The 57,671-nt window shown below is 63.7% G+C and carries 49 protein-coding genes and 2 pseudogenes (1 of these 51 running past the window's edge); 18 read left to right on the forward strand and 33 right to left on the reverse strand.

Annotated features, from left to right (window positions below; all coding sequences use genetic code 11):
• Positions 1–385 (forward strand): annotated as a pseudogene (locus ACUY2Y_RS10465) (hypothetical protein); the annotation flags it as partial.
• 60 nt (positions 386–445) lie between these two features.
• Here ACUY2Y_RS10465 and ACUY2Y_RS10470 read toward each other — a convergent pair.
• Together ACUY2Y_RS10470 and ACUY2Y_RS10475 are read right to left on the reverse strand one after the other, a co-directional pair.
• Positions 446–1,528, reverse strand: a complete 1,083-nt coding sequence (locus tag ACUY2Y_RS10470) for a glycosyltransferase family 4 protein (RefSeq protein ID WP_448326300.1) — start codon at positions 1,526–1,528, stop codon at positions 446–448.
• Positions 1,529–1,679: 151 nt separating this feature from the next.
• Complete coding sequence (locus ACUY2Y_RS10475) at positions 1,680–1,976, reverse strand: hypothetical protein (RefSeq protein WP_448326302.1); 297 nt, start codon at positions 1,974–1,976, stop codon at positions 1,680–1,682.
• Between the two features lie 53 nt (positions 1,977–2,029).
• Here ACUY2Y_RS10475 and ACUY2Y_RS10480 point away from each other — a divergent pair, with 53 nt between their 5' ends.
• On the forward strand, positions 2,030–2,785 hold the full coding sequence (locus ACUY2Y_RS10480; protein WP_448326303.1) for a methyltransferase domain-containing protein: 756 nt from the start codon (positions 2,030–2,032) through the stop codon (positions 2,783–2,785).
• On the opposite strand, the gene ACUY2Y_RS10485 is transcribed toward ACUY2Y_RS10480, so the two are convergent.
• Positions 2,782–4,596, reverse strand: a complete 1,815-nt coding sequence (locus ACUY2Y_RS10485; protein ID WP_448326305.1) for a phosphoenolpyruvate carboxykinase (GTP) — start codon at positions 4,594–4,596, stop codon at positions 2,782–2,784. The genes ACUY2Y_RS10480 and ACUY2Y_RS10485 overlap by 4 nt on opposite strands.
• Positions 4,597–4,895: 299 nt before the next feature.
• Here ACUY2Y_RS10485 and trmB point away from each other — a divergent pair, with 299 nt between their 5' ends.
• From trmB to ACUY2Y_RS10510, 5 genes are read left to right on the forward strand one after another with little or no spacing between them, the layout of a single operon-like run.
• Positions 4,896–5,702, forward strand: a complete 807-nt coding sequence (trmB, locus tag ACUY2Y_RS10490) for a tRNA (guanosine(46)-N7)-methyltransferase TrmB (RefSeq protein ID WP_448326393.1) — start codon at positions 4,896–4,898, stop codon at positions 5,700–5,702.
• A complete protein-coding gene (locus ACUY2Y_RS10495; RefSeq protein ID WP_448326307.1) occupies positions 5,699–6,370 on the forward strand; it encodes an NYN domain-containing protein in 672 nt (223 codons plus the stop codon). The genes trmB and ACUY2Y_RS10495 overlap by 4 nt, the downstream gene beginning before the upstream one ends.
• A gap of 29 nt (positions 6,371–6,399) precedes the next feature.
• Entirely contained in the window at positions 6,400–8,694 is a 2,295-nt protein-coding gene (locus ACUY2Y_RS10500) for an MMPL family transporter (protein WP_448326309.1), read from the forward strand.
• Between the two features lie 11 nt (positions 8,695–8,705).
• Positions 8,706–9,707 (forward strand): lysylphosphatidylglycerol synthase transmembrane domain-containing protein, encoded by a 1,002-nt coding sequence (locus ACUY2Y_RS10505; RefSeq protein ID WP_448326311.1) that lies wholly within the window; start codon positions 8,706–8,708, stop codon positions 9,705–9,707.
• A 20-nt stretch (positions 9,708–9,727) separates the two neighbouring features.
• Complete coding sequence (locus tag ACUY2Y_RS10510; RefSeq protein ID WP_210574543.1) at positions 9,728–10,090, forward strand: DUF3054 domain-containing protein; 363 nt, start codon at positions 9,728–9,730, stop codon at positions 10,088–10,090.
• Between the two features lie 15 nt (positions 10,091–10,105).
• Here the strand turns inward: ACUY2Y_RS10510 and ACUY2Y_RS10515 are convergent, their stop codons facing one another.
• The 14 genes from ACUY2Y_RS10515 to ACUY2Y_RS10580 form a co-directional block, all read right to left on the reverse strand.
• On the reverse strand, positions 10,106–10,504 hold the full coding sequence (locus tag ACUY2Y_RS10515; RefSeq protein WP_448326313.1) for a PIN domain-containing protein: 399 nt from the start codon (positions 10,502–10,504) through the stop codon (positions 10,106–10,108).
• Positions 10,501–10,773 carry an antitoxin gene (locus ACUY2Y_RS10520; protein ID WP_448326315.1) on the reverse strand — a complete coding sequence of 91 codons (273 nt, stop codon included), beginning with the start codon at positions 10,771–10,773 and terminating at the stop codon, positions 10,501–10,503. The genes ACUY2Y_RS10515 and ACUY2Y_RS10520 overlap by 4 nt, the downstream gene beginning before the upstream one ends.
• A 270-nt stretch (positions 10,774–11,043) precedes the next feature.
• Positions 11,044–12,585 (reverse strand): acyl-CoA carboxylase subunit beta, encoded by a 1,542-nt coding sequence (locus tag ACUY2Y_RS10525; RefSeq protein ID WP_448326395.1) that lies wholly within the window; start codon positions 12,583–12,585, stop codon positions 11,044–11,046.
• A 10-nt stretch (positions 12,586–12,595) separates the two neighbouring features.
• Entirely contained in the window at positions 12,596–17,395 is a 4,800-nt protein-coding gene (gene pks13, locus ACUY2Y_RS10530; protein ID WP_448326317.1) for a polyketide synthase Pks13, read from the reverse strand.
• An 80-nt stretch (positions 17,396–17,475) separates the two neighbouring features.
• Entirely contained in the window at positions 17,476–19,257 is a 1,782-nt protein-coding gene (locus tag ACUY2Y_RS10535; protein ID WP_448326319.1) for a FadD32-like long-chain-fatty-acid--AMP ligase, read from the reverse strand.
• Between the two features lie 23 nt (positions 19,258–19,280).
• A complete protein-coding gene (locus ACUY2Y_RS10540; RefSeq protein ID WP_448326321.1) occupies positions 19,281–20,213 on the reverse strand; it encodes a cutinase family protein in 933 nt (310 codons plus the stop codon).
• 26 nt (positions 20,214–20,239) lie between these two features.
• Positions 20,240–20,728 carry a hypothetical protein gene (locus ACUY2Y_RS10545; protein WP_448326323.1) on the reverse strand — a complete coding sequence of 163 codons (489 nt, stop codon included), beginning with the start codon at positions 20,726–20,728 and terminating at the stop codon, positions 20,240–20,242.
• A gap of 5 nt (positions 20,729–20,733) precedes the next feature.
• On the reverse strand, positions 20,734–22,707 hold the full coding sequence (locus ACUY2Y_RS10550) for an alpha/beta hydrolase-fold protein (protein ID WP_448326324.1): 1,974 nt from the start codon (positions 22,705–22,707) through the stop codon (positions 20,734–20,736).
• Between the two features lie 219 nt (positions 22,708–22,926).
• Positions 22,927–23,940: an alpha/beta hydrolase gene (locus tag ACUY2Y_RS10555; protein WP_448326326.1), complete on the reverse strand. Its 1,014-nt coding sequence runs from the start codon at positions 23,938–23,940 to the stop codon at positions 22,927–22,929.
• A 98-nt stretch (positions 23,941–24,038) separates the two neighbouring features.
• Positions 24,039–25,838, reverse strand: coding sequence for a hypothetical protein (locus tag ACUY2Y_RS10560; RefSeq protein WP_448326327.1), 1,800 nt, complete (start codon positions 25,836–25,838; stop codon positions 24,039–24,041).
• Positions 25,839–25,848: 10 nt separating this feature from the next.
• Positions 25,849–26,832 carry a decaprenyl-phosphate phosphoribosyltransferase gene (locus tag ACUY2Y_RS10565; protein ID WP_259901975.1) on the reverse strand — a complete coding sequence of 328 codons (984 nt, stop codon included), beginning with the start codon at positions 26,830–26,832 and terminating at the stop codon, positions 25,849–25,851.
• Positions 26,829–27,353 (reverse strand): phosphatase PAP2 family protein, encoded by a 525-nt coding sequence (locus ACUY2Y_RS10570; protein WP_210574513.1) that lies wholly within the window; start codon positions 27,351–27,353, stop codon positions 26,829–26,831. Before ACUY2Y_RS10570 ends, ACUY2Y_RS10565 begins: the two co-directional genes overlap by 4 nt.
• Complete coding sequence (locus tag ACUY2Y_RS10575) at positions 27,343–29,280, reverse strand: glycosyltransferase (RefSeq protein WP_448326397.1); 1,938 nt, start codon at positions 29,278–29,280, stop codon at positions 27,343–27,345. The genes ACUY2Y_RS10570 and ACUY2Y_RS10575 overlap by 11 nt, the downstream gene beginning before the upstream one ends.
• An 871-nt stretch (positions 29,281–30,151) precedes the next feature.
• A complete protein-coding gene (locus tag ACUY2Y_RS10580) occupies positions 30,152–30,385 on the reverse strand; it encodes a three-helix bundle dimerization domain-containing protein (RefSeq protein ID WP_448326330.1) in 234 nt (77 codons plus the stop codon).
• A gap of 325 nt (positions 30,386–30,710) precedes the next feature.
• Here ACUY2Y_RS10580 and ACUY2Y_RS10585 point away from each other — a divergent pair, with 325 nt between their 5' ends.
• Positions 30,711–32,015, forward strand: a complete 1,305-nt coding sequence (locus tag ACUY2Y_RS10585; RefSeq protein WP_448326332.1) for a glycosyltransferase family 87 protein — start codon at positions 30,711–30,713, stop codon at positions 32,013–32,015.
• An 86-nt stretch (positions 32,016–32,101) separates the two neighbouring features.
• Here the strand turns inward: ACUY2Y_RS10585 and ACUY2Y_RS10590 are convergent, their stop codons facing one another.
• Positions 32,102–32,674: a TetR/AcrR family transcriptional regulator gene (locus tag ACUY2Y_RS10590; RefSeq protein WP_448326334.1), complete on the reverse strand. Its 573-nt coding sequence runs from the start codon at positions 32,672–32,674 to the stop codon at positions 32,102–32,104.
• A gap of 73 nt (positions 32,675–32,747) precedes the next feature.
• Here ACUY2Y_RS10590 and ACUY2Y_RS10595 point away from each other — a divergent pair, with 73 nt between their 5' ends.
• Both ACUY2Y_RS10595 and ACUY2Y_RS10600 read left to right on the forward strand, forming a co-directional pair.
• Positions 32,748–33,422, forward strand: coding sequence for a GAP family protein (locus ACUY2Y_RS10595; RefSeq protein WP_448326336.1), 675 nt, complete (start codon positions 32,748–32,750; stop codon positions 33,420–33,422).
• A gap of 84 nt (positions 33,423–33,506) precedes the next feature.
• Complete coding sequence (locus ACUY2Y_RS10600) at positions 33,507–33,698, forward strand: hypothetical protein (RefSeq protein ID WP_259901982.1); 192 nt, start codon at positions 33,507–33,509, stop codon at positions 33,696–33,698.
• A 210-nt stretch (positions 33,699–33,908) separates the two neighbouring features.
• On the opposite strand, the pseudogene ACUY2Y_RS10605 reads toward ACUY2Y_RS10600, so the two are convergent.
• The 4 genes and pseudogenes from ACUY2Y_RS10605 to glf form a co-directional block, all read right to left on the reverse strand.
• A pseudogene (locus ACUY2Y_RS10605) lies at positions 33,909–34,277 on the reverse strand (DUF4143 domain-containing protein); the annotation flags it as partial.
• 602 nt (positions 34,278–34,879) lie between these two features.
• Positions 34,880–35,275, reverse strand: a complete 396-nt coding sequence (locus tag ACUY2Y_RS10610) for a hypothetical protein (RefSeq protein WP_448326337.1) — start codon at positions 35,273–35,275, stop codon at positions 34,880–34,882.
• Between the two features lie 162 nt (positions 35,276–35,437).
• A complete protein-coding gene (locus ACUY2Y_RS10615) occupies positions 35,438–35,560 on the reverse strand; it encodes a hypothetical protein (protein WP_448326338.1) in 123 nt (40 codons plus the stop codon).
• Between the two features lie 9 nt (positions 35,561–35,569).
• Entirely contained in the window at positions 35,570–36,757 is a 1,188-nt protein-coding gene (gene glf, locus ACUY2Y_RS10620) for a UDP-galactopyranose mutase (RefSeq protein WP_448326340.1), read from the reverse strand.
• Between the two features lie 143 nt (positions 36,758–36,900).
• Between glf and ACUY2Y_RS10625 the strand changes: the two genes are divergently transcribed.
• Positions 36,901–39,072, forward strand: coding sequence for an N-acetylmuramoyl-L-alanine amidase (locus ACUY2Y_RS10625; protein ID WP_448326342.1), 2,172 nt, complete (start codon positions 36,901–36,903; stop codon positions 39,070–39,072).
• On the opposite strand, the gene glpK is transcribed toward ACUY2Y_RS10625, so the two are convergent.
• Genes glpK through serS form a run of 5 tightly spaced genes read right to left on the reverse strand, consistent with a single transcriptional unit; the run spans position 39,073 to position 44,309 of the window.
• Positions 39,073–40,593, reverse strand: coding sequence for a glycerol kinase GlpK (gene glpK, locus ACUY2Y_RS10630; protein WP_448326344.1), 1,521 nt, complete (start codon positions 40,591–40,593; stop codon positions 39,073–39,075).
• A 21-nt stretch (positions 40,594–40,614) separates the two neighbouring features.
• Positions 40,615–41,436: an HAD family hydrolase gene (locus ACUY2Y_RS10635; RefSeq protein WP_448326399.1), complete on the reverse strand. Its 822-nt coding sequence runs from the start codon at positions 41,434–41,436 to the stop codon at positions 40,615–40,617.
• A gap of 6 nt (positions 41,437–41,442) precedes the next feature.
• A complete protein-coding gene (locus tag ACUY2Y_RS10640; protein ID WP_448326345.1) occupies positions 41,443–42,177 on the reverse strand; it encodes a lysophospholipid acyltransferase family protein in 735 nt (244 codons plus the stop codon).
• Positions 42,177–43,037 carry a lysophospholipid acyltransferase family protein gene (locus ACUY2Y_RS10645; RefSeq protein WP_448326347.1) on the reverse strand — a complete coding sequence of 287 codons (861 nt, stop codon included), beginning with the start codon at positions 43,035–43,037 and terminating at the stop codon, positions 42,177–42,179. The genes ACUY2Y_RS10640 and ACUY2Y_RS10645 overlap by 1 nt, the downstream gene beginning before the upstream one ends.
• Before the next feature lie 9 nt (positions 43,038–43,046).
• On the reverse strand, positions 43,047–44,309 hold the full coding sequence (serS, locus tag ACUY2Y_RS10650) for a serine--tRNA ligase (RefSeq protein WP_448326349.1): 1,263 nt from the start codon (positions 44,307–44,309) through the stop codon (positions 43,047–43,049).
• 60 nt (positions 44,310–44,369) lie between these two features.
• Between serS and ACUY2Y_RS10655 the strand changes: the two genes are divergently transcribed.
• Entirely contained in the window at positions 44,370–45,461 is a 1,092-nt protein-coding gene (locus tag ACUY2Y_RS10655) for a septum formation family protein (protein WP_448326350.1), read from the forward strand.
• Entirely contained in the window at positions 45,461–45,808 is a 348-nt protein-coding gene (locus ACUY2Y_RS10660) for a metallopeptidase family protein (RefSeq protein ID WP_448326401.1), read from the forward strand. The genes ACUY2Y_RS10655 and ACUY2Y_RS10660 overlap by 1 nt, the downstream gene beginning before the upstream one ends.
• Here ACUY2Y_RS10660 and ACUY2Y_RS10665 read toward each other — a convergent pair.
• Together ACUY2Y_RS10665 and pheA are read right to left on the reverse strand one after the other, a co-directional pair.
• Positions 45,805–46,434, reverse strand: a complete 630-nt coding sequence (locus tag ACUY2Y_RS10665; protein WP_448326352.1) for a histidine phosphatase family protein — start codon at positions 46,432–46,434, stop codon at positions 45,805–45,807. The genes ACUY2Y_RS10660 and ACUY2Y_RS10665 overlap by 4 nt on opposite strands.
• On the reverse strand, positions 46,428–47,354 hold the full coding sequence (pheA, locus tag ACUY2Y_RS10670) for a prephenate dehydratase (protein WP_448326354.1): 927 nt from the start codon (positions 47,352–47,354) through the stop codon (positions 46,428–46,430). The genes ACUY2Y_RS10665 and pheA overlap by 7 nt, the downstream gene beginning before the upstream one ends.
• Positions 47,355–47,378: 24 nt before the next feature.
• Between pheA and ACUY2Y_RS10675 the strand changes: the two genes are divergently transcribed.
• Positions 47,379–48,092: a CPBP family intramembrane glutamic endopeptidase gene (locus tag ACUY2Y_RS10675; RefSeq protein WP_448326356.1), complete on the forward strand. Its 714-nt coding sequence runs from the start codon at positions 47,379–47,381 to the stop codon at positions 48,090–48,092.
• Between the two features lie 237 nt (positions 48,093–48,329).
• On the forward strand, positions 48,330–49,658 hold the full coding sequence (locus ACUY2Y_RS10680; RefSeq protein ID WP_448326357.1) for an LCP family protein: 1,329 nt from the start codon (positions 48,330–48,332) through the stop codon (positions 49,656–49,658).
• Here ACUY2Y_RS10680 and ACUY2Y_RS10685 read toward each other — a convergent pair.
• The 3 genes from ACUY2Y_RS10685 to ACUY2Y_RS10695 are packed head-to-tail and all read right to left on the reverse strand — an operon-like array spanning position 49,655 to position 52,769.
• Positions 49,655–51,100: an amino acid permease gene (locus ACUY2Y_RS10685; RefSeq protein WP_448326359.1), complete on the reverse strand. Its 1,446-nt coding sequence runs from the start codon at positions 51,098–51,100 to the stop codon at positions 49,655–49,657. The two genes, ACUY2Y_RS10680 and ACUY2Y_RS10685, sit on opposite strands and share 4 nt — an antisense overlap.
• Positions 51,051–51,965, reverse strand: coding sequence for a DUF5926 family protein (locus ACUY2Y_RS10690; protein WP_210574465.1), 915 nt, complete (start codon positions 51,963–51,965; stop codon positions 51,051–51,053). The genes ACUY2Y_RS10685 and ACUY2Y_RS10690 overlap by 50 nt, the downstream gene beginning before the upstream one ends.
• 24 nt (positions 51,966–51,989) lie before the next feature.
• Positions 51,990–52,769 carry a glycerophosphodiester phosphodiesterase family protein gene (locus ACUY2Y_RS10695; RefSeq protein ID WP_210574463.1) on the reverse strand — a complete coding sequence of 260 codons (780 nt, stop codon included), beginning with the start codon at positions 52,767–52,769 and terminating at the stop codon, positions 51,990–51,992.
• A 188-nt stretch (positions 52,770–52,957) separates the two neighbouring features.
• Here ACUY2Y_RS10695 and ACUY2Y_RS10700 point away from each other — a divergent pair, with 188 nt between their 5' ends.
• Positions 52,958–54,895, forward strand: coding sequence for an alpha/beta-hydrolase family protein (locus tag ACUY2Y_RS10700; protein WP_448326362.1), 1,938 nt, complete (start codon positions 52,958–52,960; stop codon positions 54,893–54,895).
• Between the two features lie 8 nt (positions 54,896–54,903).
• Here the strand turns inward: ACUY2Y_RS10700 and msrA are convergent, their stop codons facing one another.
• Complete coding sequence (msrA, locus tag ACUY2Y_RS10705; protein WP_296145388.1) at positions 54,904–55,545, reverse strand: peptide-methionine (S)-S-oxide reductase MsrA; 642 nt, start codon at positions 55,543–55,545, stop codon at positions 54,904–54,906.
• Positions 55,546–55,672: 127 nt separating this feature from the next.
• On the opposite strand from msrA, the gene ACUY2Y_RS10710 reads away from it, so the two are divergent.
• Entirely contained in the window at positions 55,673–56,275 is a 603-nt protein-coding gene (locus ACUY2Y_RS10710) for a superoxide dismutase (protein WP_448326364.1), read from the forward strand.
• Between the two features lie 229 nt (positions 56,276–56,504).
• A protein-coding gene (locus ACUY2Y_RS10715; RefSeq protein WP_448326365.1) for an MFS transporter crosses the window boundary here: on the forward strand, positions 56,505–57,671 show its 5' portion. Its footprint extends 57 nt past the window's final position; only the first 1,167 of its 1,224 coding nucleotides appear in the window; it begins with the start codon at positions 56,505–56,507; the stop codon falls past the right edge of the window.

A 57,671-nucleotide genomic window follows, 5' to 3' on the forward strand; every position in this document is an offset into this window, starting at 1 on the left:
CCCCTCCGACGGCGCCCCCATCGTCGACCCCGCCACCAAGGCGATGAATGTCGTCGAATCCGGCGAACTCATCGTCGACGGTGTCCGCGTGGACGAGCCGTCCCCACGCTGGCGTGCCGCGACTGACATCTTCGGCACGACGCCCCGCCCGGAGCTCCCCTCCGACACGGACTTTTCGGTGCAGCTTTATTATTCGGACCCGCAGGTCGCGCTCATCGTGCACCCCGACGGCACGGTCGAGGACACCGGCTACCGCGCACGCGCTCTGCCCCGCACCGGCATCGCGCTGCTGGTGTTGTGGTTTCTGCTGCCGATTTTCGCGTTCGCGCCGTGCTTGCGTCGCCGATCACCGGCGATGGCCGCAGATGTGAACCCTAAAACTTAGTTACCCCAGGTCGCGGTTTGAGAGCCAATTTTGCCTACCTGGGGAAACTAAGTTTTGGGGTTAACATCCTGGCTGGCCGACGACTCGGCGAAGCAGGGAGGCGAATTTCCGGCCGGTTTCCGGCCAGGAGTAGTGAGCGGCGCGGGAACGGGCGGCGTCGCCAAGCGATGCGCGGCGGGCAGTGTCCGCGACGAGGGTGCGGACGGCGGCGCGGAATTCGGCTTCGTTGTCGACGAGGATGCCGGTCTCGCCATCGACGATGGAATCGCGCAGGCCACCAGCCTCGCGGTAGCCCACGGTAGGCACGCCGTGCTGGCCGGCCTCGACAACGGCGATGCCCCACCCTTCCTTCGCGGACGGCATGAGGTGCAGGTCGGATCGGGCAAGCAGGGCGTGTTTGAGGTCGTCGCCGACGTGGCCGTGGAAGATCACGCGGTCGCCGAGGTCGGCGGCATACGTGCGTAGCTGGTCTTCCCACCATCCGGATCCGACGATGTCGAGTACGACGCTGGGCAGGTCGCGGACAGTGTCGATGGCCTGCTCGATGCGCTTGTGCGGCACGAGGCGCGACAGCACGACGAGGTGCGTTTTGCCGTCGGGCTGCAAAGCAGGAAGGTCGGCGGGAACGGGGTCGACGCCGTTTTCAATGATGGCGATGTCGTCGCGGTTCACGCCGAGCGCGACCAGGTCCGCACGCGACGCTTCCGACACAGTCACGTATTGCGCACCGCGGTACACCCAGGGCGCCAGTTTCGACTCGAGGAACCAGCCCAATCGCCCGATCACGGGACCAGCGACGGGCCATTGCTCCTTGTGGCAATGGTGGGTGAGCAGCACGACGGGTTTGCGCGTGAACAGCCGCGCGAAGAACGGAATGCCATTTTGCGTATCGACGACCACGTCCGCCCCACTCCCCCACACCGCGAAAGGAGCACGCAGATAGACGGTGTATTTGCCGCCGAAGCGTTGGAAACGGATGCCGTCGCGAAGCGACCGGTGCGGCGCGTCCGTGTGGCTGGCGCTGCGGTAAATCACCTCGTGCCCCTGACTGGCCAAGTACGCGCCGACGCGCTCTAGGTAGCGTTCGCTGCCACCGCCTTGGGGGTGGGTGGTGTCGCGCCAGCACAGCAAGAGGATCTTCATCCCGGCTGATCTTACGCGGGTGAGTGAACCTCCATGCCGAAGTACTCAGCGGCTTCGGCCATCCGCTTGTCGTACGTGAGAACACCACCCGCGCCGATCGTTAGCGCGGTTTGAATATGGATCGCATCCAACGATCGAAGAAAAGGGCCCTTTAGCAATCCTGCAGATCCCTCAGTTCATCGAGAATCTCCATGACGCTGGGGCCGCTTCGAGGTGGCTCAATATCGAGCTCTTCCCACCTTCCGGGGTTGCGTGCGGGAACAACCCTGGGCTCATTCAAAGCGGTGATTCTTCCGACCGGGAGACCGCGATCCGTGAGAACGAACGAGGCGCCTGCGGCGAGCTCACGATGCAGGTTGTCGATTTCGACTTGCAACTCGCGCACGGAAATATGGCGGGGCCCATCCTCGGGGTGAACCCGCCCGCGGTTCGCGTGCGTGCTGGTCATGCTGCCAAGGTAACAGCTTAGCGGAGGTTGGGAACAGTGTTAGTGTCACTGAAATGGAGATTCGCACGAAACGCACCCGCAGCGTGGCGACGTTGAAGCGCTCAGTCAGGCTGCTGCGCGCATTCCGGCATGAGCAGACCCGGCCGGATCTGTTTTACGGTGCGTTGGCGCAGGACACGGCGGAGTTGCTCGAGGCGCTCAGCCAGGATGTGCTGGGCCGGGGATTGGACGGTCAGCGGGTCTTAGACGTCGGTGGTGGGCCAGGCTACTTCGCGGAGGCTTTTGGGGATAGCTGGTATGTGGGGCTGGAGCCGTCGATAAACGAAATGTCGGCGGCTGGTTTGAGCGGCTACGGCGCGGTGCGCGGCGACGGTGCGGCGCTGCCATTCGCGGACGACGTGTTCGACGTGACGTACTCGTCGAATGTGGTCGAGCATGTGCCGGATCCTGCGGCGATGTGCGACGAGATGGTGCGGGTGACAAAGCCCGGCGGGCTCGTCGTGGTGAGTTACACCGTGTGGCTCGGACCGTTCGGTGGGCACGAGACCGGGCTGTGGCCGCACTATGTGGGCGGCGATTTCGCGCGGCGACGCTACGAGCGCATCCACGGGCGCCCACCGAAGAATGTGTGGGGCAAATCGCTCTTCGCGGTCTCCGCGAAATGGGGGCTGGACTGGGCTGCGACGAGCGGGGCAGAAAAAATCACCGCGTTCCCCCGCTACCACCCGAGCTGGGCCTGGTGGCTCACCTCGGTGCCGGTGCTGCGGGAGTTCGCGGTGTCGAACCTGGTGCTGGTCCTTAGGGCTTAGATCATCGAGCGGGACTTCTCCAGCTCGTCGAAGATCTCCTTCGGAACGCGGTCGCCGAGGGTGCCCAGGTACTCCTTGCCTTCCTCGAAGTCCGCGGCGAATTCCTCGGGGTTGACGGCGAGTGCTTCGCGAACGTCCTCGACCGGGGTGTCCAGACCGGACAGGTCGAGGTCCTCGGCGCGGGCGACGTTGCCGGCGACGGTCTCGTCAGCCTCGACGCGGCCCTCGATGCGGTCGACGATCCACTTGAGCACGCGGGAGTTCTCGCCGAAGCCCGGCCACAGGAAGCGGCCGTCGTCGCCACGGCGGAACCAGTTGACCAGGAAGATCGACGGCATGCGGTCGCCGCCCTCGTTGCCGCGGTCGATCCAGTTCTGGAAGTAATCGCCCACGTTGTAGCCGATGAACGGCAGCATCGCCATCGGGTCGTGGCGCAGGGAACCGACCTTGGCCTCCAGGGAGGCTGCGGTCTGGCCGGATGCGAGCAGGGAGCCGATCATGGTGCCGTGGTTCCAGTCGCGGGCCTGGGTGACCAGCGGGATGGTGCTCGGGCGACGGCCACCGAAGAGGATCGCGTCGACCTTCACGCCACGCCAGTCGTCGAATTCGTCGGCAGCGGACGGGCACTGGGTGATCGGCACGCAGTAACGGGAATTCGGGTGAGCGGCCGGGGTGGTGGACTCCGGCGTCCAGTCGTTGCCCTGCCAGTCGATGAGGTGCTCCGGTGTCTCGCCGTCCATGTCCTCCCACCAGACATCGCCGTCATCGGTGAGCGCGACATTGGTGAACAGGGTGTTGCCCGGCTCCATCGAACGCATGGCGTTCGGGTTGGACGCGTAGTTGGTGCCCGGGGCAACGCCGAAGAAGCCGTTTTCGGGGTTGACGGCGTAAAGACCATCGTCGGCAAGCTTGAGCCATGCGATGTCGTCACCGACGACCTCGGCCTTCCAACCCGGGATGGTCGGATTGATCATGGCCAGGTTGGTCTTGCCGCAGGCGGACGGGAACGCGCCGGTGACGTGGTAGGCCTTACCCTCGGGGTCGATGAGCTTGAGGATGAGCATGTGCTCAGCCATCCAGCCCTCTTCCTTCGCCATGGCGGAAGCGATGCGCAGGGCGTAGCACTTCTTCGCCAAGATGGCGTTGCCGCCGTAGCCGGAACCGTAGGACCAGATCTCCTTGGTCTCCGGGAACTGGGAGATGTACTTGGTGTCATTGCACGGCCATGCCACATCCTCCTGGCCCTCCTCGAGCGGAGCGCCGACGGAGTGGAGGCAGTGCACGAAGTCGCCGTCCTTGCCGATCTTGTCCAGAGCTTCCTGGCCCATGCGGGTCATGATCCGCATGGACATGACCACGTAAGCGGAGTCAGTGAGCTGCACGCCCAGCTTCGGGTCCGGGTCGGAGATCGGGCCCATGCAGAACGGCACAACGTACATGGTGCGGCCCTTCATGGCGCCGCGGAAGTGCTCGGTCATCTCAGCCTTGAGCTCGTCCGGGGCGACCCAGTTATTGGTGGGGCCGGCGCCGTCGGCGGTCTCAGATGCGATGAAGGTGCGGGACTCCACGCGCGCCACGTCGGACGGGTGGGAGCGGGCAAGGAAGCTGTTCGGACGCTTTTCCTCGTTGAGCTTGATCAGCGTGCCCTTTTCCACGAGCTCGGCAGCGAGACGGTCCCATTCCTCCTGAGAACCGTCAGCGAAAACCACCTGATCTGGCTGAAACAGTTCGACTGCTTCGTTGATCCACTCGATCAACTGCTCATTCTCGGTGGGCGCTTGGCCCGAAAGCCCCTTCACTGCAGCGGTCATTCCTACTCCTCTATTCTTCGGCGGTTGCTTTATTCAGCGTATCGGAGTACCCCCGTTTCTCGCCCTAACTTGTTAACCGCCCATTTAAGCGCACTGAAACTACAAAAGAGCTACCCCCAAAAGGGTGTGGGTAGTCCCCCACTATTCATGCACGATCCCGCGATTAAGCTGCCCTTACTCGCACATGCCCGAGCACTGGCGGGGGTTGTGCGAACAGGCCCCCGCGCAGGAATACGGAAGTCCTTTTTCTTCCCCTATGCGGGGGGCATCACGCGTAACGAGGTGAGCTGGTGGACAATATGATCGTGAAAGAAAACGATCGCAGCCACGAAAGCAGAGAAAGCGGAGAGGGCAGGGACGCTCTCGGCGAGCTTCCGGCCGGCCGCCCGCCGCAAACCGAATTCGACACAGGCTTGGATTACCCGCGCCTGGGGTCGGTCACGTTCCGCCGCGGCACGTTGACGGACAATCAGCAGGCGCTTTTCGACGAAAATTGGCCCCGCCTCGGCACTGTCCTCGCACACTCAGACGACGAACAGTGGATTGACTACGACGAGTGGTTCGGCCGCACCGGCCACCCGACGATCGTGGAGATCGGCTCGGGCACGGGAACGTCGACGGCGGCGATGGCGCCGCTGGAGGCTGACACCAATATCATCGCCGTGGAGCTGTACAAACCGGGTCTGGCCAAGCTGCTGGGGTCGGTCGTGCGCGGCGGCATTGAAAACGTGCGCATGGTGCGCGGTGACGGCGTCGAAGTCCTGGCCCGCGTGATCGCGCCGGAATCGCTCGACGCCGTGCGCATCTTCTTCCCGGACCCGTGGCCGAAGGCGCGACACCACAAGCGCCGCATCATCCAGTCGGGCACGCTCAACCTCATCGCCACCCGCCTCAAGCAGGGCGGTGTGCTGCACGTGGCCACCGACCACGCCGATTACGCGGAGTGGATCGACGAGCTGGTCGAGGTGGAACCGCTGCTGGAGTACAAGGGCTGGCCGTGGGACGAGGCACCGATCCTGACCGACCGACAAGTGATCACGAAATTCGAGGGCAAGGGCCTGGATAAAGAACACGTGATCCGCGAGTACCTGTGGGTGAAAAAATGACCGATCTGCACGTTGCCACGCACCCCTACACCGCCGAGGCTGAGGCTGGGCCCGACAATCTGCTGCTCGTGTGGGACGCACCGAATTTAGACATGGGGCTCGGCGCGATCCTCGGTGGGCGCCCGACTGCGGCGTACCGCCCGCGTTTCGACGCGATCGGCCGCTGGCTGGCCATGCGCGCCGTCGAGCTCAGCACCGAGACCGGCAACAAGGTCGAGCCGGAGGCGACCGTGTTCACCAATGTCACGCCAGGCAGCGCCGATGCGGTCCGCCCGTGGGTGGAGGCACTGCGGAATGTGGGTTTCGCGGTCTTCGCTAAGCCGAAGACGGACGAGGACTCGGATGTGGACGAGGATATGGTGGAGCACATCCGCCGTCGTCAAGCGGAAGGCGTTTTGTGCGGCATCGTCGTCGCGTCCGCGGACGGGCAGAATTTCCAGGAGCTCCTCTGCGAGCTTGCCGACGACGGCCTGCCCGTCACCGTCCTCGGATTCCACGAACACGCCAGCTGGGCAGTGACCTCGCAGACCATTTCATTCGTAGACTTGGAGGACATTCCCGGGGTGTTCCGCGAGCCGCTGCCGCGCGTCAACCTGGACAAGCTGCCGGAGAAGGGCGCGTGGCTGCAGCCCTTCCGCCCGCTGTCTGCGCTGCTGAATAAGAGCTAGCCCGACAGCCGAGAAGACAAGGAGGGCCCGTGTTCTATAAGTGGGGCCAGTTTGCTTACCGCCACCGCCGGATCATTCCGGTGGTGGTCATCGCGATCATTCTGCTGATGCAGGTGTTGTGGGGCTCCAAATTGGGTGACCGGCTCTCCCAGGAAGGCTGGGAGGACCCGGGTGCCGCTTCCACCACTGCTGCCAAGGTGGAAGAAGAAGTCTTCGGACGCGACAATAACGGCGACGTGATCCTGCTGGTCAGTGGCAATATCAATGACCAGACCGTGATGGCCGAGGCGAACCGGCAGATCAGTGCTCTCAAGGAGCAGTACCCGGAGCAGATCGACCACATCACCAGCTACTTCGAAAAGCCGAATCCGCAGCTCCGCTCGGCTGACGGGACGAAGGCCTTCGCCGCGATCGGCCTCAAAGGCGACGGCGAGCAGACGCTGAAGGACTACCGCGCCATCGAGGACGCTCTTTATGACATCGAGCTTCCTGCAGGCGCAGAGGTCCAGGTCGCCGGCGCCACTGCGATCGCAGGCGCGCTGGATTCTGGCATGGCCGATGACATCGCACGCGCGGAGAAAATCGGCCTGATTTTCGTGGCTGTCATCCTGCTTTTCGTCTTCGGCAGCGTCGTCGCCGCTGCGATGCCGCTGGTGGTGGGCATCCTGTCGATCCTCGGCTCGCTGTCCGTCCTGTCGCTTTTGGCGCAGGTGCAGCAGGTCAACGTCTTCTCCCAATCCGTGATCACGCTGCTGGGGCTGGGCCTGGCTATCGACTACGGCCTGTTCATGGTCTCCCGTTTCCGCGAAGAGCTGGACCAGCGCGGGGATTCGCCGGAGGAGATCCGAGACGCGGTGGCGGAAACCACCACGACGGCCGGCAAGACGGTGTTCTTCTCCGCGCTCATGATCGGCGTGGCCCTGTCGGGCCTGCTGATGTTCCCGCAGGCCTTCCTCAAATCGGTCGCCTACGGCGCGATCAGTGCGGTCGTGCTCGCCGCGATCATCTCGGTGGCGGTGCTGCCGGCGCTGTTTAGCATGCTGGGGCGCAATATCGACAAATTCTCGGTGCGCCGCGCCAGCCGGAAGGCACGCCGTATCGAGGACACCGTCTGGTACAAGATCCCGGCATGGGCGATGCGCCATTCGAAGCCGGTCATCGTCGGTGTCGCCGGCGCGCTGTTGCTGCTCACGCTGCCAATCGTGGGCATCACCTTCGGCGGCATCAACGAGTCCTACCTCCCGCCGGCCAACCAGGTGCGCCAGGCGCAGGACGAGTTCAACGAGACATTCCCCGCCTACCGCACCGACCCGGTCAAGCTCGTGGTGGAAGGAGCCGACAACGACCAGTTCGTCGACATCGTCTGGCAGACCCGCGGCATCACCGGCCTGGCCTCCCCGATGGAGAAGACCAAGTCCACACCGGATGGAACATTCGTCCTGGCGGGAACGCTGGCGGACCGGAACGGTGGGGCGGACGTCGTCAAGCAATTGCGCGCGATTGAGGCGCCGGACGGTGTGAAACTCCATGTCGGCGGCACCCCGGCGATGGAGGTCGAGTCCATCGAAGCGTTGCTGGAGCGCCTCCCGTGGATGGCTGTGTACATGGTGCTGGCCACATTCTTGCTGATGGCGGTGCTGTTCGGCTCGATGATCCTGCCGGTGAAGGCCGTGATCATGAATATTCTCGGCATCGGCGCCACCCTCGGCTTCCTCACGCTCGTCTTCGTCGACGGGCTGGGCGCGGGCGTGCTCGGCTTCACCCCGGGCCCGCTCATGAGTCCGGTACTCGTGCTGATCATCGCGATTTTGTACGGCCTGTCCACGGATTACGAGGTCTTCTTGGTCTCCCGCATGGTGGAAGCGCGCAACAAGGGCGCAGACACGGACCAGGCGATCAAGTACGGCACGGCGCACACGGGCTCGATCATCACGGCCGCCGCGCTGATCATGATCGTCGTCGCCGCGGCATTCGCGCTGAGCGAGATCGTGATGATGAAGTACATCTCCTACGGCCTCATCATTTCGCTCGCGCTCGACGCGACGCTGATCCGCCTGCTCCTTGTCCCCGCGATCATGCACGAGCTGCGCGAGGACAATTGGTGGGCGCCGCGCTGGATCAAGCGCACCGCGGAATCGTTCGGTGAGGGCGGCGACGCCACAAAGCGAGAGCTTATCGACGACTCCCCTCTCCACCCCCGCACCGGCGAGATCCCCGTCGCGGGAACCGTCCCGGCCAACCAGCACGCCCGCTCGGGTGTGAGCGTGGACCAGGACACGCAGCTCATCCCGTTCGATGAGCTGATGCGTCGGCTGAACAGTTAGGTGCCGCGGACATGACCGACGCCCGCGCGTGGATCCGTTGGCTGGCACCCGTGATGGTGCTGGTCATTATCGGCGTGGTCTTCCGCGACCAGCTGCCGTTTCTCGGTGAGGCATTCACAGCGCTGCGCCATTCCTCGCCTGCACCCGTCGCGGCGGCGGTGGTGTGCGCGGTGCTGTCCATCTTGGCGATGGCGGCAGTCATGCGCATCCTGCTGACCGCCGAGGGCGTGCGCGTGAACATGGGCAACACGACCGCCATCACTCTCGCCAGCAACGCCTGGTCCACCACCATTCCGGGCGGCCCGGCGATCTCCGCATGGCTGACGTTCCGGGTGCACCGCTCCTGGGGCGCGTCGGTGGGCCTGTGCGGCTGGTTCTTCGTGATTTCGGGCGCACTGTCGACGGTATGGCTGGTAGTCATCGGCATCGCCGCGGTGATTTTCTTCGGTGCGCGCCTGTCCGTGTGGGCGCTCATCGGGTCCCTCGCCGTTGCCGTCGCCGCCATCGCGGGTGTGTTCTGGGCGATTTATAACCCGGATGTGCTTCGTCGTTGGGTGCGCTACCTGCCGCAGCGCGTGCGCGTGAAGGTCGTCGATGTCGTCGACCAGCTCGCCGCCATCCGCATGTCACCGGGCGCATTTGTCGCGGCCGCCGTGTTCTCGCTGTTGAACCGGCTGATCGACGTCGCCACCTTCTACTTCTCCGTCACCGCCGTCACCGGTGCCCTGCCCGGCCTCGACGCCGGCCTGAACGAGACGACCATTCAAGGTGTCGCCCTCGCCTTCATCATGACCAAGCTCGCTGGCGCCGCCCAGGTGACGCCGGGCGGCATCGGCACCGTCGAACCCATCGCCACAGCGTCGTTGGTCGCTTCGGGCTTGACGCTTGTCGACGCCACCGCCGCCACCCTCATCTACCGCATCATCTCCTTCGCCCTCATCACAGCGATCGGCTGGATCATCTACCTATTCGCCTACGCCGGAAAAGGGTTTATGCTCGGGCGACCGGAGTAGTGCGGTCTAGCATGGGCAGCATGAAGATTTCCACGCCCGTCGCTATTGCCCTGGACACTCTCGCCATCGCCGTCTTCGCACTGCTGGCACGCATCGCGCACCAGACCGACGAAATGCCGCTGAACTTCACCGGCTGGCTGTCCACCCTGTGGCCGTTCTTGGTGGGCGTTGCGCTGGCCTGGGTGATCGTCACCCTCACGCGCAAAGGCGAAGGCAAGGCGGGCGGCGCGCTCGTCTGGCTGATCACCGTCGCTACTGGCCTGATCATCTGGGGCATAAGAAATCAGCAGCTGCCGCACTGGTCCTTCATTGTCGTGGCCAGCGTGATGTCGGCGCTGCTGATGTTGGGGTGGCGCGGGATCGCGCGCCTGATCAAGCGTTAGCTATAAGCGGTTGTCTCAGAGGCGCCAGTTCTCAAGCTTGAGCGAGGGGACTCTAGAGAACTCCCCGTCATTAGCGGTCACCAAAACTAGATCGTTCGCTAGAGCCTGTGCAGCGATCCAGAGGTCATTGGAGCCAATGGGCTGGCCAATCGATTCGAGTTCGAACCGAATGTCGGCGTAGTATTCGGCCACTGGATCGCCAACACCTACGAGTTCATAGCTTCCAGCCAAGACTTCGACTTGACGGTATTGCTTAGCGGATCCCCGCTTTTTCACGCCGAGCCGAAGCTCACCGAGAACGATGGACGAGAGTCGCACATCATCTGCAATGACGTTGTTCATTCTTCGGATGACAGTTGGATCGCTACCCCGTAGAGCATCGATCCAAACATTGGCATCCAAGAGATAGGTCACGAATCGCCCCAGGAATCAACGTCGTCTAAAGGCAAATCCTCGGGCTCCTCAAGCCCTTCGGGCCAGCCCTCCGGCAGTTCAGCATTAATGGCGTTGATGACGTCCATGGCTGAAAGCGGTTCCGGCGTTATGTAGAGCTTTTCGCCGATCCTCTTGATCCAGACTGTGTCCGAATCGAGCCGGAAGTCTTTCGGGATTCGGACAGCCTGGGTGTTGCCGGACATGAATACTGAAGTCTCCACCGACCGGGCAGCTGGTGCTTCCGTCATTGTGACCTCCCTGTATGCACGCCCGAGTGTATACAAAACGGCCGCATCGAGCGACCGTTTCCGTGTGAGCGCTCGACGCTCTTAGAACGGCAGACGGCCGCTGGAGATCGCGCGGAATGCCCACACGAGGTAGTTGATGAGCTCGGAACCGAGATCGAGTGCGCTGCTGAGCATGTTTCCTCCTGTCATTACCTATTGGAGATCGTTCAACTTTCTGTAGGGCTTATCGTGACGATCCTCAGGCACGTTACACAATCGTTACGGACAGGATTACAGCGGGTGAATATTGTGCTTCTTCGGTAGGTCAGCGTCGTACTTGGTGGACAGCTGGCGTAGTGCACGGCGCAGAGTGCGGCGGGTCTCCGACGGCTGAATCATGGCATCGAGGTAGCCGCGCTCGGTGGCGACGTACGGGGAGGTCATATTCTCCTCGTAGAAGTCCATGAACATCTTCTTCATGGCATTGCGCTGCGCCTCATCTTCGATGGCGGCGAGCTGCTTGCCCTGGATCATGACCGCAGCAGCGGCAGAGCCCATCACGGCGATCTGCGCGGTCGGCCACGCGAAGTTCAGGTCACCTGAGAGGTTCTTCGAGCCCATCACGGCGTACGCACCGCCGTAGGCCTTGCGGACGATGAGCGAGATTTTCGGCACGGTGGACTGCACCACCGAGAACGCGAGCTTCGCACCGCGGTGAATCAGACCGACCTTCTCCTGGTCCACACCGGGCAGGTAGCCCGGGGTGTCCACGACGAAGATGAGGGGCAGGTTGTAGGCGTCGCAGATCTGGATGAACCGGGCGCCCTTATCGGCGGCATCGGCGTCAATGCAGCCGGCGAAGTGCATGGGGTTGTTGGCGACGAAGCCGACGGGGCGGCCGTCGATACGCCCAATGGCGCAGATGAGATTCGGGGCGTAATTCTCCTGGATCTCGAGGATTTCCTCGTCGTCGCCGAGCTGGACCAAAAGGTCCATCATGTCGTATCCGGCGTTGGTGTCGTCCGGCATGAACTCGTCGAGGGCGGAATCGTCCAAGTCCTCGTCGGCGGGCGCCCACGCCACAGGCGGCTCGTCGAACGCACTGGTGGGCAGGTGGCCAAGCAGGTCACGAACAAAGTCGAACGCTTCCTCTTCGCTCGGCACGGTGACGGAGACGTTGCCGTTCTGCTCCTGCTGCATCGCGCCGCCGAGCTCCGCGGAGGAGACATCCTCGCCGGTGACCTCGCGGATGACGGCGGGACCGGTGACGTACATTTCCGCCTGGCCCTCGACCGCGACGATGAAGTCGGTGGTCACCGGAGCGTACACGGCGCCGCCGGCGGACTTGCCCAGCATGATGGAGATCTGCGGCGAACGGCCCGACAGGGGCAGCTGGCGTCGGGCGATCTCCGAGTACATCGCCAGCGAGGTCACCGCGTCCTGGATGCGTGCGCCGCCGGAATCCTGGATACCGATGACGGGGCAGCCGACTTTGATAGCCAGCTCCATCACGTCGACGACCTTGCGGCCGAAGGTCACGCCGACGGAACCGCCGTAGACGGTCTTGTCGTGGGCGTAGATGGCGACGGGGCGGCCGTCGATACGCCCATAGCCCGTCACCACACCGTCGGAATAGACCGCGTCGTCATCACCGGGCGTGCGGGCAAGGGCGCCGGTTTCGACGAACGACCCTTCGTCGAGAAGCGCATTGATGCGCTGACGCGGCGTGGTCTGCCCGGCGTCGTCGCGGCGCTTGCGTGCGCGCTCGGAGCCAGGATCCTGCGCGCGTTCGAGGCGGTCGCGTAGGTCGGCGAGTTTCTCTTCGGTCGTCATCGTCATTGTTCTAGTTCACCTCAGCGATCCACTCGGCGATGTGCTTGCCCACGATCCCCACCGCGGGCTCGTCCACAACCGCCAGGTGGTCGCCCGGCAGCTGCACAATGGTCAGGTCCTCAACGATAGCGCCCCAGCCGCCGTCCGGGTCGATCTCGGCGTAGGCGGGCTCAAGCATGATCGCCCCGTCGTGCATGCGCTCGGCGCGGAAGAGCAGAACCGGAAGGTCCACTTCAGCCCAGCGTTGCATGTCCACCTTGGCCAGGATCTGGTTGTCCACGAACGATGCGCGCTGGTGCTCCAGCACGCCCGCGGCGAGGCCGTGCTCGGAAGCATCGGTGGTGGCGAGGAAGTCGGCGAGCATCTGCAGCATCGCGTCCTCGCCCGCGGTCTCGAGCAGCTCGTACGGCACCTCGAAGTCGAGGCCGTAGGTGTCTTTCGCGAATGCGGCGTAGCGCTCCCAGCGCTTGCGCGTCTCCTCAGGGGTGTCCGGGGTCGGGTTCGACGGCTGGGTGGTGTCCAGCAGGGCGATGAATTTCACCGGGATTTCAGCGTCGGTTCCCTTGCGGCTCTGCAGCTGGTGCGCGACCTCGTAGGCCAGCGCGCCACCGAAGGACCACCCGGCGAGCACGATCGGCTGGCCGTTGGCAAGGCGCTCGATATCCGCGATATAAGCCGCGGCGCGATCTTCCAAGGTGCCCTCAAGACGCTCGATACCGTAGACCGGCACGTTGTCGGGCAAGCGGCGGGTCAGCGGCTGGTAGACCACGCTGGATCCGCCAGCCGGGTGGAAGACGAACACTGACGGTGTCGTCTCGTCAGTGCGCTCGCGCAGAACGCGGATATTGCCCTCGACCGGGCTTTCCAGACCTTCGCGCACGGTGTTGGCCAGTGGCTCGAGGGTATCGGCGGCCAGCACGTCGTCGGCGCTGACCTCGATGCCGGAGCGCTCTGTCAGGTGCGCGGCGATCTTCTCGGCCTGCTCGCGATCAATCTCCGGCAGCTGCGAGGTCACGCCCGCGGCAGCTTTGCCTGCGTGCTTAGCCCAGGCGCCGAAGACCATGCGCTCAGATGCGTCGCGCGGTGCGACGCCGACGCCGGTGCCCGCGGGCGCGCCTGCTTCCTTCGCCTGCTCCACTGCCTGGGCGGGATCGCGGTTCGGGTCATTCTCCGCCATCGGCTGCGGCACGTCGGACTGCCCGGCAACGGCTTCTTCGACCATCGCGATCACATCGGCGACGGAGGCGTCGCGCAGCGCTTGGACCTGCAGCGACGGGATCTGGAAGTCATTTTCCACCCGGTTTTTGATGCGCATGCCCATCAGGGAGTCAAGGCCCAGGTCGATCAGGGGTAGCTCATCGGGCAGATCATCGACGTCGTAGCCCATGGACTCGGAGACGATGGAGCGCAGGCGCTCCTCGACGGTCTCTGTGGCCGGGTCCCAGCGGACCACGTCGACATCATCGGTGGCACCGCGGATCAGCTGCTCGCGGGCGGCCTTCACCTCCGGCGTGGGCTGCGGCGCATCGGTCACGCCTGGAAGCGTCGTCTGGCCCAGGTCCAGCGTGGATGCGAAGCCCTCGGCGACGAGGATCGCACCGTTGTAGACGCTGATGGTCAGGCCACCGAGACCGCGGCGGACCATGGTGGTCAGCTCGCCGGCGGCAGGCAGCGGCGCACGCTCCTCAGCGGCAACGACGCGGGCACCAGCATCCACCTCAGCGGCAGCGAGTTCCACGACCTGCATCGCGGAGAAGATCTGGTCGGCGGGCGCTGCGTAGACGATCGTGCCGTCCGGCAGCGTGACCTTCGGGCCAAGCGGGCCGGAGCCAGACGAGCTCGGGCGCGCCGAGGTCCACAGGTCGTTGCGGTGCAGCGGCGTGTGCGGGACATCTGCGCGCGCACCGTCGCCGGCCAGCGCCGCGAAATCGACAGGCATGCCGGCAACGTACAGCTTCGCGGCGAGGTCCAGCAGCGTGGCCACCTCGTTCTCCTTGCGCTTCAAGGCGAACAACAGCTGCGCATCGGGCTTGCCCACGGTGAATGCGGTATTCATCATGCCCATGATCGCCACCGGGTTCGGGGAGATCTCCACCAGCGTGGTATGGCCAGCGGCGAGCGCAGCCTCCGTCGCATCCTGGAAGAGCACCGGCTGGCGCGTCATGCGGATCCAGTAATCGACGTCGTGAATCGTCTCACCCGCACGGTGCGTGCCGTCGACGGAACCGAAGTGCGGAATGCGCAGCGGTTTCGCCTCAATGTCAGCAATGTCGCCAGCGAGCTCACCCAAAATCGGGTCGAGCATGCTCGTGTGGCCCGCGCCGCGCACATTCAGCTTGCGCGCGAATTTGCTCTCTTCCTCGAGCGCCGCGACCAGGTAGTCCACGGCCTTTCCGGGGCCGCCCACCGTGGTCATGCCCGGGCCCGCGTACACAGCAGGTTCGACGCCAGCAGCCTCAGGATGCTTATCGACGAAGGCCTCCAGCTCCTCCCGCGACAGCTCCACCACGGCCATCGCGCCTTCTTGGTCGGTGCCTTCGACGGTCTTCTCGCCCTCACCCATCAGTCGTGCGCGGGTGCAGGCGATGAGCATCGCATCCTCGGCGCTGATGCCGCCGGCGGCGTACGCGGCGGCGATCTCGCCCATGGACATGCCCATCGTGGCGGCCGGGGTGATGCCGTAGCTGGCCAGCAGATCAGTCAGCGCGATCTGGATCGCGGTGACGGTGACCTGGCCGGTCTCGGTGTCGTAGGTCTGCTCGTCGTCGAGAATGATGTCCAGCATGGACCAGCCTGATTCGAAGTCGACGACCTTGTCCAACTCCTGCATCCGCGCGCGGAATGCCGGGGAAAGCTCCACTAACGGCTTGACCATCTTGCGGTGCTGGGAGCCGAAACCGGAATACACGAACACAGGACCAGACGTCGACGGCGAATCCGCCGACGCGACTCCCTGCGTCACCTTTCCTTCAGCGACATACCCCAGACGCTTGCGCGCCTCGTCGACGGAGGATGCAGCGACGACCGCGCGGGAACGGCCGTGGTTGCGCGCAGCGAGCGTGCGCGCGACAGCCCGCAGGTCCGTCTTGTCGTTGAGCGACTCGGCAATGGTGCTGGCCAGTTCCCGGCGGCGCGAAGGCAGCAGACCAGAGACCGGTAGCAAGACCAAATCCGGGTCCGTCGGGTCGATGAGTCCGGCGGCCGGTTCACGCTCGGGCACCTCGTAGTCGGAGGCTTTGAAATCACTGACCACGACGTGCGCGTTCGTGCCACCAAAGCCGAAACCGGAGACACCGGCGACGCGTCGACCGGAGTATTCCGGCCACTCGCGCGGGTCTTCCACGACCTCGATCTTCGTCGCGTCGAAATCGATGAACTTATTGCCTTCGGTGAAATTCGCCGTCGGCGGGACAGTGCCGCGAGTGAAAGCTTCGAGCACCTTGATCATGGCCACGACACCGGCGGCGGACTCGGAGTGGCCGATATTGGACTTCGCCGAGCCGAGCAGCAGCGGGTCCGCATCCGCACGATTCACGCCGAGCACCTGGCCCAGGGCGGTCGCCTCGATCGGGTCGCCGAGCGCAGTGCCCGTGCCGTGGGCTTCGACCAGGTCCACCGTGGCGGGGTCGATGCCGGCATCAGCGTACGCGCGGCGCAGCACGTCCACCTGCGCCTCCGGGTTCGGGGCGGTCAGGCCGTTGGAGTGGCCGTCGGAATTGGTGGCCGAGCCCTTGATCACGGCGAGCACCTCGTCGCCGTCGGCAATGGCGTCCTCGACGCGCTTGAGCACGATGAAGCCAGCTGCCTCCGCGCGGACGAAGCCGTCGGCGTCATCGGAGAACGCGCTGATCTTGCCTGTCGGGCTGATCACGCCGAGCTCGGCGAATGCCGTGGAGATGAACGGGGAGGCGAGAATATTCACGCCGCCTGCCAGCGCCAGATCAGCTTCACCGCCGCGCAGGGCGCGCACCGCGTGGTGCACCGAGACCAGCGACGAGGAGCACGCCGTATCCACATTCATCGACGGGCCGCGGAAGTCGAAGGCGTACGAGATCCGGTTCGGAATCACCGCGCTCGACGTTCCGGTCAGCGCGTACGGGTGCGCAGATGCCGGGTCCGAAGTGATGAGCATGCCGTAGTCATTCGAGGACGAGCCGACGAAGACGCCGACGGACTCGCCGCGCAGCTCATTCGCGGGAATGTGCGCGTCTTCGAGCGCCTCCCATGCCAGCTCCAGCATGATGCGCTGCTGCGGGTCCATATTCTCCGCCTCGAGCGGAGACAGGCCGAAGAATTCATTGTCGAAGCTGCGGATATCGTCCAGGTAGCCGCCCTGGACATTCTGCTCGCGCATCTTCGCCGACATCACCGGGTCCTGCGAGTACTCGCTCCAGCGGCCTTCCGGCAGCGGGCCGGTGACGGACTGGCCAGCAACGAGCATGTCCCAGAATTCATCGACATTCGCCGCCCCCGGGAAACGCCCGGCGCGGCCGACGATGGCGATATCGCCAGAGCCCACACCTGCGCTGCGTCGGGCGGGGGAGGCAGAACCAAACGTCGATAAGCTCTGCGCGGTGCCTGCCGTCGGCGAAAGCAGACCGTGCGCGAGCGCTTCCACCGTCGGGTACTGGTACGCGACCGTCGGATCGAGCTTGATGTCCAGCAGGCGCTCGAGCTCGCCGGAGAGCACGACAACATCGCGCGAAGAAAGTCCGAGGTTATCGAGCGGGACGGACGGATCGACCGTGTCAGCCCCCGTCGCATCCGCGATCCACGACTGCAACCAGGTGGTGAGCTCACTTTCGGTCATGCTTTAGCCCTACGTCCTTTTCTCGATCGATTGATTCCTACTGCCTATCTATCGGGCACCGCGGTCGACGCGTTAACGCGTTAGTTTTCTTGCAGGAACTTCCCGCGATTGACCACGCGAGCAATCTTGCCAGAGCTGGAACGCGCGATCTCGTTCGGCGCGTAGAAACGGACGACGTCCGGGCTGATGCCGTGCTTATTCGTCACCGCGCCGCGGATCGCGTCCTCGGCAAGGGCGTCGGCGGCCTCGTCGGCACCCTCGACGCGCTCAACGAGCAGAACAAGCTTTTCGACGTCCTCTCCCGGCACCGCGAACGCCGCCACCGAATCGGGACGCACGTGGTCGGATGCCTCCATGACAGTGGCTTCGATGTCCTGCGGGTAGTGGTTGCGGCCCGCAATGACGACCAAGTCCTTGATACGACCGGTGATATAGAGATGGCCCTGGTAGAAGGCAACGAGGTCGCCCGTGGCCAACCATCCCTCCTCGCCGCGCAAGGTGTTGCCGAAGGTCTGCTTGGTGTCGTCTTCGCGTCCCTCGTAGCCGGCTGCGACGTTGTCGCCGTGCAGCCAGAGCTCGCCGATCGCTCCCTCCTCGACCTCCTCGTGGGTCTCGGGGTCGACGATGGCATAACGCATGTCCGGCACCGGCTGGCCGTTAGAGGCGAACGGGATGCCGTCTTCTGTTTCGACGATGCGGCCTGCGCCGATCTCCTCGCGGTCGAAGCTCTTGAACAGCGGACGCTCCTCGGTCTGCGGCGTGGAGACAATCAGCGTCGCCTCCGCCAGGCCGTAGGACGGGCGGATGACCTGCGGGTCCAGCTTGGAATCGCGGAACGCGTCCACGAAGCTCTCCACCGCTGCCTTCGTCACCGGCTCGGAACCGACGAGCAGGCCGTCGAGCCCGGAGAGGTCGTAATCGCCCGGGTTTTCCGGTGCCGCGTAGCGTGCGGCGAGGTCGAGCGCGAAGTTAGGCACGACGGTGTAGATGAAGGTCTCGTCCTCTTCGTCTTGCTCGCGTTTGGTGATCTGGTCGACCCAGCGCTTCGGCTGCTGAATGAAATCGCGCGGACCCATGAGCTCGAATTCGATGCCCATGATCGTGACGAAGACAGTGAGGATAATGCCCATGTCGTGGTGCAGCGGCAGCCACGTGGACAGGCGCAGCGGCATCTTTAGCTCTACCGCGTCGTAAATCTGCAGCACGTTGGTCAGAATCGCGCGGTGGGTGAGCACCACGCCCGCCGGCAGACGCGTCGAACCGGAGGTGTACTGCAGGAACGCGACCTCGTCGACGGCGTCGCCGTCGACGGGTTCATCCGGCGCGGTCCAGGACTCAGCCAGCGAATCCGGCAGCGCATCGACGACGAGGATGCGCGGGCGCTCCGAGCGTGGGACCTCTGCGAAGAATGTGCGAGTCGCCTTGGCACCGGCATTATTGGTCAGCACCGCCGCCGCCTTCGAATCCGCGAGCACCGCGGTGAGCTGCTCGCCGTGGCCCGGCTCATTCGGGTCGTACAGCGGCACCGGCACCTGGCCAGCGTAGATCGCGCCCATGAAAGCGAAAATGTACTCCGGCGAATTCGCCGCCATGATGGCCACGCGGTCGCCCGGCTGCCCGGTCTGCTGCAGGCGCGCCGCCACCGCCTTGATACGGGTGATCACCTCGTCGCGCGTGTAGTCCACGGCCACGCCGTCGCGGTCTGAAGAGAAGTCCCAGTAGCGCAGCTGGTGCACCTCGCCGGTGCCCATCTCGGCGCTGCCCTGGTAGAGCATCTCGCACAGCTGGAACAGGGACAGTTCCGGCGGCAGATCGATCTTGTCGTCGTCGTAGAACTGGTAGAGCAGCTGCTCGAGATCCATGGTGTGTGCTCCTTGGCTTCTAGTTAGTTTTTGCTGTCAATACTTTCGCGAATCCACTCTACGGCCCATTGGCTCGCGGTGGAGCCAGGAATCACGTCTGGATTCGATGCGTACATGGCGTGCACGCCCGTGGCTTCCACGAGCTCGCGTGCGCGGCCCAACGCATTGCCCACGTCTTGGGGCGCGTCGCACACGGTGTCCGCGGGCGAACAGATCTCGATCGCCCGGTCGTTGAGTGCCCCAAAGCCGCCGTCGCGCGGGCCTCGCATCGTCGCGCCTGGCACGACCGCCTGAACGACGCGGTTGAGCGGCTGCAGCGCGATCTCCGCACCGATGCCGTCGACCGGGTTGCCCGGGTTGATGCCCACACCGTTTTCGCGGCGTCCATCGGCAATCATGATCGCACCACGAACCTTCTCCGGGGCGACCACGCCACGATGGTTGCCGATGTCGCTGGCGATATCACCCACGATCACCGCGCCCTGGGAGAACCCGGCGAGAATGAACTCGGTGGAGGGGCACGTCTCGTCGATAAAGCGCAGCTCCGCGTTCATCCGGTCGGTGCCCTCGTTGCGCGAGTCGTCGTAGCTCATCTCTTTACGGCCGTGGGAGGTCTGGATGTTCTTGAACTGCGCGGTGTACGGCAACGTCCACACACGGACATGGTTGATGTCGTACTGCTCCTGCAGCGGCTTCGTGATGGACAGCATGAAGCTCTTCGGGTTCGCCTGCGGCATAAACGGGTCATCGTCCTTCGACGACTCCCACGTACCCGGCGCGGAGATGACCTCCACCGCCGGGCACCAGTCCGGCTCCTTGGCCTTCGTCTCCTGCGGGCGGGGAGGAAAAGGCGCTTGCGGGCTATCGCCCGTGCCGAGCCATTGGGCCGCGCCGAATGCAATGACGCCGAGGACGGCGAGCGCGGCAATGATTGTGAGAACTCTCCGGGTACGCACGAGCGTGCGGCCCTCCTTCTAGCTGCTTAGCAGAGGTTATCGCGTGCCGCGGTCTCGATGAGCTCGGACAGCTCTTCGACGTCCATGTCCGTAGCCTGCTGCTCGACGAGCTGCCCGGCCACCGCGTCACGCGTGACGGTACTTCCGTCGCAAATGGTACGAGCCGTACCTACCAGTTGCTCCTCATTTCCCTCGACGTTGACTCCGCCTTCGCGTAGAGCTTCCAGGAATGCTTCGTCCGTCTCCGGGCGCATCGGTGCGGCGTCGGGGGTGTTCTCCACCTCGCTCGCCGCACCCTCGCCCGCCGCCGGGTCGTCGGCCGGCGCGGCAGGTGCTGCGGAGCTGGACTCAGTCGATGCTTCCGTGCTCGTCGCAGTGGTCGTCTGTTCCGCGGAGCTCGGCACCGCCGGAGACTGAGTCTCCGTCACGTCGTCGCTGTCCACAGTCGCGCCCCCGCATGCGGCGAGGGTGAGCCCCGCCGCCGAAAGGAGCGCTGCGATCGCTGTTTTGCGCATACCGTTTAGTTCTTCCGCTCGCGGACCTGGCCGAAGATCTGGTCCAGGGTGCCGTTCTCGAAGGAGATGGTCAGGCCGCCGGTCGGGATCTCCTTCATATCGGAGGTCGGCCAACCGAACTTGCCCTGCTCCCAGCCGTTCTTGCCCCAGTGGTCGAAGATCTCACCGTGGTAGATCACGTGGGCACCGGTCTTCGGCGACCAGTAGATATTGCCCTTCTCGAATTCCTGGAAGAAGCCGCCCTTGATCTTCTTCTCGTTGTCCTTCGGGAAGCCCAAGTCGGAGCGGGCGCCGCCCATCTCGCCGTACTTGGCGCCGATGGCACCGAACACGAAGAAGTGGTCGGTCTTGCCGTCCTTCTCCGGGTTGCGGGTCAGGTAGCCCTTCTCGAATTTCTGGACGTAGCCGCCGTCCGCTGGCTTGGCCTCCTCGACTGGGTAGCCCAGGGAGCCCTTCTCGTAACCGGACTTGCCCCATGCGGCGAACATATCGCCCGGGATCGCCTGCGCGCCGGTGTCCGGAGTCCAGTAGACGGAACCGTGCTCGAAGTGGACGAAGCGTCCCTTGCCGTCCGGGGTTTTCAGCTCGCCGGTCTTCGGGAAACCGAGCCAGCCAGCCGGGCCGCCAAGTGCGTTGTACTTGGCCAGGATGGCACCGAACAGGACCTGCGCCCCGGTCTCCGGGGACCAGAATGCGGTGCCGCCACGGAATTCTTCGGCCTTGCCCTTGCCGCTGGCAACGTCGTACTCGTTGGTGACGCAGCTGCCGATCACACCGTTCTTGGTGGCCTCGGCGATGGCGCCGACCGGCGCACAGTCCGCGCCGCGGTCGACCTCGGAGACCTCGAGGGCATCGGCGATGTGCGGCCATGCCTGGGTCATTTCGAACTGCCAGTAATCCCAGGCGTGAACACCGGACGGGCGGTACCGCGTGATGATCGGCACGCCCGCCTTCTTCGCGTAGCGCTCGAAGGTCTGGGTGGACATGCGGGAGATGACCTCCAGGCCCACACCAGCCGGCACTGCCGGGCCGGTGGCAACGGAACCCGGCTGGCCGTAGTCGTCCTGGCCGGAGCCGGCGGAGACGTAGACAGTCTTGCCCTTGAGGTTCTCGATGCCCAGCTTCGGGTCGTGGTCGACCCAGTCCTGGGAGCCCAGCGGACCCCACATCGCCTCGGAGTCGTAGCCGCCTGCATCCTTCTGAGCCGCCTTGATAGCCATCGGCATGCCGGTGGTGGTGGTGTCCAGGTAGCCGGAGAAGGAACCGACGAAGTTGAACAGGTGTGGGTTGCGCTCCGCCAGGTTGACTGCGGCGGTGCCGCCCATGGACAGACCGACGACGCCGCGCTTGCCGTTGGAACGGTACTGGTTGTTCAGCAGCGGGACGAGCTCCTTGGTCAGGAAGGTCTCCCACTTGTAGTTCTTGCCGTTATTGGGCTTCTGCCAGTCGGAGTAGAAGGAGGACTCGCCGCCGATCGGAAGAATGACGTTGACGTTCTTGTCAGCGTAGAACTGCTCGATATTGGTCTCGATGGTCCAGCCGGAATCGTCCTCACGTGCGCGCAGGCCGTCGAGCGCCCACACCTCGGGGAATTTCGCCTGCGGGTTGGAGTGCCAGTCGCGGGCCAGCAGGATCTGCACCTGGATCGGCTTCTCCGGCATCGACGGAGAATTGATGAACACGGCGACGCGGCGCTGCGTCAGCCACTCGATGCGGTCGACGGACACGCCCTCGGGCAGACCTTCGATCTGCGGGTGCTCGTCAACCTCGATCGGCGTGCGCGGCGGCGGATCGGACGGGCGCAGGCCGTCGGAGATGCCTCGGCCAGAGGACAGGGAGCTGGACAGGTCGGAGGAGCCGTTCTGCGCGACAGCCGGCACGACTGCTACCCCGACAGCGAGAGCTGTGGGAACTGCGGCGACTGCGAGCAATTGGCCTTTGGTGACCTTGCGGGGAGAACGTCGGGGTGTAAAGCGCATGTTAGAGAGCCCTTTTATTGCTTGACGGTATGGCGGACTAACGGGCGCTCCGCCCTGGGGGTTCCCCTCCCCCAGGCCGGGCCCGGTCTTCGTGATGAAGTTTAAGTTTCACTTGAGACTTTACCGCAGGGACACGCCGTGAACACAGAAAAACCCTGGAAAACAATGACCACAGCTGTATCTGCAGTCACCGTCACCCAGGGTGAATCTAGCGGCGATTTACCACGCGTTCATGTGCGTGAGCACGCGGCCCTTCGTCTTGTGCAGCTGGCTGCCGAACTGGTCCCAGTTGTGCAGACCCTGCGCCGGGTAGTCGGAGGTGACGCGCAGACCCTGCGCACGCGCCTTCGCCTCCCAGACGCGGGTGGACACCATCGAACCGAACTCGAGCGCCATGCCCGCAGCGCGGTGCTGCGGCAGGTACTTCGCATCGACCGCACCCGGGGTGCCGGAGCCGGCGGAGACGTACACGTCGCTGTTGCGCAGGCCGCCCATATTCAGGAACGGGTCATTGGCGAAACGGTTCGGGTTGAGCAGGGAACCGTACATCGCGTTCAGGTTGTAGCCGCCCGCGTCGAGCAGCGACAGACGCAGCAAGGTCTGCATGCCCGGCAACGTGGTGGTCAGGTAACCGGAGAAGGACAGGACCTGACGGAACTGGTTCGGGTGCTTGGCCGCCAAGTTCATCGCCGCCGTGCCGCCCATGGACAGGCCGATGATGGAGTTATTGGACGGCGAAACACCGAACTGACGCTGCAGGTAGCCCGGCAGCTCACGGGTCAGGAAGGTCTCCCACAGGTACGGCTTGCCTTCGCCGTACTTCGGGTCATACGCCCAGTCGGCGTAGAAGGAGCCCTCACCGCCGACCGGCATGACCAGCGTGATGTTGGAGTTCGCGTACACCGCGGCAGCGTTGACGTCCTTGACCCATGCGTTGGTCTTTTCCGTCGCGCGGAGACCGTCGAGCAGGTACAGGCCCGCATTACCGCCACGTGCGGCCGGCACGATCTGCACCGGGATGGTGCGCTTCATCGCCGGCGAGTACACATCGCAGCGCTGGACCCAGTACTTGACCGGATCCCAGGTGCAGTGTCCGGTGGCATCGCGGCGCAGCCAGCCGCGGTTATCGGCAGCCTTGGCCCCTTCCGGAGTCGCCACCATCAACGTCATTGCTGCGGCGAGCGCCATGAGCAGGGCCAGCAGCGAACGACGGAGAGACTTAGTCGCGTTCATGTGTCCACCAATCAGATAAGTCAAAGATTTTCAGGATTACACACAGGTGTATCGCAAAGCGTTACCGTGATGTTATCAATCTCTGAATTCTAACTCTACTAGTCCGCTGGCCAGGCAACTCGCTGTCCAGATAGACCGACGTCTTCGCCGCGCGCAATGCGAGCTTTCGTTTCCTCATCGAGGTACACAGCCGGATCCGAAGCGATTTCCAGGGTGCGCCCCTTCGTCAGCGCGAATTTCATATTCGCCATGAATCGTTCGGCACTCATCGGCTCGCGCGAAGTGGCCAGCAGTTCAGCGACCTCAGGCGTGCGCAATGCCGCGCGCGCCTGACGCACTTTCTGCTTATCGTCGTCGTTCCCCAGCAGCCCCTCCACGTCCACAGCTGTGTCCGCGAATTTCCAATGCCCTGGCAACTGTTTGTCATGGCCGATGCGGCCGTCCTCGATGCGCGGTTGGCGTGCCGCAAGCGGGGTGGCCAACCCGACATCGTCAAGCACGCGCATCTCCAAGTCGGCATTCGCGCTGATCATTCCCAGGTTGATCAGGTAAGCCGTGGGCGCGATATTCTGCAGGTCCGAATCCTTCCCCACGCGATCCAGCGCCACCCAGTCGTAGACGAACGGGTCCTTCTGCTTCAGAATGATCGCGAGCGCACCCGCATTCTTGGCTTCCGCTTCTTCGACGGCTTCCGTCCACCCGTTCATCAGGTCGCTGGTTAGGAAGTCCTCTTTATACCGTGGCGGATCGCCCGACTCGCGCAGCAGCACCGCCGTCCAGAACTCCCGCTCGTCGACGATGGTCAGATTTTCCGGGTCCGCCTCGAACGGTTCGAAACCCAACTCGTGACCACGCGCAACCACGATGCCCGCCCACAGCGCCAGGGCCGCAGTACAGATGCCGCCCACCAGAGTTAGCGGCACCACCGCGACCGGCAGCAGCATCGCGAACAGTGGCAGAAGCACCATGCGCCCGTGCATGAAGTCGCCGCCGACCCGCACGACGTAGAGCAGGTGCAGCAGACCGCAGCCGACCGCGACCGCCGCCACGAGCTTCTCCCGCGAGGACAAACGCAGCGCCCAGTAGATGCCGAGCCCCGCAGCGACAATCACCGGTGCCCACAGAGCATACGGGCTGACCGTGTCCCACACGTAGCCTGCGCCAGTGCCCCAATGAGCACCAGATGCCGATTTCGCCACGGCAGTGTGCGGGGTGAGCAGGCCGTAATAGCCCATGCGGAAGATCTGGTAGGCCGCCGGCACCGGCAATGCCGCCGCCAGAATCAGGCCGATCCGCTTCCAGTCTGTTCGCGCCGTCGCGAGCAGCACGATCCCGGTGATGCCGCCGTACAGTGCCAGTTCGGGCCTGACCAGCCATGACAGCCCAGCCCAGAATGCAAGCCACAGTTCAGCCCGCCCGCCGGCGGACCACTTGACCAGCAGCGCCCACCACACACCGATCCATGCCAGCGACAATCCCCACTCGAGACCGGAGGTGGCGAAGTCCCGCGCCGGCGGAAGTGCGATATAGATGATCACACCGAATGGCGCGACCAGCCCCGGATGCACACGCTGCCACAGTGTGCCCGACGCCATCGTCGCCGAAACCACGCCGATCACGGTCAGCACAAGCGCCAGCCACATGGCCACGTCCTCGAGACGCAGGCCAGGTACCCAACTGAATGCCACGATCAGGTACTGCCAGAGCGTCGACGTGTTCGTCTCCACGCGCTCGCCGAGATTGAAGACTGGGCCGTTGCCCGCCAGGATATTGCGCACCGTGCGCAGCACAATCAGGCCATCATCGCTGATCCAGCGGCGGGCCCACCCGCCCACAAATGCGAGAACGCCCGCAAGAGCTGCCGATACAAGCAGCGATATGCGGGCGCGTTTTTCCATGCGCGATATATTAACCCATCGCTGGCGCGACGTAGACAGCCATCACGATCGCGAGGATCCACAGCAGGGCGAGCGCCTGCAGGACGCGGTCCTCGAGCGCGATCTCGTCCGGCGCGCCGCCGTTGCCGCTATCTACCTCTGCGGCGTAGCGCAGGATCGCGATGATGAACGGCACCATGGAAATCTGGTACCACAGGCCCTGGCCTTCCTCGACCCCGTCGCTAAGCGTGAAGCCCCACAGCGCGTACGACATGACCACGGCTGTCGCGGACAGCGTCCACACAAAACGCAGGTATGTCTGCGTGTAGCCCTGCAGGGACTTGCGGATTTTCGCGCCCGTGCGTTCCGCCAGCAGCAGCTCCGCGTAGCGCTTACCGGACGCCATGAACAGCGAGCCGAATGCGGCGACCAGCAGGAACCACTGCGAGAGGTCGATTCCCGCCGCCACGCCACCGGCCATCGCGCGCAGCATGAAGCCCGACGAGACCAGCGCGATATCGATCACCGGGATGTGCTTCCAGCCGAAGCAGTAGCCCAGCTGCAGCAAGATGTACACGCCGACAACCGTGGCCAGCGCGCGCCCGTCCGTAGCTAAGAACGACAGGCCGATCGCGAGCGCGATGAGCACAACGGCCATGACGTACGCGAGGTTGATCGGCAGCATGCCCGACGCGATCGGGCGGAAGCGCTTCGTGGGGTGCTCACGGTCCGCGTCGACATCGCGCGCGTCGTTGACCAGGTAAATCGAGGACGCGCCGAAGCAGAACACGATGAACGCCAGCGCGATATCGATGAAGGTGCGCGACGTGAACGCGTCTGCGCCCGCGGCCAGCGGCGCGGCGAGCACCAGGACGTTTTTGACCCACTGCTTCGGCCGCAGGCCTTTGATCATCGCGTCCGGCAGGTTCTTCGGAGCCGTCTTCTTCCGGTTGTAATCGACGCCCTCGGTGTGGGGCTCGGACTTCAGAAACGGCTCGTCTACAGGCTGTGTCACGCTGTTCGCCTCTCAATGTTGATTGCGGCTCGTGCCACCCCGATACCGAGCAGCGCGCCGGCCAGGGTGTCCGTGGGGTAATGCACCCCCAGGACCATGCGGGAGGTCATCATAATTGGAATTCCGACGTACGGGAGTTTCGACCCGGTGATGTCGGCAAGATGAACCATCGCAGCGCTTGTCGACGTCGCGTGCGAGGACGGGAAACTCATCTTCGACGGAGTTCCCACACCGATTTTCACCCGCGGATCATCGGGCCGGCGTCGCCGGACAATGCGCTTGAGCACCACCGACGCCGCATGGGAGGTGAAGGCACCCGCGCCCATGGCGAGCCATTTACGTCGCCTTTGCTTATCGACGGCCGCGCCCGCCCCCGCGATCCCCATCCACCCCAGGGCATGCTCGCCAAAGTGGCTCATGCCGCGTGCGGCGGGGAGGACGCACGGGGCGTCGAAAAGCGCGCCCTGAATGCGCTCGAGGACTTCCGCTTCCTTGCTATCCCACGAGTTCTTATTGCTCATTGAAGATCTTCTCCCAGTTCTCGTGGCTGGTCAGCTGCGGTTTCGCCTCCCGGTACGCGTGGGTGAGCTCCGGCCACCGCTCCTTGATCTGCTTGTGCAGGGCGCGCGTTTCTGCCATCAGGTCATGCGCGAGCTGCTTGTCGCGCTTGCGGAATGCCACGCCCGTGCCGCCCGCCGTGGACACCGTCGCCGAATCCACGCGCGAGAGCGTGTACCAGCGAGCTTCCTCAGCCGTGAGGTTGAGCTGCGGTGCCTCCCAATGCGCGCGGTCTTCGTCCTTGCGCATGTGCAGCAGCGACTTCACTGCCCACGGGAGTTTCTTGACCTTGGCCAACCGTCCGCCGAGCTTGTTCGTGGGCACGCCCGGCGCGCCCGTCGGCGCCGGCAGGTCCGAAGCCGACTCGATGATCTGCGCGTCCGAGTAGTCTTTGCGCACCCCCTGGATGCGCGGCAAGGAGGACTCGAGAATGTCGAAGAGCTGATCCGGCCCCGCGAGGAAGTCTTTGATCGCCTCGATCTGGATTGCCATCGTCGAGTACTCCATGCACATGAAGTGCTTGTAGCTCGAGCGCAGCATGGACCTGAGCAGGCCGTTCGGCTCGCCGTCCAGGTACATCGACGCAACGATCAGGCGGTTGCGCATATGGAAATACGCCTGCCAATCAATCGCGTCGTCCTTGTCCGCCCAGGCCATGTGCCAGATCGCGGCACCGGGCCAGGTGACCGTCGGAAAGCCTGCCTGTCCTGCGCGCAGCGAGTACTCCGTGTCGTCCCACTTGATGAACAGCGGAAGCGGCAGACCCATCTTTTCCGCGACCACGCGCGGGAAGAGGCACATCCACCAACCGTTGAACTCGACGTCGATGCGCCGGTGCAGCGGGCGCGACGTGGTCTTGCGCGGGTCGAGGTCCTCTTCCTCCGTGCCCACGTAGCCGAGCGGGTACTTGGCGAAGTCGTGGTCGTACACCGCGTGCGGCGCCGCTCCCCACATGAAGTCCGCGCGGTTGACCTGCTCGCCCGAGGTGCGCAGCTGGCTGCGGTCCTGCAGGTTGAGCATCTGCCCGCCCACCAGAATCGGGCTTTTTGCATAGCGCGCCGTCTGCACCGCACGCAGGATCGAATCCGGCTCAATGGCGATGTCGTCGTCCATGTACAGAATGAACGGCGCATCCGTCTGGTGCAGGGCCTCGTACATGATGCGGGAGTAGCCGCCCGAGCCACCAAGGTTGCCCTGGCTGAAGATCTTCAACCGGCCGCCGAGGTTCTCCTCCGCCTCCGCGAAGTCCGGCTCGTCCGCCGGGTGCTGGTTGCCCTGGTCCGGCATGAGCACATCCGTGATCGCGCCAAGCACCAGCGGATCCTCCGCCAGCGCATGCAGCGCGTTGACCGCGTCGCGCGGGCGGTTGAACGTCGGGATGCCCACCGCGACCTTCTTTTCCGACGGTTCGATCGTCGTCCCGTCCGGCAGCACCTGCTGATCCGGTTCCTGCGGCGAGCACCAGCCCGCATTCGCGATCGTCGCGTCCGACTCCGCGTTGATGTCGAACCACAGCCAACCGCCGTCCTCGAAATTGGCCAGCTTCAGCGGGATCTCCACCCGCTCGTCCTGCGCCTCCACATTGGTCACCGCGATGCGCACACCGTCGTGCTTGGAGCGGTACACCGAGATCGTCGCCGCACCCTCAACATCCATGGCCAGCACCACCGTGTCCAGCTGCGACCAGCGACGCCAATAGCTCGCCGGGAACGCGTTGAAGTACGTCTGGAACGAGACCTCCGCCCCTTCCGGCACGGTCACCCGCGTCCGGTCGGGCCAGCTCGCCCTCTTCGTGTTCTGCTCCGACTCGATCAGGTAAAGCATCCGCACATCGTGCGGCTCACCCTTCCGGGGCAGCAGAATGCGTTGCAGGACATCCACGGCTTTCATGTCATTCACGGACTCAACGTTAATAGCTGGGCCAGAAATGCACTCCCCCGGCGCGCGGGACCGAGACCGTAATAACGACTAAAACGGCTCTTCCGGTTTCGGAGTGCATAGCGGGGTGAAATAGTACACTGCGGGTTTAGCGGGTCACCCGCTGAAACTTGCAGCGCCTTGCTACTTTCATTCGCCGTAGGTTTGAGGCAAGCCGGTGACGAGCCGGGCATCTTGGAAATCTGGAAAAGGGGTCATCATGTTCAAAAAAGGGCTGGCGTGCGTGAGCGCCACGGTGCCCTGATGTTGGACTTCAGCCGAACGATGTAATCCGGGTGGGGGGAGACGACTAACCACGCAAACTCGCGCTAAACCAGCGAACATGTATTTAGGAGGATGGCCTTGATGCGTAAACAGAAAAGCGCAGCCTACTGGTGGAGCGTTACTGTCGTTGTAGTTCTGTTCATCGCAACGCTTGTAATCAATTATCTAGCAGGACTAAGTGCTGATGAATCATATTTTGGAGCACATTGGTGGCATCGTCTGGCATGGATTACGCCACTGTTGTTCTTGGCTTCTTTGATTTGGGCCTGGTTCGAGCACAGGAAGGTGCATCGGTATCCGCATTGACCCATATTTAGTAGCGTCGGGCGTGAATGAGAGCGGCACAGACACCAGATCCACTTCTTCAAGCGCGATAGCTCGGATTCCGTCCCGGACAACCACTCCATTACTCACCGCTACAACTCGGTGAAGCCGCGCCCAAAGCGATAGGAGTGGATCGACGTTGACTCGGCCTCCGATTCCGCGAGCGGGCCTGTCAATGGATGATACGAAAAAGCCCCGTGCCAGCTGGGCTGGGACGGGGCAGATTCGGATCGCTTTATGCGGCAACCAGGGATCCGGAGAAGTCACCGGTATCGAGGGTGCCGTCTGCGAAGCGCGAGAGCTTTTCAGCTGCATCGCGGCCGGCAAGCACGGGAACCCAATCGGTCACGTTCGCCCGCTGCAGGTGCTCGCTCAAGGTGTCGCGGAAGATCGTCTCGACGATGTGTGCGCCGAGCTCCTCATCGAACCGAGCGTGCAGGTCCTTGGAAATGTTGTTGATTGCGATCATGGCATCCTCCTTTCGTAATGCTGATTGCCATGAAATTGAAGATGCGCCCGAGGGGAACCCCGGGGCAAGGTCTCGAGCTTTCGCCCGTTGTTAACCTGGCGTTAACTTTAGCAGATGGTTGGTGAGCAACAAGCATTGATAACCTTCAAACAAATAACCGTGCCCTATGCAGGCACAATAGCGTGAATAAAAATAGATCGAATGTTGCCGCGGAAGCTGTGTTCATGGGCCGTTCACTTAATGGCTTCGAAATGAACACTGCTGTTAACCTTATGGTCATTTTGGGAGGCTCATTATTCTATTTCGGCGTGCTAATCTCCCGGCTGTGCTTATCGACGACTCCCCTGCGACCCGCCGCGCCACTGAGGCCGCGGGCGCACCGGTTCACCGCATCGCAATCCCGCTGCTCTACACGCTGATGGGTTTCGTACTTCTCCGCTCGGCGTTCATGTTCCCGCTGATCAATCCGGGCACGGACTTCACGCCGATCTGGACCGCAGCAAATAAATACTGGGCGGGCGAGCCGGTGTTCAACTCTGACTACACCATCGATATGCCGCACTATCTCTACAGTCCGGCGGGCACCGTCCTGATCTCACCGGTGGCGTTGTTCCCCACTGAGTCCATGGCCCGAGCCGTAATGGCCTATTTGGGCGCGGCTTCGATCATCGGCGCGATCGCATTGGCGTCGTGGATGGGCTCCCGCCGCTGGTTCCACTTCGCGTTCCCGCTCACCGTGTCCTTCTTCTTCATCACCCCGGAGCCTGTCCAGTTCACGTTGGCACTGACCAATATCAACGGCTTCATGCTGCTGCTCGAGGTACTGTTCGTGTGGCTTTCGTTGCGCCTGCGTGAAAAAGGTGTCGGTTGGAAGGGGCACTTCAACCGCCCGGAGGCGTGGGCCGCTGGCATCGTGGCCGGCATCGCGGTGTCGATCAAGCCGCAGTTCGGCGTCCTTTTCATCGTGTCGTTGGCGTTCGCGCAAGTCGCCGTCGTCGCTGTTGCGGCGCTGGTCTCCATCGTCACATTCGCGATCGGCTGGTTCACCATTGCCGAGCCCGAGCTGTTTTTCACCAACCTCGTCCCCTACTTGAGCGAACCCCGCCCCCGGTTCAACGGTTCGATCGGCGGGCTCGCCATCGTGCACGGCTGGTCGGATGCGACGGTGATGGCGCTGACGGTGTTGACGCTCGTGGGGACGCTGGCAGCCGTTGTCACGCTATGGCGCTGGAAGGAAGTCGACCCGGTGATGTTCAGCTTCACGGCGATCGCTGTGTGCTTCGCCGGTGGCTTCATGGTCAGCGGGCTGATGCAGAACTACTACGCGATCTGGTTCATCCCGTTCGTGCTCACCGTGTGCCGCCCGCGCTCCCCCATGCATTGGCCGGTCACTGTCCTGGCGCTACTGCTCACCGTGGCCAACCCGCTCTGGCCCGCCACCGGCAACGCCACGATCGACGAAATGGTCACGCACATGCCGGGCTTCATGTTCATGGCGCTGCCGCTCATCGTCGCGGCGTGGGGAGCGGTCCAGATCCTCAAAGACCGCAGCGAGCCAGAAGCGGTCGTTGAACCGGAGAGTTTGCGGTCCACCTCGTTGAGCACGGAATCAGCGTCAGCTGGGTTGTAGCACCACCCGCGGCAGCCTTGCTGCATTTCGACGATTGTTTGTCTCGCATCTCGCGTGCGCGAATGCTTTTCGGCAACACAAGGAAGCTAGCCGCCGAGAATCAAGCGAAGGCCTTCACGGAGGTCGCCGACGACACGATCTGCTTCCGACTCAGGAGTACTCAGGTTGTCAATAGCCAAGCCGTTCACCAGTGCCGTGATCAGCCGCGACTTACGCTCGGCGTTGCCCTTGCCGCCTAGCGCCTCTACGACCGTTAGCTGAAAGCCGCGGAGCACCTCGCTGTAAAGCTCAGCTATCCAGTCACGCGTTGCCGAGGCCGAACCGTAGGTGACCCAGATCGCCGCGTCTTCGAATCGCTCGCCACCGAGGGGGAGAAGCTCAGAAAGCCGTACAACCCACTCCTCGAATGCATTGTCGGGCTCTTGTACCGCACGCACGCGGGCACTCTGCCGCCGAAAGGAGCGAATGAACGCGTGAGCCAGCAGGGTCTCCTTGTTTGAGGCGTGGTACTGCACGGATCCCGCGGCGAATCCGGATTCCTTGGCCACTTCGCGCACGCTGACTGCATCGAGGCCGCGTGACGCGATAATTCGGATGGTCGCATCCGCAACGGCAGCAGCCGATTCCGAGAACTGGTGGTCCAGCGAAAAGTCATTCATGGTTGCATACAAGCCTAGCCTGTCGTACGTTCGTAAGAGTCCCTTACGAACGTACGACAAAAGGTTTCCCGCCATGCACTCCCTCCTTCCGCTCGTCGGTTTAGCTCTGCTCGACAGCTTGAGCATCGGCACGCTCGTCATCCCTCTGGCACTCATTCTCATGTGGCGAAACGTGCGCATGCCCGCGCTCGCTGCCTACCTGCTCACCGTCGCGGCGGTGTATTTCGCCCTTGGAGTCGCCATGCTCCTCGGCTTCACTGGCCTCGGCTCGTACGTAGAACGAATCACCGACACGCCCGTCTTCCCCTGGATCACCCTCGTAATGGGAGCAATTCTCGCCATCTTCGGGATCTTTGCGCCCGACCCAGTCAAACCCGCCCCGGGCGAGCTACCGAAGCAGCTGAACAAGCCCATCCAAACCAGCCTGCCCAAGATGATCATCTTGGGGCTGGGAGCCTCCGTGACGGAAGCAGCGACCATGCTGCCTTATATCGCGGCGATGGGAATCATCAGCGACTGGGACACCCCGATGGCAGGACAGGTAGCAGCCATCGCCGCGTACTGCGGGGTCATGATCGCGCCGACCGTGATCTTGGCGGCGATCGCGCTCGTTGCGGGACAGAGATTCTTCCCTCGCCTTGAGAAGGCCATCCCCCGCCTTCAGTACGAGGCCAAGGTGACGCTCCTCTGGGTCGCGGCGATTGTCGGCATCTACATGGTCATCAACAGCGTGGGCGCTATCCGCTAACCCTAGTGCCCACGCGGCTGATCGGTGTGCCGGCTGCACTCCCCCATACACTGGCCGGTCACCGTCCTGACACTGCTGTTCACCGTGGCCAACCCGCTGTGCCCAGCGACGGGCAACGCAATGCTCGACGAAATGGTCACGCACATGCCGGCATTAATGTTCATCGCGCTGCCGCTCATCGTCGCGGCGTGGGGTGCAGTGCAGATCTTCAAAGGCCATTGCGAGCCGGACACAGTTGTTGAATCGGAGGCCGCGGGCAGGCACGCGCTGGCATAAGCCTCGCGCCGGCAGAGCCAAATAGTAAAGATAGCAAGAGATAGTAAAGAGTGGGCATGCCTGCAATCGCGTGACGTTTTCTCCTTGGGCACCTCCGAATCGCAAAAAAGCGCGATAACCGCTTAGACCTTTTCAAGGCAACAGCTGCGGCAGCTAAAGGCCACACTTGGGTTACCTCCCTTCTAAGCTGCGGTGCGCCGCGCGCCATTGCTACGGTCCCAGCGCCCCGATCGGGATCACCGTGACGCCATCGTTGCGTCGGATGGCCGGGCCACCAGAAGTGATGACCACCAACGCCGGATCGTCCTCTAGCTGGCCAGCGAACCGTTTGAGCGTGTCGGCGGCGTGATCGATTACCTCGGGACTGTAGCCGAGCTTCACCTCAACGAGCACGTCCCGGCCGCCGGCGTTCGCGACCGCGTCTACCTCTAATTTCGTGTTCAGACGAGCGTGGTAGACCGTTCTGCCCGTGAGCGCCCGCAGTTCATGTACCACGAGGGACTCAAAGAGTTGGCCGAAATATGCGGGATCGCGCAGCAGGTGCTCCGGACCGCGATCGAGTGCTGCCATGGCGAAGGAGGGGTCTGCGAGGTGGCGCTTCGGCGCCTTCCGAAGCGTCGCCTTTGAGCGAAGTGCGTGAACCGCGCTGGCTGATCCACGGAGACGAAAATGCTCGCTAGTGCGTCGAGATAGTCCCGTGTGGTTACGCGCGACGAATCGGAATCGGTCGCAATGGTTTGCAGCTCAAGCTCTGTGCCGACACCGCAGGCAAGCGAGCGGATCATCCGCCTCACACGCTCAGAGTCACGATTCACGCCGTCAGGAGCATGGATGTCTACGTCCGCGACAGTCTGTACGTAGTCTCGGACGTTCTCTAACGCGTCTTCGAGCGGTAGACCAACGTTGTACGGCAATCCGCCTCGGCACACACGTTCAGCGAGTTCAGGCAGCGTTAACGAGGGAGCGGAAAACGGCAGCGAATCACCAGCGACCACTGCGGCAAGAGAAACCGACCCGTCGGATTCCCCGGTCTCGAACAAGGTCATCGTCGACATAGTTATGCGGGCAAATCGGCCTGCGCCCGAGTGGCTCGTCGCGTCCGCCCCGGGTGCCGTCGAGCCGGTGAAGATAAATTGCCCCTTCGCCTGGCGCGTGCCGCGATCCATCAGACCAGGCTCTCACTACCGAGACAGTGGCCGCCCTCGGTCATCGAGCCCCCTCGCACGAAGGTAACGCCTGGTACGAATGCCAATTCGGACGCCGAGGATCGAATTCCCGACGAACAGGAGCGTGATCGCTGCGTACACCACCGGCTGCCAGGGATCTGCCGCGGCATCCCCCAGCGCTTGGACAATGAAGTAGCCCCCGACGAGCACGGCGGCCACTGCGAGCGCCACGGATACCCAGATCTGGTCTCCTGGCGACGTGTCATTGTCGAGCGTGCGACCCTGTTCGTCTTCAGTCGGCCACGGCATCGTCATCTTGTCGTCCTCCGCGCTCGTGAGCTGCTGAGCGCTCGCTCCAATTCTCCATCCGCAAGACGCGGCAAGTACACGCCACTCGTGGAGTGTTATCATAGCAGCTAGAAGAATCAGGATGTCATTTTGAAAGGCATCTGGTTTGCGTTTTGAAAACCGGCAGGTTGTCATTTCGAAAGCCATCCAGTTGGCGTTTTGAAACCCGTTTGCATGGCGTTTGGGAAATGGGCGTGAGGGGGAGCGTCGATAAGCAAAAATGCCCTAGCGCATCAGCATCTGCCGAGGCGGGGCGAGCGCGTCGCGCTCGGCGGCGACCACCAAATAGCGCTCGATCACGCTGGCGCAGTGCGGGCACGAGAGGTGCACAAAAATTTCTTCAGCCACGGTCTTCTCCTAGTGCCCACGCGGCTGGTCGATGGGCTTGCCGTCTTCGAAGTAGGTGCGGACGTGGTTGTCGAAGACGGACAGGGCGGCGCCGATGGCCATGTGCATGTCCAGGTACTGGTAGGTGCCAAGACGGCCACCGAACAGGACCTTGTTGTCGCGGGATTCGGCGGCGGCGAGACGTCGATAAGCTTCTAGCTTCGAGCGGTCCTCGGGCGTGTTGATCGGGTAGTAGACCTCGTCGTCGTCCTCGGCGAAGCGGGAGTACTCCTTGACGATGACGGTCTTGTCGTCGCCATAGTCGCGCTCCGGGTGGAAGTGGCGGAACTCGTGGATGCGGGTGTACGGGACGTCCGCGTCGTTGTAGTTCATCACCGGGGTGCCCTGGAAATCGCCGGTGTCGAGGACCTCCTGCTCGAAGTCGAGGGTGCGCCAGCCGAGACGGCCCTCGGAGTAGTCGAAGTAGCGGTCGAGCGGGCCGGTGTAGACGACCGGGGCGTCGGGGGACTCGGCGCGCAGCTCGTCGCGGACGTCGAACCAGTCGGTCTCGAGCTTGACGTCGATAAGGTCGGATTCGGCCATCTTCTCCAGCCAGGCGGCGTAGCCGTCGACGGGCAGGCCTTCGTACTTGTCGTTGAAGTAGCGGTTATTGAAGGTGTAGCGCACCGGGAGGCGGGAGATGATTTCCGGTGGCAGGTCGGTCGGGTCGGTCTGCCACTGCTTGGCGGTGTAGTGCTTGACGAAGGCCTCGTAGAGCGGCTTGCCGATCAGCGCGATGCCACGCTCTTCCAGGTTGGTGGCCTCGGCCGGGTCCTTGCCCTCGCGCTGCTCCTCGATGAGCGCCTTGGCCTCGTCGGGGCTGTAGTAGCGGCCGAAGAACTGGTTGATCAGGCCCAAGCCCATCGGGAACTGGTAGGCCGTGCCGTCGTGCATGGCGAACACGCGGTGCTGGTAGTCGGTGAAATCGGTGAAGCGGTTGACGTACTCCCACACGCGGTCATTCGAGGTGTGGAAGAGGTGGGCACCGTATTTGTGGACCTCAATGCCGGTTTCGGGTTCAGCTTCGGAGTACGCGTTGCCACCGATGTGGGCACGCTTTTCGACGACAAGAACGCGCTTGCCCAATTCGCTCGCTGCTTGCTCGGCAATGGTGAGGCCGAAGAACCCGGATCCGACGACGATGAGGTCATAAGTCATAGGCCCAAGGCTAGCGGGGCGCGGTCGGTGGTGGATGGCGCACACGCGACACGCCACAAAATCACATTGACCACAGTTTTCACATTCGTCGCTTAGGATCTAGATTAGTCACAGCTGTCACTATTTACTCAGGAGCGTTCACCGTGAAACAACGACGTCGGCTGAATCCGTCTTCTGCCAGGAAGACCCCGGTCCTCGCGGCCGTCACCTCCATCGCGCTTGTCGCCGCAGGCGCATTCGGCGGCAACGAGATCCTCAAGACCCAAGACGTGGGCGGCGGCGAGGTGAATGTCACCAGCTCGTCTGCTTCCTTCGGCGACGGCGAAAACGTCGTGGTGCAGGACGCAGCCATCGCGACACAGGGCGAGGGCGACGAGCCCCGCACGGTGAAGGAATTCACCCGCGACGAGGAATTCTCCATCTTCGGCCTCACGTGGAAAGGCGAGCGCGACATCGCGGCGTACGTCCGCGCCGAGCGTGCCGACGGCACGTGGTCGGAGTGGTACCGCATGGACCCCGAGCCCGGCCCGGAAGGAACCGAGGTCCAGGGCACCGAGCCGATCTACGTCGAACCGACGAAGAAGATCCAGGTCTCGACCACCAACGTCGACCTGGGCGAGACCAACCTCGACATGGCCGAGACCAACCTCGACATGGCCGAGACCGTCACCGACCAGGACGAGATCCCGGACGTGCCGGAAGAGCCAGCGCTTAACGACGAAGCCCTGCCGAGCTCCGAGGTCGTCGACCTGCCGACTGTCCCGGATCCGGGTACCCCAGCAGCAATTGGCGATGTGCCTCGCGCGCTGCCATCCAACCTCGGCGACATCGCACCTGTCGCAGATGTCGAGGAACTGCCGGAGGAAGCTCCGGCCGCACCGGAGGCACCGGAGGCACCGGAGGCACCGGCGAATGCGCAGCCAACCAGTGCTGATGACCTTGAAGCTGTGTTCATCAACGGCGGCGAGGGCACTGTCGACGGCGAGATCGCGCCGGCGCAGTCCAACGCCAATGGCATGCCGCGCGTTGTCTCCCGTTCTACTTGGGGCGCTGGCCGCAGCAGCAACCCGACCTACACCGAGCCGGTCAAGGCCGCGACTGTGCACCACACCGCGGGCTCCAATAACTACTCGGCGGCACAGGCACCGGGCGTCGTCCGTGGCATCTGGCAGTACCACGCCGTGACACGCGGCTGGGGCGACATCGGCTACAACGCACTGGTGGACAAGTACGGCAATATCTACGAAGGCCGCGCAGGCGGCCTGGACCGCGCCGTCGAAGGCGCACACGTCGGCGCCTTCAACCAGCACACCTTCGGTGTATCCATGATGGGCGACTACAACTCGGCCACCCCGAGCCAGGAAGCGCTGCGCGCCATGGGTGAGATCATCGGTTGGAAGGCCGCAGTGGCCAAATTCGACCCGACCGGCAGCTCTTACCTGCAGGCTAACTTCAGCTTCCCCGGCTCCAAGTACGGGGCTGGCCAGGGCAAGACATTCCCGAATATCAACGCCCACCGCGACTTCCACCACAACGATTGTCCGGGCGACAACCTCTACGCGCAGATGGACACCATCCGCCGCTACGCCAAGGAAAAGTACGACAAGACCAACGGCGGCAGCACGTCGCCGTGGCAGCCGTCGCAGCCGAGCAGTGACTCGAGTGACTCGAACACTTCTGATTCGAGCACCTCTGACTCGAACAAGTCTGATTCAAACACCACTGGGACTGTCGCGAATGAGGACGGATCGACGACCACGATCAACAACCTGACTAAGACCTCGAGTGCGATCTCCTTCGAGAAGGTTCTCTCGGGTGACCCGACGGCGATTGCCGCTGCTGCCGGCACCGTCGCCGGTGCGCTGCTTCTGGCAGCGGCCGCGAACGACATGCTGCCGAGCCAGGTACAGCACATCGCGAACCTCGAGATCCTGCCCGGCATGACACTGAGCAGCATGCGCCCCGTGGTGGGCCAGGTCGTCAACCTGGTCGGCAGCGAGGAAGCCAAGGACACCTGGGGCAAGCTCGAGCCGACGCTGGGCAAGCTCGACGGGGTTATCCAGGGCGTGGGCGGCGACCAGTACGGTTTCTTCGAGAAGGGCATCGCGATCCTGACCGGTGACGGTGAAGAGATCGTCATGCCGGAGAAGATCGCCAACGCGTGGCTCAAGCAGGGCATGGACTTGGGCCCGCTGGGTCGCCCCGTCAAGAGCGACGGCGCGGCGAAGAATGGTGACGCCCGCATCGAATTCGAACGCGGCAACATCACCTACTCGGCGAACACCGGCAACGTGGACGTGAACGTCGAGAAGTAATTAGGCGAGGTCGAGGGAGCGGGAGACCGCTTCTTCCCACTGCGCGATGAGCCGGTCCCGATCGGGGCCGGCCATTTTGCTTTCCCAGGTCGTTTCCCCGCCGAGACTCAGCGGTTTGTCCGCGAAACCGGCGCCAACGCATGCGGCGCTCGCGGCACCCATCACGGTGGTCTCCATATTGTCCGGGCGGACCACATTGGCACCGAGGGCATCGGCCTGCATCTGCATCAGCAGGTCGTTGCCGGTCATACCTCCGTCGACACGCAAACTGTCCACCGTGATCCCGGAATCGGCTTCCATCGCACGAACGACCTCGACTGTCTGGAGGCAGGTCGCGTCGAGAGCCGCGCGGGCGATGTGGCGGCGATCGGTGTACCGGGTGATGCCGGTGATCACGCCGCGGGCATCGGGGCGCCAGCGCGGGGCGAACAGACCGGAGAAGGCGGGAACGATGACGACTCCTGCTGAGTCGTCGACCTGCGAAGCGAGTGTTTCCGATTCAGCGGCGGATTTCAAGATCCCCAGCTGGTCACGCAGCCACTGAATGAGCGAACCGCCGACGGCGACGGAGCCTTCCAGGGCGTAGACCGGCGGCTTGCCCGCCTCCTGGTACGCGACGGTGGTGAGCAAGCCGTGGTCGGAGAACTGCGCCTCGTCGCCGGTGTTGAGCAACATGAACAGGCCGGTGCCGTACGTCATCTTCGCTTCACCTTCGCCCAGGCAGCCCTGGCCGAACAACGCGGCCTGCTGGTCGCCGAGCACACCGGTGATCGGCACATCACGCGTGCCCTTCTTGCGGCGCATCGCACCGAAAGACCCGAAGCTGGGACGAATCTCCGGCAGGATCGCGCGGGGCACGCCGATCTCTTTGCACAGTTTCTCGTCCCAGTCCAGGGTCTTTAGATCCATGAGCAGCGTGCGCGACGCATTCGTGACATCGGTGACGTGCTGCACACGGCTGCGGGAGGTAAATAGGTCGAACATCCCGCCCTTCTTGCTGCTGTGCGCACCGCCGGTGAGGTTCCAGATCAGCCATGTGTCCACCGTGCCGGCGAGCAGCTCGCCCTTCTCCGCTCGCTCGCGTGCGCCCTCGACATTGTCGAGGATCCACGCCCACTTCGGCCCCGCCGGATACGAGTTGGCCAGCAGACCGGTTTTGCGCATGTAGCGGTCCTTCGGCGCATTCTCGGGACCGAATTCTTCGGTGCGGGTGTCCTGCCAGCAAATCGCGTTGTAGATCGGCCGGCCGGTCCGTTTATCCCAGATCACGGCGGTCTCACGCTGGTTGGTCAGGCCGACGGCGTCGACGTCTTCGAGCTCCAAGTCGGCGTCGACAAGCGCCTCTGAAAGCGCGCGCCGCGTATTGCGCCAAATCTGCCGTGGGTCGTGCTCGACCCACCCTTCACACGGCATGATCTGCTCGTGCTCGAATTGCGCGGTTCCCACCACGTCGCCTTCGGCGGTGGTGATGTAGCAGCGGGTCGACGTTGTGCCTTGGTCGATGGCGGCGATGAACGGCATGGGGCTATTTAACCGTACGGGCTAGAACCATTGCTCGATGACTCGGGCGAGACCGAAATCATCGTTCGACGCGGTGGTCGCATCGGCGGCGTCGTGCACGATCGGTGCAGCGTTTCCCATCGCCACGCCCATTCCAGCCCACGCGAGCATTTCGATGTCGTTGGGCATGTCGCCGAATGCCACGACATCCGACGGGTCGATGCCCAGCTCAGTGGCCACGATCGACACACCAGACGCTTTGTTAATGCCCGGCGCGCTGATCTCAATCAGCCCGTCATTCATCGAATAGGTCACGTGCGCACGCGCGGGGTCCACAGCCGGAGCGATGAGGTCGAACAGCTCGGCAGAAGTCATCGCCTTGTGCCGCACGAGAATTTTCGCGGCGGGCACGGACACGAGTTCGTCGACACCGACGACGCCGTATCCGATATCCCACAAATCCGTGCTGTAACCAGGGGTGATCAGGAAACACTGGTCTTCCGGGTCGAAAGCGGAATCGCCGACGCGCTCGACGCCGAAGCCGTAGTCGGTGTGGCCCGCAAGCACGTCTATCGCTGTGTTCGCGAGGTCCGCGAGAGTCTCGGGGTCCAGTTCGTGGCGGTGCAGCACGTCATCGCGCGCCGGGTCGTAGACCACCGCGCCGTTCGCGCAAACGCACATCGGGGTGAACGGAAGCTGGTCGAGCACCGGCGCCAGCCACCGGTGCGGCCGGCCCGTGGCCAGCGCGACCTTCGTCCCTGCGCGCACGGCACGGGCCAGTGCGTCACGCAGACGGGGGCTCACGCGACCATTGCTGTCCAGCAACGTGCCGTCGATATCGCTCACGATCAGCTTCGGCGCCACCACGTTCTACCTCCCAGTTTCAAGCTCGGCGTACAGCTTCCGCGCTTCAATCAGCAGCTTATCGACGGCCCCTTTCAGCCGTTCCGTCGCCTCCTCCGCCGTGCCTGAGACATCCACCGGTTCGCCGACGACCGTGACCACCGGCAGGTGCGCGCGCCCCATTTCCTTACGGCCGCTTTTCACCCAGAATTTTTGCGTGCCCCATGTTGCCGCGGGAATCAGAGGAGCGCCGGAGGCCTGGGCGATGCGGGCTGCACCAGTTTTGAAGCGGGTCAGCTCCAACGTCTCGGACAAGGTTCCCTCCGGGAAGATGCCGATGAGCTCGCCCTCTCCTAACCGACGCACTGCTTCGTCGACACTGGCGGCGCCGAGCGAACGGTCGACCTCCACGTGGCCCACTGCGCGGGACACAGGGCCCATGAACCAGTGGTCGAACAGCTCCTTTTTGGCCATGTACCGCGTTGGACGGCGTCCGCGCAGCAGGCCGGGCAGTGCCCCGGAGATGAAGTCGTAGTAGCCGATGTGGTTGCCCGCCACGATCGCGGGACCTTCTGCAGGCACATGCTCCAGGCCGTGGACGTAGAACCGCGCGCCCTGCAAGCGCAGCACCGTCGCCACCGTGGTCTTGATCAGCCGGTACATGTGCTCGCGGCGCCACCCGGGCTGCACCGGTGTGACCGGGGCGTCTTCCGGGACTAAGAAAACGTGGCTGTCAGCGCGGTATCCCTGAGGCGCATTCATCAGGAACCGCCTTTTGCCTGCTTTTCCTGCTTGGCCTCTTTCCGCTTGCGCTTCTCTTCGCGCTCGCGGGCGAGAATCTCTTTCGCCTCCTCGAGCGTGGGAGCAGAGCCGCCGCGGGAGGCCGGCATCCAGGCCTGACCGTCCGGGAACGGGCCGAAACGGTCCTCGTACTCGTCCCGGTTGGCATCGAGAAGCTCTTGCATAGCGTCTTTGACGCGCTGCGTATCGCGCTCGGGATCGCCAGTCGCGGTCACGGGCTCACCGTAAGAGACGATGATCGGGGTATGCGAGCGGCCGAGGTTCTTCTTCAGGCCCTTGGTCAGCAGGCGTTGGGAACCCCAGATCACCGTCGGGATCATCGGCACGCCGGCCTCGTGGGCAATGCGTGCCGCCCCTGTCTTGAACTCGGCGAGCTCGAAGGAGCGCGAGATCGTCGACTCCGGGAAAATACCGACGAAACCGCCGCTGCGCAGCCACTTCGTTGCCTCGACGATGGAAGCCGCGCCAGCCGCGCGATCGACCGGGACGTGCTTCATGCCGCGCATGAGCGCACCGACGATCTTCATGTCGAAGACTTCTTTTTTCGCCATGAACCGCACGAGGCGGTTGCCACGCAGGTGCGGGCCGATACCGGCGATGATGAAGTCGTAGTAGCCGGTGTGGTTGATCACGAACAGCGCGCCATCCTCAGTGGGGACATTCTCAGCGCCGTTGACGTAGAACTGCAAGCCCTGGGCCTGCATGATCTTCTTGAAGCCGCCGATGATTGCCTGGTAGAAGCGCTCTTTCGATTCCACCGGGTGCGGGGCGGGACGTTCGAAATCATCCGGGACATTGAATAGACGGTGGAACCTGCGCATGGTGTGTTTTTATCCCTTCTTCGGGGTCAGAACGTCTTTGCCCACCCAGGGACGAAGTGCTTCGGGGACAGCCACGGAGCCGTCGGCACGCTGGTTGTTCTCCAAGATGGCCACGAGCCAGCGCGTCGTCGCGAGCGTGCCGTTGAGCGTCGCCGCAGTCTGCGTCTTGCCGTCCGCATCGCGGTAGCGGGTGCCCAGGCGGCGGGCCTGGAATGTCGTGCAATTCGAGGTCGACGTCAGCTCGCGGTAGGTGCCCTGCGACGGCACCCACGCCTCAGTGTCGTATTTGCGGGCAGCGGAAGAGCCGAGGTCACCAGCGGCGACGTCGATAATGCGGTACGGCACCTCGACGGCGGCGAGCATCTCGCGCTCGAGTCCAAGGAGCTTCTGGTGCATCTCTTCTGCGTCTTCCGGCTTGCAATAAGCGAACATTTCGAGCTTGTCGAACTGGTGGACGCGCAGAATGCCCTTCGTGTCCTTGCCGTAGGAGCCCGCCTCGCGGCGGAAGCACGAGGACCAGCCGGCGTACAGCAGAGGGCCGTCGGCTAAGTCGATGATCTCGTCGCGGTGGTAGCCGGCGAGAGCGACCTCGGAGGTGCCCACCAGGTACATATCGTCGCGCTCGAGGTAGTAAATCTCCTCGTCGTGCGCGTCGAGGAAGCCAGTGCCCGCCATGATCTCCGGGCGCACCAGCACCGGCGGAACCATGACCTTGAAGCCGGCCTCGCGCGCTTTCTGCGCCGCGAGCATCAGCATGCCCAGCTGCAGCCACGCGCCGTCGTCGACAAGGTAGTAGAACCGCGCGCCGCCGACCTTCGTGCCGCGCTTCATGTCGATGATGCCGAGCGCCTCGCCGAGATCCAGGTGGTCTTTCACCTCGAAATCGAATTCCGGGACCTCGCCGACATGCTCGAGCACAACGAAGTCTTCCTCGCCGCCGGCAGGGGCACCTTCCACGATGTTCGCAACGCGGTATTGGAGCTTTTCGACGTTCTCCTCTGCCGCCTTCTGCGCTTCTTCCGCCGCCTTGACCTTCTCCTTCAGTTCATTGGATCCCTCGAGGAGTGCGGGGCGGTCCTCAGGAGCTGCCTGGCCAATCTTCTTGCCGAATGCTTTGTGCTCGGAGCGCAGCTCATCAGCTTTCTGAATACTGGCGCGGCGCTCCTCATCGGCAGCCAGGAGCTGGTCCACCAGCGCCGGGTCTTCGCCGCGGGCCTGTTGGGAGGCGCGGGCAACGTCAGGGTTTTCACGCAGAAACTTCAGATCGATCACGGGTATCAACCCTACCCCGTGGGATTAGGTCATGGCCCCAGATAAGGCATGATGGACACCATGGCTGCACGGAAATCCTCTCTGAGCACATCCGGCCTGCGCACCATTTTGGTGGCGACACTGGCCGGAGCTCTCGGCGTGGGCACCTACGCCGCCGCGGCAGGTTACGCTGTGAGCGACCAGGCGGGCGACGACCCCGCCGCGCCCGCACAGCAGACCTCCACGGACGACGTAGAACCCACCCCCACCTTCACCGCCGCCGACCGCGGCGCGTGCCTGACCTGGGATGTCGCTGAAGACGGTACCGTTTCCGGCTTCACGGAGACGGACTGCGAAAACGAGCACCGTTTCGAGGTCTCCTCCCGCGAAGACCTGAACACGTACCCAACGGCGGAATTCGGCCCGAATTCCGAGGCACCGAATCCCACGCGCCAGGCGCAGCTGCGCGAGGAGCTGTGCCAGACAGCATCCGTCCGTTATCTCAACGGCCGCTACGATCCGACGGGCCGCTACTCCATCGCCCCGATCCTGCCCCCGGCTGAAGCCTGGGCGGCAGGCGACCGCACCATGCTGTGCGGGTTGCAGGAGACAGATTCTGACGGCACCCCGATCCTCACCACCGGCCCCGCCGCCGAGCAGGACCAGGCCCGCGTCGCTGAGCCCGGCACCTGCGAGGTCACCGACGAGGCCAACAACCTGCGCGCTGTCGACTGCACCGAGCCGCACCATATCGAGGTGACCAAGATCGTCGACCTCGACCCAGTTTTCTCCGACCGCACCCCCTCCCCGGAGGACCAGGACAAGCACTTAGGCGCCGCCTGCGCCAAGGCCGCAGAGGAGTACTTGGGCAACGAGGAGAACCTGTACCAGTCCACCCTGCAGGTGTACTGGGGAACCATCTCCACCCAGGCGTGGGACGGCGGCAGCCGCTCCGTGAACTGCGGCCTCGTCGCGCCGAAGCACGATAAATTCGCCTCGATCACCGGATCGGCGAAGGACGGCCGCGAAGCGCTCAAGGTCGACGGCCACACCCCGAAGGCCCCGCCGGAGCGTCGCCCGCTGCGCGAAGAGCAGAAGCGCCAGCAGGAGGCCGCGAAAAGCTCGACCTCGCCAGCGCCTTCCGCATCGCCCTCGCCTGCAGCTCAGCCATGATGGATCCCGTCAGTGACGAAGTCTTCGAGGCAATGATCAACGATGCCCTCGATGAGATCCCTGAGGACTTCGCCCGGCACATGACCAATATGGTCGTGCTGGCGCGGCCTTATAACGAGGACAACCCCGAGCTCCTCGGGCTCTTCGAAGGCGTCCCGCTGACCGAGCAGCACTCTAACCACACCGGGTTCCTCCCCGATGCGGTATTCATCTACAAAGACGCCCTCGAGGACCTCTGCGCTGACGAGAAGGAGCTACGCCACGAGGTGAAGGTCACCGTCTTCCACGAGGTCGGGCACTATTTCGGACTCGAGGAACACGAGCTGCACCACCTCGGCTGGGGCTAGTCGGGCAGCGGGTATTCCGCCCAGCGCACCACGCGCCACTGGCCGAAATCGGCCACCGCATCGCCGGTCGGACCCGCGGTCGGGTCCAGCACGACGTACTGGCAGTTGGGAAGGTAGCTCACCTCGGCGAATTCGGGGCTCACTTCGCAGGCATTGGCCGCGAAGGCGCGGATCGCGCCGCCGTGGGACACAGCCACAGTCGTTCCCTCCTGCGCGGCAAGGGGGAGCAGACCGCCCTTATAGCGGGAAAGGAAGATGTCGAGGGTATCGCCACCGTCGATAAGCGCCTCGAGCTGGCGACGGTAGAACCCGCGGAACGCGGTCAGGTACGCTTCGTGCGCCTCGCGCGAATTGTGCATCTCCCAGCGCCCGGCGTGAACCTCGTGAATGCCGTCGATCGCCGGGATATCCGCGAAGCGCTCGCCGAAACCGATCTGCGCAGTCTGCTTCGCGCGGGTCGCCTGTGAGGAGACGACGCGGTCGACCTCGTAATTGGCCAAGATCTCCTCGCCCGCCGCCTTCGCCTGCTCGCGGCCGAGCTCGGTGAGCTCAGCGCCGGGAAGCACAGTGTCCAGCTTGTGTTCCACATTCGACGTGGTCTGGCCATGACGCAGCAAGATCAGCATGAGGTTCCTTCCCGGGCCGCGCGGACCCATTGTTCTGCCTGTTCCAGTCGTTGCGGGTCGACGATGCGCTCGTCCCCGCCGCCATCGAAGCGCGGCCACGAGCCCAAAAACGCGATGGTGGTGGCCCGCAACCACAGCGAGCGCAGCGCCTCCGCGACGGGAACATCATCGATGTGGCCGATGAGGTCGACATAGAAGTTATAGGTATTCGCCGTCTCGCGCGTCGGCCGCGACTCGATGCGGGTGAGATCCACGCCCCGGTACGCGAATTCCTGCAGCGCGCCGACCAACGTGCCCGGCTCATTCGGTAGCTGGAAGACCACCGAAGTGCGGTCGTTTCCCGTGCGCTTCGTGGGCACGCCCGTCGGCCCGGCCAGCACGAACCGGGTGCGCGCCCCGCTCATGTCCGCGATGCCCTCCGCGTGGACGTCCAGCCCGAATAGGTCCGCTGCCCGGCGCGGGGCGGCTGCCGCATCGGCCTCGCCCTCAGCCACAGCTTTCGCGGCGGCGGCATTCGACGACGCGGCAGTGAACTCTGCACCAGGCAGGTTGTCCTCCAACCAGCGACGGACTTGGCGGTGGGCCACCGGGTGCGTCGAAAAACGCGTTGCTTCACGCAACGGGAGGCCAGGACGCGTCATGATGGCGAAGCTGATCGGCAGTTCCACCTCGCGGTAGATCATCACCCCGCCGTCTTCCACGAATGCGTCAGACGTGCTGGTCACAGCTCCATCGACGGAATTCTCAATCGCCACCACGGCATACTGCGCGCGGCCCTCACGCACCGTATTCAGCGCCTCCGACGGCGAATCGACAGGCAGCGGCGTGATCTCACCCGGAATGTGGTCGCGGAACAGCCACAACGCTTCCTCAGTGAACGTCCCGGCAGGCCCCAGGTACGCAACGGTCGTCGTGCTCATGCTTCCACAGCCTACAGTTGACCCATGACCACCGACCGGCGCCGCCTCACACTCGAGGTGCTCATCGTCCTCGCCGTCACTTTCGGCATGTCCGGCGTGCGCGCGGGGCTCAAGCTTATCGACGCCGCCCTGTCCCCCACCCCTCTCAACCACCAGCGCACTGTGCTTAACGACGCCGCCTCGTCCCTGTCCTGGCTCGATGTCGCTTTGCAGCTCGCCTCGGCCGCGACTCTCATGGCCTGGGGCGGTTTGGCGTTATATCTGCTCGGCACCCAATTGCAGCGGCCGCGCTGGCGTGACTGGGCCTGGGGCGCCGGCCTAGCCGCACTGATCGGCATCCCCGGACTCGCCCTCTACGTGGTGTCGCTGCAGATGGGGTGGACCAAAGAGATCGTTCCCGCCACCGACGCTGCCAAAGTCTCGCTCCTGCTTCTCTGGTCCGCCGCCAACGCTTTCGCCGAAGAGACCGTCGTGGTGATGTGGCTGCTCACCCGGCTAAAGCAGCTTCGCGCCCCAGTCTGGGCAGCCATCGCCGCCTCCGCCGTCCTGCGCGGAACCTACCACCTCTACCAGGGCTTTTCCGCCGGTGTGGGCAATCTCGTCATGGGCGTCATCTTCGCCTTCTTCTACCACCGCACCGGCGGCAAGGTCTGGCCGCTCATCCTCGCCCACTTCCTCATCGACGCCGTCGCCTACCTCGGTTACCTCTTCCTCGACCTTGGTTGGTTGGGGTTGTGAAAGACCCATTTCTAGATGTGAACCCTAGATGTGAACCCCAAAACTTAGTTTCCCCAGGTCACGATTTTCAGCCCGATTTTTCCGATCTGGGGTAACTCACATTTGGGGTTAACATCTGCGGCCCGGGTCGGCGCGACAAACCCCCACTAACTATGCAGTGCATAGCGCCGTAAAGTTCCCTGCTGTTACAACCGTTAAATACTGTGACTAGTGGGGGCGGGGTTTAAGATATATCCCATGTCGACGACCCCGCACTCCAACGACCCCCGGGATAACCCGGGGGATTTCCTCGTGGGCAAAGACGGGAAGCCGCTGATCGACAGGTACGGTCGCCCGATCCGGAAACGGTCCGCGAGTCGGCCGCCACACGAGTCGCCGGAGCGAACGGTGCGGCCGGTAAGAAGCGAGCGCCCGGTGCGGGAAACTCTGCAGCCGAGGGAGACTAGGCAGCAACGACAGTCACAACCCCGCCAGTACATGCCGCAGGACACGGCGTACGAGCCGAGGCGAACACCGCTGGCCAATGAGCAGCGACGCAGGGACATCCGCTCGCCCAGGCGCGAGGAGCGCTGGGAGCCGGAGTTGGAGCTGTCACCGGAACGGCGTGTGCGGGCGGAGCGTCCGGCCTCCAAGCAACGGAACCGTCCGAAACTTCGCGTGCCACGGCCGCGCATGGGCTGCGTGGGGTGCATCCCGACGCTGCTGTCCCTACTGATCGTTCTGGTCGTGGCTGGCGGACTGTTCGTGGACGCGCGACTGACCCGCGTGGACGCATTCCCGGATAATCCGGTGGCGAATACAGCGGGCACGAACTGGCTGATCGTCGGTTCGGACTCACGCGAGGGGCTCACCGAGAAGGACGTGGAACGCCTGGGCACCGGCGGCGATATCGGCACCGGACGCACAGACACGATCATGATCATGCACATCCCCAACGGCGGAAAAGCGACGCTGGTGTCGATTCCGCGTGATTCGTATGTGGATATCCCCGGCTACGGCATGGACAAGATCAACGCGGCATTCGCATTCGGCGGGCCGAAACTCCTTACCGAGACCGTGGAGAACGCGACGAATCTGCGGATTGACCACTACGCGGAGATCGGAATGGGCGGTCTCGCCGGCATCACTGACGCGGTCGGCGGCGTGGAGCTCTGCCCGAATGAGCCGATCGACGACCCGTTGGCCCAGATCAATATCCAGGCCGGATGCCAGAAGATGGATGGCCCGACGGCACTGGGGTACGTGCGCACCCGCGCGACCGCGATGGGCGATCTCGACCGTGTGGAACGGCAGCGCGAATTCGTCAGCGTTCTGATGAAGAAAGCACTGTCACCGGCTGTGCTGCTCAACCCGTTCCGGCTTGTGCCGCTGGTGCTGCGAGGAAGCAGCATGTTCATCGTGGGCGACGGCGACCACGTGTGGCACCTTGCGCGCATGGCATTCACACTGCGCGGCGGGGTGAACACGGAGACAGTGCCGATCGGCGACTTCGTCGACACCGAAGTGGGCAGCGTGCTCGTCTGGGACGACGTCGCCGCAGAGCAGCTCTTCGCCGGCTTGCGCTAAGAGCTTTCACTCACTGGCGCCGGCTGCTCCGGCAGCTTGTGGCGGCCGGTGATGTAGTACATCGCCACGCACACCACGCTGAACGCGAGGCCGACAAAGAATGCGCCACGGAACTCGGGCAACCAGACCATGATCCCGAAGGTGAACAGGATGAAGAAGATGGCGAAGTACTGGCCGTACGGGAACAGCGGAGTCTTGTAGTCCAGGTCGGCGACGTCTTCCGCGGTCATCGACCGGCGCGAAGCGAGATGCGCGAGCAGAATCATCAACCACACGAAGATGGTCGCAAACGTGGCCAGAGAGGCGACGATCTCAAAGATGCGATCCGGAATCAGCGTATTCGCGATGACGCCGATAACCATGACGAACAGCAAAATCACCGTGGTCATGACCGGCACGTCCCGGACGGTCCGGGCCATGATGCGCGGGGCATAGTGCTGCTTCGCCAGGCCGGTGAGCACGCGGCCGGCGCCGAAGAGGTCCGCGTTGATGGCGGACAGGGCCGCGGTGATGACCACGAAGTTCAGCAGGCCAGCAGCCCAATTGACGCCGAGGGTGGAGAAGATCTGCACGAAGGGGGACTCGTCGCCGGTGATCGTGCGCCACGGGTTGATCATGAGGATGACCAGGATGGACAGCACGTAGAAGAGCAGAATGCGCACCGGGACAGTGTTGACCGCTTTCGGCACAGCTGTCTTGGGATCGGTGGCCTCGCTACCGGCGACGCCGATGATCTCCGTGCCGCCGAAAGCAAAGAGCACGAGGATGAACGATGCGACCATGCCGGTGAAACCGTTGGGGAAGAATCCGCCGTCGTTGACCAAGTTCACCGGGCCGGTGGTCTCCGCGGTGGACAGACCGAAAATGAGCACGGCCGCACCGGCGAGAATCATGGCGACAACTGCGCCGACCTTGACCACGGTGAACCAGAATTCCAGCTCACCGAAAGCCTTGGCGCTGGCCAGATTCACGGCGCCGACGATGAGCAAAGCGGCGACGATCCAGACCCAGCGCGAGACATCGGGGAACCAAAATCCCATGTAGATGCCAATGGCAGTGAGGTCCGCCAAGGCCACGATGACCATCTCGAAGGCGAACATCCAGCCGGTCAGATAACCGGCGGCACCGCCCAGGTAGGCGCGGGTGTATTCCGCAAAGGACCCGCTGACGGGATGCCGGACAGACATCTCGCCGAGCGCGCGAAGTAGGAAGTACACCACGGCGCCACCGAGCAGGTAGACCAGAAGTACAGACGGACCTGCTGCCTTGATCGCATCGGCAGAACCGTAGAACAAGCCGGTGCCGATAGCGGATCCAAGCGCAATGAAATTGAGGTGGCGCGTGCTCAGACCAGCGCGCCCTGACTGAGAAGCCAATGCTGACCTCGAAGCGTTAAATGGTGACCTGGCGCGACTTGATGTTCTCCAGCTGCTTGCGCTCATCGGCGGTGAGCTGGGCATCATTGTCGTATTCGGCGCCGATCGCCTCGTTGACCTTCTTCAGCGCGTCGCCGTAGGAATCGGCGGCGACGGACGGGTCGAGATCGAAGACCGGCACGAGCAGGCCGTGGGTGCGGAAGGCACCGGCGAATTTGGTGCCCTCACCGAGGTTGAGCTCACCGCGGGCGGCGATGCGTGCCAGGGCGTCGAGCATCTTGCGCTCGTCTTCCTCCGGGCGGACCCAGCGGATGTGGGCCTTGCCGCCGCCCGGGTTGACCCACCAGATGGAGCCCGGCAGATCAGCGTCGATCTCTTCAGACGGCAGCACAGCGTCATTGGCACGTGCCAGCGCCTGAGCGACCTGCGGGTTGCCGGCGGCGGACTCGGTGAACCACCAGTTGAAGTCGTCGTGGGCGGTGATATCCAGCTCAGTGGACTCGTCCAGCAGGGTGTTCAGCTCCGGCTGGTTACCGTCGGCGGCAGTGGAACCCAGGGTGGCGCCCGGCTCGGCCTCGAGCACCCAGTTCAGGGCGTAGGCGAGGTCGCGGTTCGGGTTCTGGGAGTGGGACTGCACCTGGAGCGCGACGAAACGCTCGCCGCCGTCCTCCTCCGGGCGGCGCAGGGCTGCACCGGCACCGGGCAGGACGGTGACGATGTTGACTTCAGTACCCTTGACATCCACCTTCGCCACTGCGGACGGAACGAATTCCTGCAGGGCGACAAGGTCAGTCTCAGCTTTGAAACCCTTGTACGGGCGGGGGTCTTTCTGGAGTGCTTCGCGTTCTGCGGCGCGGGCAGCGAGCTTCGCCTGGCGGCGGCTCATGCCCTCGGGCAGTTCTTCCTTCTTCTTGCGGTTCTTCTTGGCCATATCGACCAATCTACCGTGGTCAGGTCACATGGCCGTGTCTGGGGTGCGGAAAGTCTCCACTGCGATGTGCGGGTGGTCGGTGGCAAAGACGTTGACGCCGTTGTCCCTGCACCAGCGCATGTGCTCGGGCTCGTTGACGGTCCAGGTGTACGTCTTCAGGCCGCGGTAGCCGAGCAGTTTCGGCTTGCCGCGCAGGTGGGCCAGGGCTGGGCCGACTCCGTAGGGGCGCGAGAGCATCGTGTTGGTGGGGTTCCACTTCTTCTCGCGGAGGCGGAACAGGTAGAACGTCTCCAGCTCCGGGACGACGTGGGTGAAATAACGCATCGCGGAGTGGGAGAAGGAAATGAGGTGGACGCGCGGGTCTTCTTTCATTCCGCGGTACCAAAGGGTGCGCACGGTCTGCTCGTCTACTTCAGGCCCGAAGCGGGTGGGGTGCTTCGTCTCGATGTAGATGTGCTTGTCGGGATAATCCTGAAGGAGGTCCAACAGATCGTCGAGAAGCAAAAGCTCCTGCGGGTCGTCCTCGGTGCCGTAATTGAATTGGCGCAGCTCGGCGAGATCCATCTTGGCGATGCGCCCGGCGCCGTTCGAGGTGCGGTTGATCAGCGCGTCATGGTGGACGACGAGACGGCCGTCGCGCGTGAGTCGGACATCGCATTCAATGCCGTGGACGCCGTCCATCTTCAACGCCTCGTCGAACGCACGGAGCGTGGATTCCGGGTGAAGGCCCGACGCGCCGCGGTGAGCGACGATGAGCGGGGTGGTGCTGGGTGCCGAAACCTGGGCGGAGGTGGCGATGGTCATGCCTGCGGAGTCTCCCCAAAAAACGCGTGCAAACTTGCTTTCCGACATTAGGCGCGGTTTCGCGCCCCTCAAAGCGCTAACCGCGGTAGACACTGAAGTATCACGCGAAGATAACGCGCCGTTCACCTCTCGTTGGTTTAAGCGATTCCCGGCAGCGCACGGTTGCGATCTTTGCCACAATAGGGCGCATGCTGATCACTCCGCTCGAGGATTCCTTCCGCACGCTACGCACTCGCGCCGGAGACTGGGCGGAAAGCGCGAAGGGCACCGTGAAGCAGTTGTGGCCGCGACGCACACACGCGGTCCGCGCGCCGCTGTACGCGGTGGAATTGCTGGCGGATCTCACGCCCGTGGTGCGCATGTCAGGGTTGCGCCGCCTGCCGGATGATTTCGCGGCGGGAATTCTGGGTGCGGAGGTCGCGGCGTGGAGCGCAATCTCGCCGTCGCTGCTCCCGCACCCGTGGTGGGTGACCACGGCGAATGTCGCAATCAGTCAGGCGGCTGGGCACACGGTGGGCGTCGGTGTGTCGAATCTGATTGCCGCGATCGCGTCCGCGCGCAACTGGACGTATCCGCGCTCGCTGCGCCGCAAGACAGCAGTTCCCGTGCAGATCGCCATGGGCACAATGACGGTCGCCTCGTATCTTTCAGCAGCTTTACGACGATCCGAGCACGAGCGCCTCGTCGAAGACCCCACCCGCCTGGGGCCACTGCAGACCCTGGCCGGAATCGGGCTGGGTTCCATCGGCTACGGCGCACTCCTGCTGGCAGGTGAGGGAATCCAGGTCACGGCCGACCGTTTCAACAATGAGCTGCGCCGCTGGATGCCGCCGGCAGTGTCGTGGCCGGTCGCGATTCTGGGGCTCAGCGCCCTCGGTGCAGTGCTGACGGACAAGGTGGTCATCCGCCAAACCCTGAACACCGCTTACCGCAATGCGGATGAATTGAACCGCGAATTCCTACCCGGCGCGACGAAGCCGCGCGAACCAGAACGCTCCGGTTCGCCGGACTCGCTGGAGCGCTGGAAGTACCTGGGCCGCCAGGGCCGCGCCGTTGTCGCAGGCGGGCCGCGCAAGGCTGACCTTGAAGAGGTGCTCGGAGTTGAGGCGAAGGAACCAATCCGCGTCTTCATCGGGTTGAAGGACCGCAGCCCGGAAGAACAGGCGCTATTGGCGCTGCAGGAGATGGACCGCACGGATGCGTGGTCGCGCAAAGCCATCGCGGTGCTGTCCTCGGCGGGAACGGGGTGGATCAATGACTTCCACACCTCCGGCTTCGAATTTCTGAACCGCGGCGACTGCGCGATCGTGGCGCAGCAGTACTCGTTCATGCCTTCGGCGTATTCATACGCCTCGGACCGCAGCGTGCCGGTGCGCAGCTCGCGGGTGCTCATCAATGCGATCAGGGAACGCATCGCCGAGATGCCCGAGGACAAGCGCCCGCGGCTCTATGTCGGGGGCGAATCCCTTGGCGCGTACGGTGTCGCCGATTCCTTCGACAGCGTCGATTCCCTGCTGGGCAGCGTCGACGGCGGTGTCTTCACCGGAACGCCGGGCTTTACCGCGCGGCACGTCCAGCTGACCAAGAACCGCGACCACGGCAGCCCGGAGCGCCTCCCCGTCGTCGACGGCGGCCGGCACGTGCGCTTCACCGCGCACCCGGACCACTTAGAGCACACCTTCGACGGCAGCGAGTACGAGCAGGAATGGCAATTCCCCCGCGCCGTGTTCGCGCAGCATGCCTCCGACCCGGTGGTGTGGTGGGACTGGTGGCTGTTCATCCGCAAGCCGGACTGGCTGCGTGAGCCGGGCTCACGTGGCGTGAAAGCGCCGGAAGCGCAGCACGTCGACGTTCTGCAAAATATGCGTTGGGTGCCGTTCATCACCGGCTGGCAGGTCGGCGTGGACCAGTTGACTTCGCAGCAGCAACCGGGCGGACACGGCCACCAGTACCACAATGAAACGGTCGCCTATTGGAATGCGGTGTTGGATGCCGGCGCGGATAAAGACGAGATAGAGAAGATCTCCGAATGGATCCATGCGGACTCCACACGCATTCGCGCCAACGCCGCATCAGCTGCGAAGGAATCGGCGCAGAACACGTTCAGCCGGTCGGCGACCTCGTAGCCCCACCTTTAAATTCCGCAGGCCACCCCAGTGGAGTGATGGGGGCAATAGCCCTGCGGCACCTTGTGCAAGTACTGCTGATGCTCGTCCTCAGCCAAGAAATAGTCCACACCTGATTGCACTTCGGTGGTGATGGGGCCGAAGCCAGCGTCGATAAGCGATTGCCCGTATTCTGCAACCCACCCGCGGATGAGCTCGGCCTCGTCCTCTGTGTCGGTGTAGAACGCAGAGCGGTACTGGGTGCCTACGTCGTTGCCTTGGCGGAAACCCTGCGTCGGGTCGTGCGCCTCGAGCGCGGCGCGGACGATCTCCTTGAGGCTGATTTCATTCGGGTCGTAGACGACCTCGACGAGCTCGACGTGGTTCGTCTGTCCGGAGCACACCTCGCGGTAGGTCGGGTTCGGCGTGACGCCGCCGCCATAGCCCACCGATGTGGACTCGACTCCGTTCATATTCCAGTACATTTTCTCCGCGCCCCAAAAGCAGCCAATGCCCACGAGCAGGCGTTTTTGGCCTTCGCGCCACGGGCCCGTCAGCGGGGTGCCCAAAACTGCGTGCGGCTGTGGAGCGGGCAGGACGGGCTCACTGCGGCCGGGCAGCGCGCGGTCGGGATCGACGAGTTGCGGGGTGCGTCCAAAGAAAAATGCCATGTACTCCACAACTACTGGGCATGCGCAGCAATTCCCAGGCTCACCGCCAGAAATTTCAAATTTCCCTATCATGGGCGGGGCACGGCGCTTCTACCAAGCGCGAACGAAAGAAGAAAGGACATAGATCATGGCTGTTTACGAGCTTCCCGACCTGCCTTACGCATACGACGCGCTCGAGCCCCACATCTCCGCCGAGATTATGGAGCTGCACCACGACAAGCACCACGCGACCTACGTCAAGGGCGCGAATGCCGCTCTGGAGGCACTCGAGGCTGAGCGCAACGGTGAGGCTAACCCGGACAAGCTGCGTGCACTGTCCAAGAACCTGGCCTTCAACCTGGGTGGCCACACCAACCACTCCATCTTCTGGAAGAACATGAGCCCGAACGGCGACAGCGAGCCGGCTGGCGAGCTGGCTGAGGCTATTAACCGCGACTTCGGCTCCTTCGAGGGCTTCCAGAAGCAGTTCGAGGGTGTCGCCACCTCCCTGCAGGGCTCCGGCTGGGCTGTCCTGGGCTACGACCACATTGCTGGTCGCCTGATCATCCAGCAGCTGACCGACCAGCAGGGCAACATCTCCGTGGACTTCACCCCGGTCCTCATGCTGGATATGTGGGAGCACGCTTACTACCTGCAGTACAAGAACGTGAAGGCTGACTACGCCAAGGCGTTCTGGAACGTTGTCAACTGGGACGACGTCGCTGAGCGCTTCGCTAAGGCTGCCGCCTAAGCGTTTCGCTTCACCGAAGTCAGAGGGCCGCGCACTGACCCAGAAAACAGTGCGCGGCCCTCTTTTCGCTATCCGGGGCTGGAGGAACCCGGGTAGCGCAACCTGATTTTCGTTGACGAGATGCGGTCTTTGTTCCGCCCTCAAAACAGAGTATAGGTTAGGCTGCCCTTAGTGCGCAAGGGGGCCCCGTTGTGGCCCTCGTCACTGACACATGCTTGGATAGTTGAACATGGAGCCACACGCACGAGAAGGGATTCGTAAAGGCACCGCCGAATACAGGCGGGCGAGCATCGCACTCCTTTTCGCCGGACTGGCTATCTTCAATGCGCTCTACACCACCCAGGCACTACTGCCCACCCTCACCGACGAACTCGGTATGACAGAGGGTGAATCTGCCCTGACGGTGTCCGCCACCACGGGCGGGTTGGCGCTGTGCGTGGTCCCAGCGTCAATTCTTTCCGAACGCTTCGGGCGCGGTCGCGTGCTGATCATCTCAGCGTTGCTGGCCACATGCCTAGGCCTGTGCCTTCCCCTCGCGGCGACCGGCGGTCAGCTCATCGCCATGCGTTTCATCCAGGGCTGCCTCATCGCGGGCACCCCGGCAGTGGCCATGACGTGGATTTCCGAAGAGATCGAATCCGATGACGCGGCCGGAGCGATGGGGCTCTACATCGCCGGCAATTCCATCGGCGGGTTGATCGGCCGTCTTGTGCCTGCATTCATTCTCGAGGTAGCTAGCTGGCGGTGGGCACTATTCGGCGGTGCAGTCACGGCGCTGCTCTTCGCAGTGATAATGTGCATCCTGCTGCCGCAGCAGCGCCGCTTCGAGGCCAAGGCCCTCAAGCCCGGCCATGAAATCTCCGCGATGCTCCGGCATTTGAGCGACTGGCGGCTGGTCGGACTGTACGCGACCGCGTTCTTCGGAATGGGCATGTTCGTCTCGGTGTACAACATGTTCGGCTTCCGGGCGATCGACCACTTCGGGCTCCCGCCGGCACTAGCCGGCCTGGTGTACCTGATGTATCTCTCCGGCACATGGTCGTCGGCGCGCGCGGGCGTGTATGTGAAGCAGGCGGGCCGCGGCCGTGTCCTCGTGGTCGCGGCCGGCATCATGCTGCTCGGCGCCATCACACTGATCAGCGGCAATCTGTGGTTCACGCTGGCTGGCCTGCTGCTGTTCACGGCCAGTTTCTTCGCCATGCACTCGGTGGCCTCCGGCTGGGTGGGCCAGGTGGCTACGCGCGATCGCGCAGAAGCGTCGAGCACCTACGTGTTCTTCTACTACATCGGTTCGTCTGCACTCGGCGCGCTGACCGGGTGGCTGTTCCAGTTCACCGGCTGGAGCGGATTCATCGGGATCGTCGCCGGATTCCTCGTCGCACTGGTGTGCATCGCT

It is taken from the genome of Corynebacterium sp. 20-84, assembly GCF_053479455.1.

What these genes read in the sequence shown, in the direction of transcription:
- ACUY2Y_RS10660 (WP_448326401.1), top strand. Translation starts at nt 45,461, where the DNA reads ATGGATCCCGTCAGTGACGAAGTCTTCGAGGCAATGATCAACGATGCC.
- ACUY2Y_RS10495 (WP_448326307.1), top strand. Translation starts at nt 5,699, where the DNA reads ATGACCGATCTGCACGTTGCCACGCACCCCTACACCGCCGAGGCTGAG.
- ACUY2Y_RS10710 (WP_448326364.1), top strand. Translation starts at nt 55,673, where the DNA reads ATGGCTGTTTACGAGCTTCCCGACCTGCCTTACGCATACGACGCGCTC.
- ACUY2Y_RS10700 (WP_448326362.1), top strand. Translation starts at nt 52,958, where the DNA reads ATGCTGATCACTCCGCTCGAGGATTCCTTCCGCACGCTACGCACTCGC.
- ACUY2Y_RS10545 (WP_448326323.1), bottom strand. Translation starts at nt 20,728, where the DNA reads ATGCGCAAAACAGCGATCGCAGCGCTCCTTTCGGCGGCGGGGCTCACC.
- msrA (WP_296145388.1), bottom strand. Translation starts at nt 55,545, where the DNA reads ATGGCATTTTTCTTTGGACGCACCCCGCAACTCGTCGATCCCGACCGC.
- ACUY2Y_RS10645 (WP_448326347.1), bottom strand. Translation starts at nt 43,037, where the DNA reads ATGCGCAGGTTCCACCGTCTATTCAATGTCCCGGATGATTTCGAACGT.
- ACUY2Y_RS10555 (WP_448326326.1), bottom strand. Translation starts at nt 23,940, where the DNA reads ATGAACGCGACTAAGTCTCTCCGTCGTTCGCTGCTGGCCCTGCTCATG.
- trmB (WP_448326393.1), top strand. Translation starts at nt 4,896, where the DNA reads ATGATCGTGAAAGAAAACGATCGCAGCCACGAAAGCAGAGAAAGCGGA.
- glf (WP_448326340.1), bottom strand. Translation starts at nt 36,757, where the DNA reads ATGACTTATGACCTCATCGTCGTCGGATCCGGGTTCTTCGGCCTCACC.
- ACUY2Y_RS10675 (WP_448326356.1), top strand. Translation starts at nt 47,379, where the DNA reads ATGACCACCGACCGGCGCCGCCTCACACTCGAGGTGCTCATCGTCCTC.
- ACUY2Y_RS10695 (WP_210574463.1), bottom strand. Translation starts at nt 52,769, where the DNA reads ATGACCATCGCCACCTCCGCCCAGGTTTCGGCACCCAGCACCACCCCG.
- ACUY2Y_RS10475 (WP_448326302.1), bottom strand. Translation starts at nt 1,976, where the DNA reads ATGACCAGCACGCACGCGAACCGCGGGCGGGTTCACCCCGAGGATGGG.
- ACUY2Y_RS10525 (WP_448326395.1), bottom strand. Translation starts at nt 12,585, where the DNA reads ATGACGACCGAAGAGAAACTCGCCGACCTACGCGACCGCCTCGAACGC.
- ACUY2Y_RS10550 (WP_448326324.1), bottom strand. Translation starts at nt 22,707, where the DNA reads ATGCGCTTTACACCCCGACGTTCTCCCCGCAAGGTCACCAAAGGCCAA.
- glpK (WP_448326344.1), bottom strand. Translation starts at nt 40,593, where the DNA reads ATGCCGTTCATCGCCGCCATCGACCAAGGCACAACGTCGACCCGCTGC.
- ACUY2Y_RS10640 (WP_448326345.1), bottom strand. Translation starts at nt 42,177, where the DNA reads ATGAATGCGCCTCAGGGATACCGCGCTGACAGCCACGTTTTCTTAGTC.
- ACUY2Y_RS10590 (WP_448326334.1), bottom strand. Translation starts at nt 32,674, where the DNA reads ATGAATGACTTTTCGCTGGACCACCAGTTCTCGGAATCGGCTGCTGCC.
- ACUY2Y_RS10470 (WP_448326300.1), bottom strand. Translation starts at nt 1,528, where the DNA reads ATGAAGATCCTCTTGCTGTGCTGGCGCGACACCACCCACCCCCAAGGC.
- ACUY2Y_RS10575 (WP_448326397.1), bottom strand. Translation starts at nt 29,280, where the DNA reads ATGAAAGCCGTGGATGTCCTGCAACGCATTCTGCTGCCCCGGAAGGGT.
- ACUY2Y_RS10610 (WP_448326337.1), bottom strand. Translation starts at nt 35,275, where the DNA reads ATGATAACACTCCACGAGTGGCGTGTACTTGCCGCGTCTTGCGGATGG.
- ACUY2Y_RS10505 (WP_448326311.1), top strand. Translation starts at nt 8,706, where the DNA reads ATGACCGACGCCCGCGCGTGGATCCGTTGGCTGGCACCCGTGATGGTG.
- ACUY2Y_RS10655 (WP_448326350.1), top strand. Translation starts at nt 44,370, where the DNA reads ATGGCTGCACGGAAATCCTCTCTGAGCACATCCGGCCTGCGCACCATT.
- ACUY2Y_RS10580 (WP_448326330.1), bottom strand. Translation starts at nt 30,385, where the DNA reads ATGATCGCAATCAACAACATTTCCAAGGACCTGCACGCTCGGTTCGAT.
- pheA (WP_448326354.1), bottom strand. Translation starts at nt 47,354, where the DNA reads ATGAGCACGACGACCGTTGCGTACCTGGGGCCTGCCGGGACGTTCACT.
- pks13 (WP_448326317.1), bottom strand. Translation starts at nt 17,395, where the DNA reads ATGACCGAAAGTGAGCTCACCACCTGGTTGCAGTCGTGGATCGCGGAT.
- ACUY2Y_RS10690 (WP_210574465.1), bottom strand. Translation starts at nt 51,965, where the DNA reads ATGGCCAAGAAGAACCGCAAGAAGAAGGAAGAACTGCCCGAGGGCATG.
- ACUY2Y_RS10560 (WP_448326327.1), bottom strand. Translation starts at nt 25,838, where the DNA reads ATGGAAAAACGCGCCCGCATATCGCTGCTTGTATCGGCAGCTCTTGCG.
- ACUY2Y_RS10685 (WP_448326359.1), bottom strand. Translation starts at nt 51,100, where the DNA reads ATGAGCGCAAGCAGCTGGAGAACATCAAGTCGCGCCAGGTCACCATTT.
- ACUY2Y_RS10535 (WP_448326319.1), bottom strand. Translation starts at nt 19,257, where the DNA reads ATGGATCTCGAGCAGCTGCTCTACCAGTTCTACGACGACGACAAGATC.
- ACUY2Y_RS10480 (WP_448326303.1), top strand. Translation starts at nt 2,030, where the DNA reads ATGGAGATTCGCACGAAACGCACCCGCAGCGTGGCGACGTTGAAGCGC.
- ACUY2Y_RS10485 (WP_448326305.1), bottom strand. Translation starts at nt 4,596, where the DNA reads ATGACCGCTGCAGTGAAGGGGCTTTCGGGCCAAGCGCCCACCGAGAAT.
- ACUY2Y_RS10680 (WP_448326357.1), top strand. Translation starts at nt 48,330, where the DNA reads ATGTCGACGACCCCGCACTCCAACGACCCCCGGGATAACCCGGGGGAT.
- ACUY2Y_RS10595 (WP_448326336.1), top strand. Translation starts at nt 32,748, where the DNA reads ATGCACTCCCTCCTTCCGCTCGTCGGTTTAGCTCTGCTCGACAGCTTG.
- ACUY2Y_RS10570 (WP_210574513.1), bottom strand. Translation starts at nt 27,353, where the DNA reads ATGAGCAATAAGAACTCGTGGGATAGCAAGGAAGCGGAAGTCCTCGAG.
- ACUY2Y_RS10665 (WP_448326352.1), bottom strand. Translation starts at nt 46,434, where the DNA reads ATGCTGATCTTGCTGCGTCATGGCCAGACCACGTCGAATGTGGAACAC.
- ACUY2Y_RS10520 (WP_448326315.1), bottom strand. Translation starts at nt 10,773, where the DNA reads ATGACGGAAGCACCAGCTGCCCGGTCGGTGGAGACTTCAGTATTCATG.
- ACUY2Y_RS10510 (WP_210574543.1), top strand. Translation starts at nt 9,728, where the DNA reads ATGAAGATTTCCACGCCCGTCGCTATTGCCCTGGACACTCTCGCCATC.